Genomic DNA, 53,561 nt, shown 5'->3' on the forward strand with positions numbered 1-53,561 from the left:
GCAGCTGCGGCGGCCGGTGCTGCGGCAGGCGCCGGGGCAGCGGCTGCAGGCGCGGCGGCCGGCGCGCCGCCGGTCGCTTCGACCAGCAGCACCAGCGAACCCTTGGCGACCTTGTCGCCCACCTTGACCTTCAGTTCCTTGACGGTGCCGGCGTGGCTGGACGGGATCTCCATGCTCGCCTTGTCCGATTCGACCGTGATCAGGGACTGGTCGACCTTGATCTGGTCGCCCGGCTTGACCATCAGTTCGATGACTTCGACTTCCTTGAAGTCGCCGATGTCCGGCACGGTGACTTCGACGATACCGCCCGCCGCGGCCGGGGCAGCGGGTGCAGGGGCGGCTTCGGCCGCAGGTGCAGCGGCGGCAGGCGCCGGGGCGGCAGCTTCAGCTGCGGGCGCGGCGGCCGCGCCGCCGGCTTCTTCCAGCAGCAGCACCAGCGAACCTTCGGCGACCTTGTCGCCGACTTTTACCTTGATTTCCTTCACGACGCCGGCGTGGCTGGACGGGATCTCCATGCTCGCCTTGTCGGACTCGACGGTGACCAGCGACTGGTCGACCTTGATCGTGTCGCCCGGCTTGACCATCAATTCGATGACTTCGACTTCCTTGAAGTCGCCGATATCGGGGACTTTGACTTCCACAATGCTCATAGTGTTAGCTCCAAATTTTTATTCGAGTTAGCTTCACCGTCACCCCCGCGAAGGCGGGGGCCCAAGCGTGCGTGCTCAGTACGCAACGTAAATTGGGCTCCCGCCTGCGCGGGAGCGACGGGCGAGCATTACTGGGTCACCGGATTCGGCTTGTTCTGGTCGATGCCGTACTTCTGGATCGCCTGGCCCACGACGGCGCGGTCGATCTTGCCTTCGTCGGCCAGTGCGCGCAGCGACGCCACGGTGATGTAGTAACGGTTCACCTCGAAGAACTCGCGCAGCTTGACGCGCGAATCCGAGCGGCCGAAACCGTCGGTGCCCAGCACCTTGTAGGTACGGTCCTTCGGCATGAAGCCGCGGATCTGCTCGGCGAACAGGCGCATGTAGTCGGTGGTCGCGACGATCGGGCCGGCGGTGTTCTGCAGCAGCGAGGTCACGTAGGGCACGCGCTGCTCGGCGTCCGGGTTGACCATGTTCCAGCGCTCGCAATCCTGGCCATCTCTAGCCAGCAGCGTCAGCGACGGGGCCGACCAGACGTCCGCATCGACGCCCCAGTCGTTCTTCAGCAGCTCGCTTGCTGCGATCGACTCGCGCAGGATGGTGCCGCAACCGATCAGCTGGACGCGCGGCGCTTCCGACGCCGCAGCGCCTTCCTGCAGCAGGTACATGCCCTTCAGGATGCCCTCCTCCTGGCCTGGTTTCAGGCCCGGGTGGGCATAGTTCTCGTTCATGATGGTGATGTAGTAGAACACATCTTCCTGCTCCTGCACCATGCGGCGCAGGCCGTCCTGGATGATCACCGCCACTTCATGGCCGAAGGTCGGGTCGTAAGGGATGCAGTTCGGGACCGTGGCCGCGATGATGTGGCTGTGGCCGTCCTCGTGCTGCAGGCCTTCGCCGTTGAGCGTGGTGCGGCCGGCGGTGCCGCCCATCAGGAAGCCGCGCGCACGGATGTCGCCAGCCAGCCAGACCAGGTCGCCCACGCGCTGCATGCCGAACATCGAGTAGAAGGTGTAGAACGGGATCATGGTGCGGTTGTTCGACGAGTACGAGGTCGCCGCGGCGATCCACGAGCTCATGCCGCCCGCTTCGTTGATACCTTCCTGCAGGATCTGGCCGGCCTTGTCTTCACGGTAGTACATCACCTGGTCGCGGTCGACCGGCTCGTAGAGCTGGCCCTGCTGGTTGAAGATGCCGATCTGGCGGAACAGGCCTTCCATGCCGAAGGTACGCGATTCGTCGACCAGGATCGGCACGATGCGCTGGCCGATGCTCGGGTCCTTCAGCAGGCTGGTGATCACGCGCACGTAGGACTGGGTGGTCGAGATCTCGCGGCCTTCCGCGGTCGGCTCGAGCACGGACTTGAACGATTCCAGCGGCGGCACGACCAGTTGTTCGTCGGCCTTGGCGCGGCGCTGCGGCAGGTAGCCGCCCAGGGCCTTGCGGCGCTCGTGCAGGTATTGCATCTCCGGCGCGTCGTCGGCCGGCTTGAAGAACGGGATCTCGGCCAGCTTGTCGTCCGGGATCGGGATGGCGAAGCGGTCGCGCATCTCGCGGATGGCGGCGTCGTCCAGCTTCTTGGTCTGGTGCGCGGTGTTGCGCGCCTCGCCCGACTTGCCCATGCCGAAGCCCTTGACGGTCTTCACCAGCAGCACGGTCGGCGAACCCTTGTTCTCCTGCGCGTTCTTGAACGCGGCGTAGATCTTGTGCGGGTCGTGGCCGCCGCGGGTCAGGCGCCAGATGTCGTCGTCGCTCATGTTGGCGACCATCTTCAGCAGCTCGGGGTGCTTGCCGAAGAAGTGCTTGCGCACGTAGGCGCCATCCTTGGCCTTGTAGTTCTGGTATTCGCCGTCGACGGTTTCCATCATCACGCGCTGCAGGATGCCGTCCTTGTCTTTGGAGAGGAGCGCATCCCACTGCGAGCCCCAGATGACCTTGACCACGTTCCAGCCGGCGCCGCGGAAGTCGGCTTCGAGTTCCTGGATGATCTTGCCGTTGCCGCGCACCGGACCGTCCAGGCGCTGCAGGTTGCAGTTGACGACCATGACCAGGTTGTCGAGGCGCTCGCGCGCGGCCATGCCGATCGCGCCCATCGATTCCGGCTCGTCCATCTCGCCGTCGCCGCAGAAGACCCAGACCTTGCGGTTCTCCGTATTGGCGATGCCGCGTGCGTGCAGGTACTTCAGGAAGCGCGCCTGGTAGATCGCCATCAAGGGGCCCAGGCCCATCGACACGGTCGGGAACTGCCAGAAGTCCGGCATCAGTTTCGGGTGCGGGTAGGACGACAGGCCCTTGCCGTCGACTTCGCGGCGGAAGTTCAGCAGCTGCTCTTCGGTGATGCGGCCTTCCAGGAAGGCGCGCGCGTAGATGCCCGGCGAGGAGTGGCCCTGGATGTACAGCAGGTCGCCGCCGTGCTCTTCGGTCGGGGCGTGCCAGAAGTGGTTGAAGCCGATGCCCAGCATGTTGGCCAGCGAGGCGAAGGAGGAGATGTGGCCGCCCAGGTCGCCGTCGGCGCGGTTGGCCTTGACCACCATCGCCATCGCGTTCCAGCGCATCCACGAGCGCAGGCGCTCTTCGTATTCCAGGTTGCCCGGGCAGTTCACGTTCAGGTGGGCCGGGATGGTGTTGACGTAGGCGGTGTTGCTGGAGAACGGGATGTGGGCGCCGCGGCGGCGCGCCAGGTCCACCATGCGCTCCATCAGGTAGTGGGCGCGCTCGGTGCCTTCATGTTCGATCACCGCCTCCAGCGCGTCGAGCCATTCCTGGGTTTCGAGGGTGTCGGGGTCGTTGGCAGCTTGTGCCGTCAACTGGTCGAGTTGAGCTGACATTAATGCGTCTCCTAAGTGTGGCGCCCCGACCGATCCTGTAAATGGCTGGTGGCGTTTGGTGAAATTTCAAATATCTGAAAATAAACTCTTCGATTCTACCAGTGGCCTTAGGCTTTTTCAAACTATGATATGTCGTTTCATAATACGAAATTTCATGCTGCAGCTGCACATTTTTGTAGGGTTGACGGCTTTGCCGTCCGCGCGTCCAAATACACGTTGAACATACACGCCACCTTCTCTTCATGGACGGTTTGAACGCGCGCACGGCAAAGCCGTGCACCCTACTCGGCACAGCAGCGGACAAATATGACAATGCTTTTGGCGACGCGGCGCGCGATATGGGGTGTCGGCCTTATAATTTCATTTTTGCCTAGCCGTGAGCCTACCCATGCCTGCCCAGAACATCGACGGAGTCCTCCTTTCCCAACAATTGCGTGGCGAAATCGCCCAGCGCGCCGCCAAGCTGACAGCAAGCGGCCGCCAGCCCGGCCTGGCCGTGATCCTGGTGGGCGAGGACCCGGCGAGCCACGTCTACGTGCGCAACAAGGTCAAGGCCTGCGGCGACGTGGGCTTCCACTCGGTGCTGGAGAAGTACGACGCCGACCTCACTGAGCAGGCCCTGCTCGAGCGCATCGCCGCCCTCAACGCCGACCCGAGCATCCACGGCATCCTGGTGCAGATGCCGCTGCCCAAGCACATCGACCCGAGCAAGGTGATCGAAGCGATCGCCACAAGCAAGGATGTGGACGGCTACTCGGTGCTGTCGGCCGGCGAGCTGGTCGCCAACCTGCCGGGCTTCCGCCCCTGCACCCCGTACGGCTGCATGAAGCTGATCGAGACCACCGGCATCGACCTGCGCGGCAAGCACGCCGTCGTGATCGGCCGCTCCAACACGGTCGGCAAACCGATGGCCCTGCTGCTCTTGCAAGCCAACGCCACCGTCACCATCTGCCATAGCGCGACGCCGGACCTGGGCTACCACACCCGCCAGGCCGACGTGGTGGTCGCCGCCGTCGGACGCCGCAATACCTTGACCGCCGACATGGTCAAGCCGGGCGCGGTCGTGATCGACGTCGGCATGAACCGCGACGACGCCGGCAAGCTGTGCGGCGACGTGGACTATGCCGGCGTGCGTGAAGTCGCTTCGCACATCACCCCGGTGCCGGGCGGCGTCGGTCCGATGACGATTACCATGCTGTTGATGAACACCGTGGAGTCCGCAGAACGTGTGCACTCCAGTAGCCAACACTGCCCCAGCCAGGCGACGGGAATGGAACCGAAGCCCGGCGTGGCCTGAACCCTTATAAAAGGAACCCCATGACCATCGATACCAGCAATCCCCTCCTCGATTTCTCGGGCCTGACCCGGTTCGACCTGGTCAAGCCGGAGCACGTGACGCCGGCCATCGAGCAACTCATCAAGGATGCCGCCGAGGTCGTGGCCAAGCTGGAAGCGCCCGGCGACAGCGTCAGCTGGGACAGCTTCGTGGTGCCGCTCGAGGAAGCCACCGAGCGCCTGGGCCGCGCCTGGGGCGTGGTCAACCACCTGAACCACGTGGCCGACACGCCCGAGCTGCGCGCCACCTACAACGAGAACCAGCCGAAGGTCATCGAGTTCTGGACCTCGATCGGCCAGAACGAGGCGCTGTTCGCCAAGTACAAGATGCTGCGCGCCAGCGCCGAGTACGACAGCCTGAGCCCGGCGCGCAAGCGCATCGTCGAGAACGCGCTGCGCGACTTCCGCCTGGGCGGCGCCGAACTGCCGGACGACAAGAAGCAGCGCTTCGCCGAGATCCAGGAACAGCAGTCCGCAACAAGCACCCGCTTCTCGCAGAACGTGCTGGACGCCACCAACGACTACAAGCTGCTGGTCGAGAACGAAGCCGAACTGTCGGGCATCCCGGACGACGTCAAGGCTGCCGCGCGCGCGTCCGCCGAAAAGGACGGCAAGGCCGGCTGGCAGTTCAGCCTGCACTTCCCGTCCTACTACCCGGTGCTGCAGTTCTGCGACAACCGCTCCTTGCGCGAAACCATCTACCGCGCGAGCAGCACCAAAGCCTCGGACGCCGGCACCATGTTCAGCAAGGCCGCCGAGTGGGACAACACCGCCAACATCGTCAAGCTCCTGCAGCTGCGTCATGAAGAAGCCCAGCTGCTGGAGTACGCCAACTTCGCCGAAGTCTCGCTGGTGCCGAAGATGGCCGAAAGCCCGCAGCACGTGGTCGAGTTCCTCGAAGACCTGGCGCGCCGCGCGCGCCCCTTCGCCGAGAAGGACCTGGAAGAGCTGCGCGCCTTCGCTAGAACCGAGCTGGGCATCATTGACCTGCAGTCCTGGGACGTGGCCTACGCCTCCGAAAAGCTGCGCGAGCAGCGCTATGCCTTCTCCGAGAAGGAAGTGAAGGAATACTTCCCGGAGCCGAAGGTCGTACAAGGCCTGTTCTCGGTCATCCAGGACCTGTTCGGCGTCCAGATCAAGGCGGACGAGGCGCCGGTGTGGCATCCGGACGTGCGTTTCTTCCGCATCGAGCGCGACGGGCAACTGGTCGGCCAGTTCTACCTCGACCTGTATGCGCGCGAAGGCAAGAACCAGGGCGCCTGGATGGACGACGCGCGCGGCCGCCGCGTGACGATCGGCGGCATCGTGCAGACCCCGATCGCCTACCTCACCTGCAACTTCACCCCGCCGGCGGTCGTGGACGGCAAGCAGCAGCCATCGCTGTTCACGCACGACGAAGTCATCACCCTGTTCCACGAGTTCGGCCACGGCCTGCACCACATGCTGACCGAAGTCGAGGAGCTGTCGGTGTCGGGCATCTCGGGCGTGGAATGGGATGCGGTGGAACTGCCTTCCCAGTTCATGGAGAACTTCTGCTGGGAGTGGGACAAGCTGCAGCAGATGACCGCGCACGTGAAGACGGGCGAGCCGCTGCCGCGTCAGCTGTACGACAAGATGATCGCGGCGAAGAACTTCCAGTCCGGGATGATGACGCTGCGCCAGGTCGAGTTCTCGCTGATCGACATGCACCTGCACTACGACTTCGATCCGCAAGCCGAGCGCAGCGTGCAGGGGCTGATCGACGACATCCGCCAGCAGTTCGCGGTGATGATCCCGCCGTCCTTCAACCGCTTCCAGCACTCCTTCGGCCACATCTTCTCGGGCGGCTATGCGGCCGGCTACTACAGCTACAAGTGGGCCGAGGTGCTGTCCGCCGACGCCTATGCGGCTTTCGAGGAGGCGCTGGATTCCGGCCAGCTGCAGGAAACCGGCAAGCGCTTCCAGCAGGAGATCCTGGCGGTGGGCGGTTCGCGCCCGGCGCTGGAATCGTTCCGCGCCTTCCGCGGCCGCGAGCCCTCGATCGACGCGCTGCTGCGCCATAGCGGCATGATCCAGGCCGGCACCGCGCAGGGCGGCGCGAGCGCCTGATGTTCCAAGGGGCGGCTGTGCCGCCCCATTTCTTTTACCAGCCCCATGACGCGTATCGACTTCCACACCAACATCCCCGACAAGCTGGCGTACGCCTGCCGCCTCGCCCGCAAAGCCTATGCCGCCAAGGCCAAAGTGGTGCTGCTGGCCGAGGACGCCGCCCAGGCCGAGGCCCTGAACGCGGCGCTGTGGACGGTGTCGAGCACCGACTTCATCCCGCACGTGCCGGCCGGCGACCCGCTGGCGGACCAGACGCCGGTCATCGTCACCTTCGATGAGAGCGTGGCATTGCCGCATCATGAGATGCTGGTCAACCTCACCCGCCGCACTCCTGCGCTACTATCGCAATTCGCGCGCGTGTTCGAGATCATCTCGGTCGACGAGGACGACGCCGCGGCCGGGCGCAAGCGCTATGTCGCCTACAAGAAGCAGAACTATTCCCTGACCCACTTCGTCGCAGGACAGTCATGAACCAGAACGCCGCGTTCGACCCCAGCATCCCGGTACTGACCGAAGTCGTCGCCGCGCCGGTGGCGCCCACGCCGGCGCCAGCCCTCGCTAGCGAGCCGGACTCCGAACAGCTGGAGCGCCGCGCCAGCGAGCGCTGGACCGGCGAGGAATGGAGCGTGCTGGAGCGCCGCGTCACCGAGCGCGTGCTGCAGCAGTTGCAGGGCCGGGTCGACTTCGTGCTCGAGCAGCGCGTGCGCGACGCCATGGCCGACGCCATGCAGCGCACGCTGGAGAGCTTCACGGCAGATTTGCGCGCAGGGCTGCATGAAGCGCTGGGCGAGATCGTCAGCCAGGCCGTCACCAAAGAGCTTGAATACCTAAAATCGTAGGGTGGGCGGGTCCCCCGCCCACGCGTTCAACGCCCGCTTGATCTGACGCACGACCCGCTTTTTGCATGCTAATATCATGCGCCGACGCCTCACTACCGCCGTGCCTTGACAGGTACCTCCTACTTCTTCACCGTTGTTACACATCGCCGCCGTCCGATCCTGTGCGACGATCCCATTCGCCTCGCGCTTCGGCTTGCGATCGAACAGGTGCGCAGTCGTCGTCCGTTCACGACCAATGCGATGGTCTTGATGCCGGATCACCTCCACTGCATCTGGACACTACCAGACGGTGACAATGACTTCTCATCGCGCTGGTCTCAGATCAAACACCACGTCTCCTATTCGTGTAGCCAGCAATACTCGGCGACGCTGTCAAAGTCCAGGCAACGGCAGCGGATGGCCGCAATTTGGCAACGCCGCTTCTGGGAGCACCAGATTCGAGACGATCTCGACATGGAACGGCACGTCGACTACATCCACTTTAATCCGGTAAAGCACGGGCTCGTCGCGGCCGCGTCCGAATGGCCATATTCCACGTTCAAACGTTTCGTGCGCGATGGAATATACGCAGCGGATTGAGGTGGGAACCCAGCATGTGACGCGATGGAATTTGAATAGGCATCGCGACTATTCATCCGCTGCTTGAACGCGTGGGCGGGAAACCCGCCCACCCTACGTGCAACATGTCTCACAGGTATCCGTTAAGATTGCAGCCTCTGCAATTCACCATCCGGCCCTCGTGAACCGTAAGATCTTGATCGCCGCGCTTGCGGGCGCGGGCGTCGCCATTGCCGGCGCCGTCCTCTACTTCACCGACAGCATCAAGCGCCAGCCGGGCGCGCTGGCCGTCTTGACGCCCAAGGCGGCGAAGACCGTGCCCTTCTGGCCGGCGCGCGTCACGACCCTGGCCGGCGAGGGCATTCCCGGCGCGGTCGACGGCCCGGCCGCGACCAGCCGCTTCGACGACCCGTTCGGCGTCGCCCTCGACCGCCAGGGCAAGGTCTACATCGCCGATGCCGGCGACAGCAACCGCATCCGCACGATCGCGCCCGACGGCACCGTCGCCACCTTCGCCGGCGACAAGGAAGGCTTCGTCGACGGCAAAGGGACGGCGGCCGCCTTCCACACCCCCTCCGCACTGGCCTTTGACCACGAGGGCAACCTCTACGTGGCCGACACCGGCAACCACGCCATCCGCAAAATCGCGAAAGACGGCACGGTGACGACGCTGGCCGGCAACGGCACCCCGGGCGCGCTGGACGGCATCGGCCGCGCGGCGCAGTTCCACGGCCCGGTCGGCCTGGCGGTGGACGACGCCGGCATCGTCTATGTGGCCGACACCTACAACGACCGCATCCGCCGCATCGGCCGCGACGGCGCAGTCACCACCATTGCCGGCAGCGGCAAGCCCGGCAACGCGGACGGCATCGGAGCAAGCGCAAGCTTCGACACCCCGAGCGCCCTCGCGGTGACGACCAACGGCACGCTCTACGTGGCCGACACCGGCAACAACGCGATCCGCCGCATCGGCCTCGATGGCGCGGTGACGACCATCGCCGTGCCAGGCGAGGACGAGCGCCGTCCCGCCCTGCGCCGCCCGGTCGGGCTGGCCCTGACGCGCGATGGCTACCTGTACATCGCCGCCAGTTCGGGCGGGCGCATCCTCCAGCTCACGCCGGAAGGGGAATTGCGTCCGCTGCCGGACGCCGACGTCCCGCCCTCGAGCGACGGCTTCGGCCCCGACGGCACGGTGCAGCTCTACGGCCCGCGCGGCATCGCGGTCGAGCGCGACGGCAGCCTGGTGGTGGCCGACGCCCAGGCCCATCGCCTGCACCGCCTTGCCCGCCCGCGCCCCGACGAAGCCGCGCCCGTGCGCCCGCAGCCGGTGGCGGTCGTCCGCAAGGAAGCGATGCCCTGGCCGGTCGGCCCGCAGGACAGCGTGCACGAGGTGGTCGGCGTCATGGGCGAGGTGCGCGGCAGCTACAACGGCGACAGCCGCCACCACTTCCACGCCGGCCTCGACGTGCGCGCCGACGTCGGCGCGAAAGTGCTGGCGGTGCTCCCGTCGAAGGTGTCCGACCCGTACCCCAACTGGGGCTTCGATACGCTCAGCGAGGGCATCAGCGTTGGCCCCCTGTCCTACATCCACATGCGGGTCGGGCGCGACAGCCGCGGCCGGCCGCTCGATCCGCGCTTCCAGCTCCTGCTGGGCGAGCGCGGCAAGGCCGAGCGCGTGCGCGTGCCGCGCGGCACCCGCTTCGCCGTGGGCGATCCGCTCGGCACCATCAATGCGATGGCCCACGTGCACCTCGACTACTACCAGGGCGGCGCGGTGGTCAATCCGCTCAGCCTTCCTTTCGTCGGCTTCACCGACACCGTGGCGCCGCGCATCAATAGCATCGCCCTGTTCGACAGCACCGGCAAGCGCCTGCGCCCCCCGACCGGAACCCGCAAGAAGCCGGTAGCGGACAAGCGCCTGCGCGTGCCGCGCTCGCTGGGCGAGGTGAACATCGTCGTCGACGCCTACGACCAGGTGGACGGCAACCTGGCGCGGCGCCGCCTGGGCCTGTACCAGCTCGGCTACCAGTTGCTGCGCGCCGACGGCACGCCGGTGGCCGGTTACGAGCGCCCCCTGATCACGCAGGTGTACGACCGCCTGCCGCGCAACCCGGACGCGGTCAAGGCCGTCTATGCACCCGAGAGCGGCATCACGGTCTATGGCAGCAAGGCCACCCGGTTCGCCTATGCGCTGCACAGCCGCCTGCGCGATGGCGAAGTCGAGACCGGCAGCTGGCAGCTGGCCGGGATCGCGCCGGGCGAGTACATCCTGCGCATCCACGCGGCGGACCATGCGGGCCAGGTGGCGCTGGAAGGACGGGATCTGCCGCTGGTGATCGAATAAGAGGTAGTAGAGCCGCGCGGTTGGCCTTCGCGCATCTGCTATAGTCGTCGCACCCCGACAGTCACGCAGGAGCAAGGCATGGACGCTTTGATGTTGCTGATGGTCTTTTCCGGCGCCTTCGTCGGATCGCATTTCCTCCTGTCGCATCCCTTGCGGCGCCCCCTGGTCGGGCTGATCGGCGAAAAAGGATTCCTGGCCCTGTATTCCCTCGTCGCCTTCGCCACCCTGGGCGGCATGGCCTGGGCCTACCCCAGGACCCCGGTCGGCACGCCGCTCTGGAATGTCGGCGACGCGCTGTGGGCGCTGGCCACGATCCTGATGCTGGGCGCTTGCGTCCTGCTGCTCGGATCGCTGGTGGGCAACCCGGCCATGCCCGGCGCCGGCAATGCGGCCAGCGCGCAGGCACGCGGCGTGTACGCCATCACCCGCCATCCGATGCTGTGGGCATTCGCCATCTGGGGCGTGGTGCACATCCTGGTGTATCCGGTGACGAGGAATATCGTCGTCGCGCTCGCCATCATCCTGTTGTCCCTGTTTGGTGCGGCGCTGCAGGACCGCAAGAAGGCTGCGCTCGATCCGCAGGGCTGGCCTGCCTGGCAGCAGCGCACCAGCTACTGGCCTTTCGCGGCCATCGTCCAGGGCCGGGCGCGCACGGGCGGCTTCTCCGGCTTCGGCGCCCACGCGCTCGGCGGCGGCCTGCTGGTGTGGCTGCTGGCGACCTGGGCGCACCTGCCGCTGGCCGGGCGGGCGGCGGGCATCTGGCGCTGGCTGCCGTAGCTCCCCGGCGCGGAACATTTTGGCCATGGCGGCATCTGTGCAAGGGTAAGGCGCGAGATTCGCCTTGCTACAGGAGCTCATCATGGACCGATATGACGTACTCATCGCCGGCGCAGGGCCCACCGGCATGGTGCTGGCGCTGGCGCTGGCCAAACAGGGCGCCCGGGTCTGCATCGTCGACCAGGCCGACGGCCCCGGCACGACCTCGCGTGCGATGGCGGTGCAGGCGCGCACGCTGGAGCTGTACCGGCCGCTCGGGCTGGCCGACGAGGTGGCGGCCAGCGGCCGCCCGAATCCCTGCATCAACCTGTGGGTGCGCGGCAAGCGCCGCGCTCGGCTATCGCTGCGCGACGCCGGTTCGCGCCTGACGCCCTACCCCTACGTGCTGATCTACCCGCAGGACGCCCACGAGCAGCTGCTCGTGCGCCACCTCGAGGCCGCCGGGATCAAGGTCTGGCGCCGCACCGAGCTGGCCGCGTTCGAAGAAAAGGAAGACCACGTCCTTGCCAGCCTGCGCCAGGCCGGCGGCCCGGACCTGCAGGTCGAGGCGCGCTACCTGGCCGGCTGCGACGGCGCGCGCTCCTTCGTGCGGCGCCAGCTCGGCACCGGCTTCGGCGGCGGCACCTACGACCACATCTTCTACGTGGCCGACGTGCAGTCGCGCGGCCAGGCCGCCAACGGCGAGATCCACCTGTCGCTCGAGACCTCGGACTTCGTCATCTTCCTGGGCTACGACGACCAGGGCCGCGGACGCCTGGTGGGCACGATCCGCAACGAGAAGGGTGATGTGACCGATGCGGCCGCCACCCTGGGCTTCCAGGACGTCAGCCGCCGCGCCATGGCCAGCCTGGGGCTGGAGGTCGAGCAGGTGCACTGGTTCTCGACCTACCGCGTGCACCACCGGGTGAGCGATCACTACCGCAAAGGACGCGCCTTCCTGCTCGGCGACGCGGCGCACGTGCACAGCCCGGCCGGCGGCCAGGGCATGAACACCGGGATCGGCGACGCCGTCAACCTGGCCTGGAAGCTGGCCGCGGTCGTGCGCGGCGACGCGCCCGACAGCCTGCTCGACACCTACGAAAAGGAGCGCATCGCCTTTGCCCGCAAGCTGGTCGACACCACCGACCGGTTGTTCAGCTTCGTGACGGCGGAGAGCGGCTTCGCCGACTTCGTGCGCACGCGCATCGCGCCGACCTTCGCCAGCGCCGCCTACGGCATCGGGCCGGTGCGCGAAATGATCTTCCGGATCCTGTCGCAGACCACGATCAGCTACCACGACAGCCCGCTGTCCAGCGGCGTGGCCGGCCGCGTGCATGGCGGCGACCGCCTGCCCTGGGTGCTGCGCGGGGAGGTCGACAATTACGCGCCGCCGGCCCGGGTCGACTGGCAGGTGCACGTCTACGGCCAAGCCTACCCCGACCTGCGCGCCTGGTGCGACCGCCACGGCATGATCCTGCGCGAGTTCGAATGGGGCCCCGAGCACGAGCAGGCCGGCTTCGCGCGCCATGCCGGCTACCTGCTGCGGCCGGACGGCTACGTGGCGCTGTGCGACCCGGGCGCGTCGGCGCAGGCCCTGGAGGATTATTTCTGCGATCTCGACTACCGGCGCTTCCGCGTGTGCATGCCTAGACCGGCCGTTCTATGAACCAGACATAAGAGAGCAGGTTCGAAGCAAAATCTGTAGACAGACATGTCTAGTTAAACTATTGTCGAGGCATTCTCATCGATCACGGAGTGCCTCGCATGCTGAAACGATTCGCCGCCGCCCTGCTGCTTGCCGCCACCGCCCTGCCCGGCATGGCGGCGGACCTGCCCAATCATCCTTTCATCCACGTCAGCGCCACCGCCGACCAGTACATCATGCCCGACGTCGGCGAAATCGATATCGACATCGTCTCTCTCGAGCCCGATGCCGACGCCGCCTGGAAGCTCGTCAACGAGCGGCTCGAGGCCAGCCGCGCCCTGTTCGCCGGGAACGGCGTCGCCCCGGAGGACGTGCTGGTGCAGGATATCGCGCGCCGCCCGCGCAAGGTCGAGGTCCTGGAGGAAGGCCAGCCGCTGCCGATGGAGACCCGGGTCTCCCTGCACGTCACGGTGCGCAACCTGGAACAGTGGACGCCCATCATGCGCGCCCTGCTCGTCATGAAGGACATCGAATCGCTGTCGGTGTCCTTCAACCGCAGCGACCGCGAGAAGGTGGAATCGGACCTGCTGCAGCAGGCGATCGGTACGGCCAGGCTCAAGGCGAGGGACATCGCGCGCGGCATCGGCGCCAGGCTGGGCGCGGCGACCGGCGTATCGATCGGGCCGCTGAAGAACCTGTCGAACGCGATGGGCCTGTCGAGCGATTCGAACGCACGCGGCGGCGGCGGCGGACGGCGCGGCGCGCGTACCGAAATGGCGCTGGTGCAGGCGATGCGGCTGGCGCAATCGGTCGACGTGATCTACCGGATCGGCGGCAAATAGGCATCGCCCTGAAAACAAAAAGCGCGCCATGTTCGCACAGGCGCGCATTCTCCGGTCCACTGGACCAGATCACTTCATGTCGGGACCGGCTTACTTGGTCGCCATGATCCATTTCACCAGGCTGCGCGCTTCGGCCTCGCTCACCTGCGGGTTGGCCGGCATCGGCACCGGACCCCAGACGCCCGCGCCGCCCTTCATCACCTTCTGCACCAGCTTGTCCTCGGCGCCCTTCTGGCCCTCGTACTTGGCGGCGACGTCCTTGTAGGAAGGACCGACCAGCTTGTTGGCTGCCGCGTGGCAAGCCATGCAATTCTTGGCCTTCGCCAGGTCGGCTTGTGCGAACGCGCCGCTGGACGCGAAGGCCGACATCACCACACACAACAACAACGAGCGTTTCATTTGTTTCTCCTGGTTTATAACGACTGCATTCTACCGTGGATTTACGCAAGCTTCATGGGTCGATACACTCTGTAACGCCGGTAACACCGTTGTTGATGAATTCCGACAGCGAGAAGAGTTTTTCCACACGGAAATAATTTTTCTTTGTAATATGCATGGTGAAGGAGTCACCCATGCCGCTCATCCTCTTGATCGCCGCCCTCTGCGCATTGCGCTTTTTCGAAGTCTGGCGCTTCGCCGACCTGCCGTGGTGGAGCATCGTCGCCCTGATGGTGTTTGCCTTCGTCTGGTTCGAATTCATCGAGAAGGCGCTCGGCCTCGACAAGAAAAAAGAACACAACGTCCTGCACCACCACCGCCAAACCCGGGTAAAACAGGCTTTCGCCAAGCGCCGGAAAACCTGAGGCAAGCAAGGTGCGCGCTGGATAGTGTGATATGTTTTGCATATCACCGAGCCCAATCCATACACTGCGCGTATCAATGAACCTGGAACTCCGCCAGCTCCGCCATTTCGTCACCGTCGCCGAGGAACTGCACTTCGGCCGCGCCGCCGAGCGCCTGCACATGACGCAGCCGCCACTCTCGCAAAGCATCGCCGGGCTGGAAGAGCTGCTCGGCGCGCCGCTGTTCCTGCGCAACCGCCGCCAGGTCGCGCTCACCGCCGCCGGCAGCGCCCTGTTGCCCGAAGCGCGCCGCCTGCTCGGCGACGCCGGCGCCCTGCCCGACCTGGTGCGCCGGGTCGCCGAAGGCAGGGCCGGCCGCCTGACCCTGGCCTTCGTCTCGACCGCCGACTACAGCGTGCTGCCCGCCATCCTGCAGCGCTACCGCGCCGCCTTCCCGGAAGTGCAGCTGGTGCTGCGCGAAGCGACCACCGACGTGCAGGCCGAGGAATTACTGGACGGCCGCACCGACGCCGGCTTCGTGATCCCGCCCCTGCCGGGACAGGCGGGTACGACGCTCGCCTACATGAAGGTGCTGGAAGAGCCGCTGATCCTGTGCGCGCCCGCCGGCCTGGACGCCTTGCGCGGCGACGGACCGGTACGCCTGCGCGAGCTGCCGCCGCTGCCGCTGGTGATCTTTCCGCGCGCCGCGGCGCCGGCCCTGCACGATGCCATCCTGTCGTGCTTCCGCGCGGCCGGCATCACCCCCGTCATCGGGCAGGAAGCGCTGCAGATGCAGACCATCGTCAGCCTGGTTTCCGGCGGCATGGGATTGGCACTTGTGCCACAATCCGTGTCGAACCTGATGCGCGCGGGCGTAGAATACCGTGCCCTCGTCGACCCCACGCCGCTGACCGAGCTCGGGGTGGCCTGGCGCCGCGACAGCGATTCGCCCGTGCTCAGGGGCTTCCTGGATTTAATCGAGAAAGAGTAAAACGATGCTAGTACACCCGCAGCCGGATCCCATCGCCTTCGCCATCGGACCGGTGCAGATCCATTGGTATGGCCTGATGTACGTGGTGGCCTTCGCCCTGTTCCTGATCCTGGGCCGCGTACGCATCCGCCAGCCGCACGTCGCCGCGCAGGGCTGGAAGGCCGAGGACCTGGACGACATGCTGTTCTACGGCATGCTCGGCGTGGTGCTGGGCGGGCGCCTGGGCGAGGTGCTGTTCTACCAGCCGCTCTACTTCCTCGAGCATCCGCTCGAGATCTTCATGGTCTGGCGCGGCGGCATGTCCTTCCACGGCGGCTTCCTGGGCGTCCTGATCGCGATGGCGCTGTGGGCGCGCAAGTCCAAGCGCAACCTGCTCGACGTGTACGATTTCATCGCGCCGATGGTGCCGCTCGGCTATGCCGCGGGCCGCCTGGGCAACTTCATCAACGCCGAGCTGCCGGGCCGCCTGGCCGACCCGAGCCTGCCCTGGGCCATGCTGTGGCCCGGCGTCGAAGGCCCGCGCCATCCGTCGCCGCTGTACCAGATGCTGCTCGACGGGATCGTCGTGTTCCTGATCCTGTGGCCGTATGCGCGCAAGCAGCGCCCGCGCCTGGCGGTGGGCGCCATGTTCACCCTGCTGTATGGCTGCGCGCGCTTCACCACCGAATACTTCCGCGTGCCGGACTGGGAAACCACCGTGCTGGGCATGCCGATCACCTCGGGCCAGGTGCTGTCGCTGCCGATGATCGTCGGCGCATTGATCATGCTGGCCTGGGCTTACCGCCAGCCGAACGGGCGCGCTGCTCACGCCTGAGGCGCCTGGTCTCCTACTGCAGCGCGCGCGGCCTCCATCTTGGGCGAATGGGCCATGGCCGTGAGGACCGCGACGGCGCCATCGAATTCGGCGTCGGCGGCGCTCGACAGTGCGCGTGCTACTCGAAGTCTTCGGCCAGGTTCTTCCAGCCGCGGCTCTTGGCGAAGGCCGTGAATTCCTCGGGCGCCTCGAGCACGATCAGGCGGCTCTCCTGCAGGCCGGGATCGCTGTGGCCGAAGTCCGGCCCTTGATAGCCGAGCGCGCGCAGGCGATCGACGAGCTGGCGCACCAGCACCGTGTCCTTGTAGGCGCCGGGCTCCAGCCTGGCCTTGAAGTCGACGTACACGTCGATGATCCCGTAGCCCTCGTCGAAGATGCGGATCGCCTTGACCTCGAGGGTACGGCCGTTGCCGTCCTTGGCCTGGAAGGGGCCGGACAGCGCGATGTCGGAATCAGTAGTCATGGCCCCAGCATACCACCGCCCTGCCCTCCAGGCGCGTGCGTGTCGGCTTTTCGGTCATAATGCCGACGAGTTCACGAGGGAGAACGGGCGGGACATGGAACGGCCGGGACGCGCGCGTCGCAATCGATGGTGGCTGGCGCTGGCTGGACTGGCGCTGCTGGCGCTCGCCGCCTTCTTCTTCATGTGGCGCCCGGCCCTGCCCGTGCAGGCGGCGCCGGCCCGCTTCGACGGCGCGCTGGTGGCGCGCGGGGCCAACTTGTCGAAGCTCGGCATGTGCGCGGCCTGCCACACGGCCGACCCAGGCAGGCCCTTCGCCGGCGGCCTGGCCCTGGACACGCCCTTCGGCGCCGTCTACAGCACCAACATCACGCCGCACGCGGCCACCGGCATCGGCGCATGGAGTTTCGACGCCTTCGAGCGTGCCATGCGCCAGGGCGTCGCGCGCGACGGCCGCCTGCTCTACCCGGCCTTCCCCTACAACCACTACACCAGGCTGGCGCCCGAGGACATGCGCGCCCTGTACGCCTATTTCATGACGCGCCCGGCCCTGGCCGCGCCGGCGCGCGAGAACCGGATGCACTTCCCCTTCGGCTGGCGTCCATTGCTGGCCTTCTGGAACCTGCTGTACCTGGACGAATCGCCACGGCAGATCGATGCGCGCCAGCCGGCCGAATGGCAGCGCGGCGCCTACCTGGTGGACGTGCTGGCCCACTGCAGCGCATGCCACACGCCGCGCACCCTGCTCGGCGGGCCGGACCTGCGGCGCCGCTTCGACGGCGGCGAGGCCGGCGGCTGGTACGCCCCCGCGCTGAACGCCAAGTCGCCCTCGCCGCTGCCCTGGACCCGGGACCACCTGCTCGACTACCTGCGCACCGGCATCGCGCCCGGGCACGCCGTGGCCGCGGGACCGATGCAGGACGTGGCCGTCCAGCTCGGCCAGGCCGATCCCGCGGACGTCGCCGCCATCGCCACCTACATCCATGGCTACCTGAAGCAGGCGCCGGTGCGCGCGACGCCGGCGCAGCGAGACGGCCCGCTGCCGCCGCCCTCGGACGGGGATCCCGACCTGGCACGAATGCAGCTCGGCTACGAGACCTATGCGATGGCCTGTGCCAGCTGCCACGACGCCGGACGCGGCCCCGGTTCCGGCACGGCGCTGCAGCTGCAGAAGGCGGTGGCCCTGTACGACCCGGACCCGCGCAGCCTGATCCGCATCGTGCGCGAAGGGATCGCGCCGCCAGATGGCGAGCCGGGGCGCTGGATGCCCGGCTTCGCCACCCTGCTGGGCGACGCGCAGGTGACGGCGCTGGCGGCCTACCTGCGCCGCTATGGCGCGCAGGCCGAACCGTGGCCGGATCTGGACGAGACCGTGAAGAAGACGAGGTAAGGATGAGCAAGTTCACGCTGCAGGTCAACGGCAAGCCGCACGAGGTCGAGGTCGACGCCGACACGCCGCTGCTCTACGTGCTGCGCAACGACCTGAAACTCAACGGCGCCAAGTTCGGCTGCGGCCTGGGCCAGTGCGGCTCCTGCACCGTGATGCTGGACAAGGAGCCGGTGATGTCTTGCCTGCTGCCGGTGGCCATGGTGGGCAAGCGCGCCGTGCGCACGGTGGAATCGGGCGGCACGCGCTGGGTGCCGAGCGTGGTGCTGCAGCAGGCCTTCATCGAGGAGCAGGCGGCGCAATGCGGCTACTGCATCGCCGGCATGATCATGCGCGCCACCGCCCTGTTCGAGCAGGTGGCCTCGCCCACCGACGCCCAGATCAAGGCCTGGATGCAGCCGAACCTGTGCCGCTGCGGCACCCACCTGCGCATCCTGCGCGCGGTGCGGCGCGCCGCCGACGTGCTCAAGGCCCAGCCGATCCGGAACTACTGATGACGGCGCGCCACTCTTCCACACGACGCCGCTTCCTCGCGAGTAGCGGCGCCCTGACGCTCTCCTTCGCGCTGCCGCTGCGCGCGGCCACCGCTGCGCTGCCCGGCAGCCTGGACAAGGAACCCTGGCTCGACGCCTGGATCCGCGTGGGCGGCGACAACCGCGTTTCCATCTTCACCGGCAAGGTGGAGCTGGGCCAGGGCATCAAGACCGCCCTGCTGCAGGTGGCCGCGCACGAACTGCAGATCGATCCCGGCCGCCTGGTGCTGGAAACCGTCGACACCGAGCGCTCGCCCGACGAAGGCTATACCGCCGGCAGCCACTCGATGCAGGACAGCGCCACCGCGATCCGTCACGCCGCGGCCCAGGTGCGCGCGCTGCTGCGGGAGCGCGCGGCCGCGCATCTCAAAGTGCCGGCGAGCGCGCTGGCGCAGGACAACAGCGTGTTCCGCGCGCCCGACGGGCGGCGCGTGAGCTTCAGCACGCTGGTGGCGGGCAGCGAGCAGCACGTGCGCGCGACGAACGCGCTACCCGCCCGCGCCCCCGATGCGCGCCGCCTGATCGGCGTGACGCTGCCGCGGGTCGACATCCCCGGCAAGCTGAAAGGCCATGTGGCCTACGTGCAGGACCTGCGCCTGCCCGCCATGATGCACGGGCGCGTGGTGCGCCCGCCCTCGCCGAACGCGCGCCTGCTCTCGGTGGACAAGGCGGCGGTGGCGCAGCTGGCGGGTGTGCTGGAAATCGTGCAGGACGGGCGCTTCCTGGCCGTGATCGCCGACGAGGAATACCGCGCGGTGAAGGCGGCCAAGGCGCTGGCGCGCGCCGCCCGCTGGGAGCTGCCCGCCATTCTTCCGGCGGGCCGCGATGTGGCCGCGCTGGTGCGCAGCCTGCCGTCGACGGCGCAGCAAGTGTTTGCCCAGGGCCAGCCCGGCGCGCCCGGCAAGCTTCTCCGCGCCAGCTACACCCGCCCCTTCCAGCTGCATGCCTCGCTCGGTCCCTCGTGCGCGATCGCGCTGCTGGACGAGGGCCGCTATACGGTGTGGACGCATTCCCAGGGCGTGTACCCATTGCGCCGCGCGCTGGCCGAGCTGCTGGGCGCGCCCGAGGAAGCGGTGCACTGCATCCACGCCGAAGGCTCGGGCTGCTACGGCCACAACGGCGCCGACGACGTCGCCGCCGACGCGGTGCTGATGGCGCGCGCCTTCCCCGGCGCACCGGTGCGGGTGCAGTGGATGCGCGAGGACGAACACGCCTGGGAACCCTTCGGCCCGGCGATGGTGGCGGACGTGGCGGCCACGCTCGATGCGGGCGGCAGGATCGTCGACTGGCAGTACGAGGTCTGGAGCCAGCCGCACAACACCCGTCCCGGCAGGGCCGGCAACCTGCTGGCGGCCACCCTGCTGTCCAAGCCCTTCGCGCCGCCCGTGCCGAAAGCCATCCCGCAGCCCCAGGGCAGCGGCGACCGCAATGCCATCCCCTATTACGCGCTGCCGAACGCGCGCGTGACCCACCGCTTCCAGCCGGCCGGTCCTTTCCGCACCTCGGCGCTGCGCTCGCTGGGAGCCTACTGCAACGTGTTCGCGATCGAAAGCTTCATGGACGAACTGGCGCGCGCGGCCGGCGTCGATCCGGTGGCCTTCCGCCTGCGCCACCTGGCGGACCCGCGCGCGAGCGAGGTGGTGAAGCTGGCGGCGGCGAAGTTCGGCTGGGACGGCTACAAGAGAACGGCAAGGCGCGGGCGCGGCTTCGCCTTTGCGCGCTACAAGAACCTGGCGGCCTACTGCGCGGTCGCACTGGAAGTCGAGGTGGCGCTGGACACCGGCTTCGTGCGCATCGTGCGCGCGGACGCCGCCGTCGACTGCGGCGAAGTGGTGAGCCCGGACGGCGTGCGCAACCAGATCGAGGGCGGCATCATCCAATCAAGCAGCTGGACCCTGCTGGAGCAGGTGCGCTTCGACACCAAGCGGGTGCTGAGCCAGGACTGGGGCGGCTATCCGATCCTGCGCTTCAACGGGGTGCCGGACAAGGTGAACGTGCACCTGCTGGATCGTCCGGGCCAGCCCTTCCTGGGCACCGGCGAGGCGGCCCAGGGGCCGGCCGCGGCGGCGCTGGCCAATGCGGTGGCCGATGCCTGCGGCAGGCGCGTGCGCGATCTTCCGCTCGATCGCGAACGGATGCGGGCGTTGGCCGTACCGTAGGGTGGGCGGCTCTGCCGCCCACGCGGTCAACCAGCTACGAGATCATCGCGTACGGCTTTTCATCCGCTAACTATCACCGCGTGGGCGGGGAACCCGCCCACCCTACGGGTTGACGGCCTTCCAGAACATGTAGGCCGCAAGCAGATACAGGATCACCGCGAACACCTTCTGCAGCCGCCGCACCGGCATCTTGTGCGCGGTACGCGCACCGACCGGCGCCATCGTCACGCTGGCCAGCACGATGATGGCCAGCGCCGGCAGGTAGATGAAGCCGAGCGAATAGTCCGGCAGCCCCGCCTCGCCCCAGCCGAACCAGATGTTCGACAGCGTGCCGGAGAGCGCGATCGGAAAGCCCAGCGCCGCGCTGGTGGCCACCGCATTGTGGATGCGCACGCCGCACCAGGTCATGAAGGGCACCGACACGAAGCCGCCGCCGGCGCCGACGATGCCCGACAGGGTGCCGATCAGGCCACCGGCCGCGAACATGCCCGGCGCGCCCGGAAGCTCGCGCGCAGCGGCGGGCTTTTTACCGATCAGCATCTGGGTGGCCGAGAAGGCCACGAACACGCCGAAGAAGGCGGCCAGCACGGTGGCGTCCATCTGCTTGCCGATCCAGGGGCCGATCCAGGAGCCGAGCAGGATGCCCGGCGCCAGCAGCTTCACCACCGGCCACAGCACCGCGCCGTGCTGGTGGTGGGCGCGCACCGAGGACAGCGAGGTAAACAGGATGGTGGCGAGCGAGGTGGCGATCGCCATGTGGATGGTCAGCTCGGGATCGATGCCGCGCGCGGTGAAGATCATCGTGATGAAAGGCACCAGCACCATGCCGCCGCCGATGCCGAGCAGCCCGGCCGCGAAGCCGCCGAAGGTGCCCATCGCCAGCAGCGCCAGGATCAGGGTGAGGTCCATCAGCGCTTCCCTTCACGCACCAGCTTCACGATGGTGTTCCACTGCGCCGCCGTCACCGGCGACACCGACAGCCGGCTGCCCTTCTGCAGCAGCACCATGTCTTCCAACGCCGGGATGGTGCGCAGCTCGCTCAAGGAAAGGTAGCGCCCCGATTCCACCGCGCGCACGTCGACCGAGATCCAGCGCGGATTTTCCTGGGTGGCCTTGGGGTCGTGGTAGGGAGAGGATGCATCGAATTGCGAGGCATCCGGATACGGACCGCTCGCCACCTCGGCGATGCCGGCCACGCCGGGCACCGCGCAGCTGGAGTGGTAGAACAGGACGCCGTCGCCGGCCGACATGGCGTCGCGCATGAAGTTGCGCGCCTGGTAGTTGCGCACGCCGTACCACGACACGGTGTGCTCCGGCGCGGCCAGCACGTCGTCGAAACTGACTTCGTCCGGCTCAGATTTCATCAACCAATAGCGCATCGCATTCCCTTCAAAACCGCAAAAAAAAGCGGCTGCGTACCGAAGTGCGCAACCGCTCGTGTGTGTAGCCCCGCCTGTGTCGTTATTGCCGGCATCCCGAACCAAAAGGCTCAAGGTGGTCGCAGTCAGCTCAATTTCGGGTTCGTCAGACTAGTGACGCTCGCGCCCACCAAGCATGTCCCACAACCTATGCGAAAGAATGGTTCAAGGAATATATGACAAATCTCGAACACCGCAGGGTAGAGCGCAGTTTACTCCGTTGGCCGAGCATGTCAACCGAATCCGGATTCAATCCCGCATTCAGGACAGATTTTCCTGCGCCGACAGGGCCTGGTCGAGGACGCTGTGCATCGCCTCGAGCTTTTGCTTGACTTCCAGGATCGACATGTCGGACAGCGGGCCCTGGGGCGATTTGACCGACAGGAATTCGGCCGCCACGCTCAGCGCCGCCATCACGGCGATGCGGTCGGTGCCCCTGACCTTGCCCGAGTCGCGCAGCGCGCACATCTTGCCGTCCAGGTAGCTGACCGCTTCGCGCAGGGTGCGCTCTTCGCCTTCGCGGCAAGCCAGGCGGTAGGACTGGCCCATGATGGTGCAATCGAGATGGATCATTGGCTTGCCTCGTTCGGCTGGCCGGCGTCAGGGCCGGCATCGGATGCATCGTCCGCATCGCCTTCCGGCGCGGGCAACCGCGCAAGCAGCGCCTCGACGCGGCCTTGCGCCTCGATCAGCCGCTCCTTGAACGCGAGGTTCTCGGCGCTCAGCAGGTGGTTGGCCTGGCGCAGCAGGTAGTTCTCGGCACGCAGCGACTGGGTCAGCTGGGCGAGCCGGTCGATCTTGTCGGAGAGGTCTTGAAATTCGGAAATCATTCGACACTATAGGACTGAGATGGTTTTTCCGTCAACCGAATCGCGTCCCCCATCGAAGAGGGGAACGGGTCGGGCCGTGGCATGCAGCATCCGTGCGGCGTCCGGGCGCTATCCGGTGTACCCTGCCCGGCCATTGCTTCGGATGCCACCGCCGACAGTGTACAACCCATCTATTGGATTGTGTTTTCGCAAAAAAGTCGGTTCGGTCCCACACATTCCCGCTTGAAATGGGGTGTTATCGTCCCTATAATCACATGGTGTTAGCACTCGTCGGTCTAGAGTGCTAACAAACGGAAGCACCCATTTTCCCAGCCGCCGCCACCGTACGGCGGCTTTGAACAGCTAGTCAAACCACTGAAAAATAAGGAGTTTTGCATGAACCTTCGTCCTCTGCACGATCGCGTAATCGTGAAGCGTCTCGACCAGGAGACCAAGACTGCATCCGGCCTGATCATCCCCGATGCGGCCGCCGAGAAGCCGGACCAGGGCGAGATCCTGGCTGTCGGCAACGGCAAGGTGCAGGAGAATGGCCAGGTTCGTCCGCTGGAAGTGAAGGTCGGTGACCGCGTCCTGTTCGGCAAGTACTCGGGCCAGGCCGTCAAGGTCGATGGCCAGGAACTGCTGGTCATGCGCGAAGAAGACATCATGGCCGTCGTGGCCCTGTAATTCCGCATTCCTCCTGTAATACACATTCACGAATTCATTCGGAGAACAAGAAATGGCAGCTAAAGAAGTAATTTTCGGCGACGCAGCGCGCGCCAAGATGGTTGAAGGCGTCAACATCCTCGCCAACGCAGTCAAGGTCACCCTGGGCCCGAAAGGCCGCAACGTGGTGCTGGAGCGCTCGTTCGGCGCCCCGACCGTCACCAAGGACGGCGTCTCGGTCGCGAAAGAGATCGAACTGAAGGACAAGCTGCAGAACATGGGCGCGCAGATGGTCAAGGAAGTCGCGTCGAAGACCAGCGACAACGCCGGTGACGGCACCACCACCGCGACCGTGCTGGCGCAAGCCATCGTCCGCGAAGGCATGAAGTTCGTTGCCGCCGGCATGAACCCGATGGACCTGAAGCGCGGCATCGACAAGGCCGTCGCCGCCACCGTCGAAGAACTGAAGAAGATCGCCAAGCCGACCACCACCTCGAAAGAGATCGCACAAGTCGGCGCCATCTCGGCCAACTCGGAAACCTCGATCGGCGAGCGCATTGCCGAGGCAATGGAAAAAGTCGGCAAGGAAGGCGTCATCACCGTCGAAGACGGCAAGTCGCTGAACGACGAGCTGGACATCGTGGAAGGCATGCAGTTCGACCGCGGCTACCTGTCGCCGTACTTCATCAACAACCCGGACAAGCAGGTTGCCGTTCACGAGAACCCGTTCATCCTGCTGTGCGACAAGAAGATCTCGAACATCCGTGACCTGCTGCCGGTGCTGGAGCAAGTTGCGAAAGCCGGCCGTCCGCTGGTGATCGTCGCCGAAGACATCGAAGGCGAAGCGCTGGCGACCCTGGTGGTCAACAACATCCGTGGCATCCTGAAGACCGTCGCCGTCAAGGCGCCTGGCTTCGGCGACCGCCGCAAGGCCATGCTGGAAGACATCGCCATCCTGACCGGCGGCCAGGTGATCGCCGAAGAAGTCGGCCTGACCCTGGAAAAGGTCACCCTGCAGGAACTGGGCCAGGCCAAGCGCGTCGAAGTGGGCAAGGAAAACACCATCATCATCGACGGCGCCGGCGCCGCCGAAGCGATCGAAGCGCGCGTCAAGATGGTCCGCGTCCAGATCGAAGAAGCGACCTCGGACTACGACCGCGAAAAGCTGCAGGAGCGCGTGGCCAAGCTGGCCGGCGGCGTTGCCGTGATCCGCGTCGGTGCAGCCACCGAAGTCGAGATGAAAGAGAAGAAGGCACGCGTGGAAGACGCGCTGCACGCTACCCGCGCTGCCGTGGAAGAAGGCATCGTCCCGGGCGGCGGCGTGGCCCTGCTGCGCGCACGTTCGAACATCGACATCAAGGGCGACAACCCTGACCAGGACGCAGGCATCAAGATCGTCCTGCGCGCCATGGAAGAGCCGCTGCGCATGATCGTCCAGAACGCCGGCGACGAGCCGTCGGTCGTGGTCGCCGCAGTCATCGCCGGCACCGGCAACTACGGCTACAACGCCGCCAACGGCACCTACGGCGACATGGTCGAAATGGGCGTGCTGGATCCGGCCAAGGTCACCCGCTCGGCACTGCAGAACGCAGCGTCGATCGCCGGCCTGATGCTGACCACCGACTGCATGGTCTCGGAAGTCGTCGAAGACAAGCCGGCCGGCGGCATGGGCGGCATGGGCGGCATGGGTGGCATGGGCGGCATGGACGGCATGATGTAATCATCCGGCCCACCAGCCAGAAAGCCTGCAGGGTTCGCGCCTTGCAGGCTTTTTTACTTTGGCGGGGTCAGGTCTGACATTCGGACACGAGCTCTGCTGTTATCTTTTTTATCGGAGACAGGTATGGCGACCGTGGACGCTTTTGATCTCGAAAACGCGATGATCCTGGCGGACGATCCGGGCAGCGAGGCATGGGTGAGCCTGGAAACGGGTCAGGTCCATATTCGCTCGGACCTGGTCGGCGAGCTGGAGCCGCTTCCCGAAGATATCGGTGAAGAAGGCCATTACATCCCGGTGCCGGGCCAGCGCACGCTGGAGCTGGGCCGGACCCTGGTCATCGATTTTGTCCAGCGCCACATGCCCTCGGACGAAGACGAGGTCCGGCAACTATTCAGGCGCACGGGCGCCTATGGGCGCTTTTCCGCATTGGTGGACAAGCGCGGCCTGCGCGACCGGTGGCATGCATTCCGCGAGCAGCGCACGCTGGACGCGATGCGCGCATGGTGCGAGGACAATGGCTTGACCCTCGCCCCCTGAGCACATCGCTTAGCGCGCCGCGGCCGCCCGCGCTCTTGCCGGCGCCACCACGTCCGGGGCGGGACGGTGCAGGAAGAATGCGGCCAGCGCGAGCGCGCATTCAAGCAGCACGGCTGGCCAGCCCAAGGGCACCGGCATGCCTTGCGCGACCAGATCCGCAGCAAAGGCGGGCACGCCGAGCGCGGCCGCGGTCAGCATGGCGAGCGTGAGCGCGAGCGCACCGATCGACAGGCGCAGCAGCAGGACGAGTGAGCGGAGAGTGTGGTCCATGATGGCTTCCTTGCGAAGTGGGTTGAGGAGCTTCCACTGTATCGCTGCAAGAATGCCTATAAAATAGGCGCTCATGAAACCATCGTATGCAAAATTGCAATCGAAGCTCGGCCTTCAGGACCTGGAAACCATCCTGGCCCTGCACCGCGGCCGCACCCTGGCCGGCGCCGCCGAGCGGCTGAAGGTCGATGCGTCCACCGTGTTCCGCGCCATCAAGCGCATCGAGGCGGATGTCGGCGAGCTGCTGTTCGACCGCGGCCGGCAAGGCTATACGGCGACGGAACTCGGGCGCGTGCTGGCAAGCCATGCGGAGCGGATCGAGACCCAGCTCGAGGAGGCGCGTGAAGCGGCCTTCCACCAGGCCACGGCGCCCTCCGGCGTGCTGCGCATCACCCTGACCGACACGCTCCTGCATACCGTGCTGCTGCCGGTGCTGGCGCGCTTTGCCGAGCGCTACCCGGACATCCGGCTCGAACTGGCCAGCACCAACGTGCTCGTCAACCTGAGCCAGCGTGAGGCCGACATCGCCATCCGCGCCACCAATGCGCCGCCCGAGCACCTGGTCGGCATCCGGCTGGGCACGCTGCGGTCGGCCGTGTATGGCGGCGCCGGCTACCTCGCGGGGCAGCCGCAAGGCAGGCACTACAGCGAGATGGACTGGATCGCGCTGGACGACAGCCTGCCCGACCATCCGTCCCAGCACTGGCGCCGCGCGCGCCATCCCCAGGCCCTGCCGCGCCACAAGGTCGGCAACCTGCTGGCGGTTGCCGGCGCCGTCGTCAACGGCTTGGGCGTCGGCGTCGTTCCGCTGGCGGTGATGCGCGATCATCCGCAGGTCACCATGCTGGACGGGCCGCTGCCGGAGCTGGATATCGGCCTGTGGCTGCTGGCCCATCCCGACACCCGCTACCTGGCACGGATGAAGGCCATGTTCGATTTCCTGCGCACGGCCATCGCCTTGCCTGCATCCTGAAGCGGGCACGCGCAGCGACTTCCCGTCGGCGCGGCCGACGCTTCCTTATCGCAGGATGTCGGTTGCCAGATGCCGCTCCGGCAATCCGTCGACCAGGAACACGACGCTCGCCGCGTTCCTCGTACGCAGCGGCAGGATCTCCTGGTAGGCAGGCGAGCCATACCATCGGCGGGCATGTTCGATATCGGGAAACTCGATCACCACCACGTCCACAGGCAGGCTGCCTTCCAGGACCTCGGGCCCTTGGCCATGCAGCAGGAAGCGGCCGCGATACGGCTTCATCGTGGCGTCGATCCGTTCGAGGTAAGCGACGATATCCGGTCCAAACACCACGTCCTTCAGCAGACCGACGGCATATGCACTCATGTTCTTCTCCTGTAAGGGTTGGGTGGATTGCACTATCCGCCCCGCCGTGGCGCCTGGCGATTACCTGCGAGGTAATACGCTCCGCAGTTCCTGTGATTCTTCCTTGTTGCCCTGTGCCCTTGGACCGTTGCTGCTGGAACATGCGGGGTGTAGACTTGCCGTTCACACTACGAGGCACCCCATGTCGATCCGCACCGCATTCCGTCCTTCCCTGCCCCTGCTGGCCGCCGCCCTCGCCCTTGCGCTGGCCGGCGCCGGCTGCAAGCGTGCCGAGCGCGAGGAGCCCAAGCCCGCGCCGGCGGCTGCCGTCAAGGAAGCGCCGGCGCGCACCCGGGAACAGGCCATGGAAGCCCTGCTCGCCGTGCCGGAACTGAAGACCTGGTCCGTGCAGATCGAAAAGCGTTCGAAGGGCAAGGCGCACGGGGCGGTGATCGAGGACGACCCGGCCCCGCGCGAGATCAACGGCAAGAAGTACTACCAGCTCAGCTTCGTGGAGAACCGCGCGAACGACGTGCGCCGCCGCGAGAGCTTCCTGGTGTCCCAGCAGGGCGACGAGATCCTGGTGGAGGATCCCGAGACCGATAGCGTCCTGAGCCTGCAGGAATGGCGCCGCAACATCGAGCGCGTCCAGCTCAAGAGCGCGGACTGATCGCCCGCGCCGGCAGGCGCCAGACGCTCGAGCAGCGCATCGAAGCGCGCCGCGCGGGCCGGACCGGGACGGGCGACCAGGGCCAGGCCATGGCGCGCGTCCACATGGCGTCGTAGTAGGCTTGCAAATCCGCCGAACGGGTATCGTTTTGCATTCACGTATTCTCGCTCAAACACGGGAAGCTGGCCGGATCAGCTGTCCAGGTGCGAGATCAGGAGCCTGCGTGCCTCGCCGTCCTGGGCTTCGCCATGCTGGCCATCCACCGAAATGCCGACCGCGAGGATGTCGATCAGCAGCAGCTGCAGGATGCGCGAGATCATCGACAGGAAGCTGGTGCTGTCCTCGGCATGGTCCACCGCCAGGCACACGCTCGCCTTGCGCGCCAGCGGCGACTGGCTGTTGCTGATGGCGATCACGTCGGCGCCGGCGGCGCGGGCGGTGTCCACCGCCGCCAGCAGCTCGGCGATGCTGCCCGAATTCGACACGGCGATGACGACGTCGCCCGGCTGCAGCAGCTCGGCCGCCAGGCGGAACAGGTGCGAATCGCCGTACAGCGAGGTCGGAATGCGGAAGCGGAAGAACTTGTGCTGGCCGTCCAGCGCCACCGCGCGCGAATTGCCCATCGCGAAGAACTCGACGCGGCGCGCACGGCTCACCAGTTCGATGGCGCGGTCGAGCGCGCGCACGTCCAGCTGGTCGCGAAAACGCAGGATCGCCGACACCGTGTTGTCGATCACCTTGGCCGACAGGTCGTGGGTGCTGTCGCTGATGCGCACCTGGCTGTGGCGCACGGGAATGGCGCCGGTCAGGCTGCTGGCGAACTTGAGCTTGAAGTCGGCCAGGCCCTGAAAGCCCAGCGAGCGGCAAAAGCGGATCACGGTCGGCTGGCTCACGTCGGCCAGGCGCGCGATCTCGGCGATCGGCTCGTTCAGCACCAGGCGCGGCTGCTCCAGCACCAGGCTGGCGACGCGCTGCTCGGCCGGGCTCAGCTTGTGGCGCAAGCCCTGGACGCGCTCCATCAGGGTGTTGGCGCCGCTGCGCCCACGCAGGTGCTCGGCCAGGATGGACGCCACGCCGCGCAAGGCCGGATGGGGCGTGGTGATGACGTAGGTCGGGATCTCGGCCAGGTAGGTCGAGAAGCGCCCCTTGGCTTCGAAGCGCGCCCGGAACGGGGAGCCGGCGAACCATTCGCCCATGCGCGGCACGATGCCGCCGCCGATGAAGATGCCGCCAAAGGCGCCCAGCGTCACCGCCAGGTTGGCCGCGGCCGCGCCCAGCATGCCGCAGAAGCACTCCAGCACCTCCAGGCACAGCGGGTCCTGTTCGTCCAGCGCGCAGGCAATGATCTCGGCCGCCCTGCGCGCCGGGGCCGCGACGCCCTTGCGCGCGGCCAGCGCGCGGTGGATGATTTCCATGCCCGGTCCGGAGATCAGGCGCTCGTTCGAGACGTGCTGCCACTCCTTCCAGGCGGTCTGCAGGATGGCGAACTCGCGCTCGTCGCCCGGGGCGAAGTTGACGTGGCCGCCCTCGCTGCCGAGGGTGACGAAGCCGTCGGCGGTCGGGATCACACCCGACACGCCCAGGCCGGTGCCCGGCCCCAGCACGCCGATCACGGCATTCGGCGCCGGCGCGCCCTGCCCCACCTGCATCAGGTCGCCGTGGGCCAGGCCGGGAATGGCCATCGCCAGCGCGGTGAAGTCGTTCACGATCAGGAGCGTCGTCAAGCCCAGCTCCCGCCGCACCGCGTCGGTCGAGAACTCCCAGTCGCGGTTGGTCATGCGGACGAAATCGCCGCTGATCGGGTTGGCCACGGCGAGGGCCGCATGATGCAAACGCAGGTCGGCCTGGTCCTTCAGGTAGAAGCGCAGCAGCGGGACGATGCCGTCGAAGTCCTCGCACAGCAGCACCCGCACGGCGGAGAACACGCCGGGCGCGGTCTGCAGCGCGAAGCGCGCGTGGGTCGCGCCGATGTCGGCCAGGAGGCGCGGCCCATCGGCGAAGGCCGTCGGAGCCGGCTTTTCAGAGAAGCTCGCCGCTTCCTGCCGGCCGCCCATTATTTGCCCGCGCTTGCTGCGATGCTGCCGAACCAGGCGCCGTAAGGCGGCAGCGTCACCACGCCATCGGCGGCCTGGCCGGGCAAGCCGTGCGCGTCGAGCTTCGCAGCGCCTGCAGTGGCCGGCCAGTCGAAGCGCACTTCGCGGTTCGACAGGTTGAAGGCGGCCAGCACGCTGTCCATGCCTTCCCCATCATCCACCCAGCGGCGCAGGGCCAGCACCGGCTCCGGCGCATCGAAGAAGGCGATCTCGCCGCGGGTCAGCTGCGGCATCGTCTTGCGCCAGGCGATGAAGCGGCGCTGGAAATTCAGCATCGAGTCGGGGTCCTTGTCCTGCTGCTCGACGCTGGCGGCCAGGTGCGGCTCGGCCACCGGCAGCCAGGGCTTGCCGGCGGTGAAGCCGGCGTTCGGCGCCTCGGCCGTCCAGGGCATCGGCGTGCGGCAGCCGTCGCGGCCCTTGAATTCGGGCCAGAAGGTGATGCCGTACGGGTCCTGCAGCAGTTCGAAGGGCACGTCCGCTTCAGGCAGGGCCAGTTCGTCGCCCTGGTACAGGCAGGGCGTGCCCTTGAGCGAGAGCTGCATCGCCAGCACCAGCTTGGCCAGCGCAGGACCTGCGCTCTGGCCCGGCGCACCGCCCCAGCGGGTGACGACGCGGATGGCGTCGTGGTTGCCGACCGACCAGGAAGCCCAGCCGTCCTTGACGCGCTCCTTGAAGTCCTCGACCTGCTTGCGGACGTGGGCAGCCGTGAATTCCGGCGTGAGCAGGTTGAAGCTGTAGGCCATGTGCAGCTTGTCGCCGCCCTCGGTGTACTCGGCCATCTGGGCCAGCGCGTCGTCCGAGCTGACTTCGCCGATCGAGACCGCGCCGAACTCGTTCAGCTGGGCGCGCACGCGCTGCAGGAAGGCGATGTTCTCCGGCTGGGTCTTGTCGTAGATGTGGGCCTGCATGCCGTAGGGGTTCACGTCGGTGACGGTCGAGGTGTCGCGCACCAGGGCCGGCGGGTTGCTGCGCAGCTGGCGGTCGTGGAAGTGGAACACGCAGGCGTCCATGCGCACGCCGTCCACGCCGCGTTCCAGCCAGAAGCGCTGCGCATCCAGGTGGGCCTGCTGCACGGCCGGGTTGTGGAAGTTCAGCTGCGGCTGGCTGACCAGGAAGTTGTGCATGTAGTACTGCTTGCGGCGGGTATCCCACTGCCAGGCCGAGCCGCCGAACACCGACAGCCAGTTGTTCGGCGGGCAGCCGTCCGGGAGCGGGTCGGCCCACACGTACCAGTCCGACTTCGGGTTGTCGCGGCTCTGGCGGCTCTCGACGAACCAGGGGTGGGTGTCGGCGGTGTGCGACATCACCTGGTCGATCATGATCTTCAGGCCCAGGCTGTGTGCCTTGGCGATCAGCTTGTCGAAGTCGGCCAGGGTGCCGAACATCGGGTCGACGTCGCAGTAGTCCGCGATGTCGTAGCCGAAGTCCTTCATCGGCGAGGTGAAGAAGGGCGACAGCCAGACGATGTCCACGCCCAGGCTCGCGATGTAGTCGAGCTTGTCGGTAATGCCGGCCAGGTCGCCGATGCCGTCGCCGTTGGTGTCGAGGTAGCTGCGCGGATAGACCTGGTAGATGATGGCTTCTTTCCACCAGTTCGGGTTGGCGTTGGTCGAGATCTGGGTCATGGCTGGCTCGTCAGGAGTGATCGGGATTCTAGGCAATATACAGGATGAGCTGGAACTTTACAATTGGCCAACAGAGCCCCGAAAAGGAGCATATTCCTTTCAATTCAATTACTTAACAAAAATCCTCATTTCAATGAGGCGGCAACGAAGTAGCTAAACTACGCGTCATTTGTATCAGTTATGTTTCACATTCACATTTTTATTGCAAAGTAACTCAGCCTCGGCATAGGATCGCGTCTGTTTCGATTTTTCGAGGACGCCATGAGTGAAGTAAAGAGCAGCGGACGCATGCCGCGGCAGATCCCCTACATCATCGCCAACGAAGGCTGCGAGCGCTTCAGCTTCTACGGGATGCGCAACATCCTGACGCCCTTCCTGATTTCGACGCTGCTGCTGTTCGTCGCCGAAGAACATCGGACCAGCGAAGCCAAGCACGTATTCCACACCTTCATGATGGGCGTGTACTTCTTCCCGCTGCTGGGCGGCTGGCTGGCCGACCGCTTCTACGGCAAGTACAACACCATCTTCTGGTTCAGCCTGATCTACTGCGCCGGCCACGCCTGCCTGGCCATTTTTGAAAACAGCGTCAACGGCTTCTACTTCGGCCTGTTCCTGATCGCCTTCGGTTCGGGCGGCATCAAGCCGCTGGTCGCGTCCTTCGTGGGCGACCAGTTCGACAAGACCAACAAGGACAAGGCGAAGGTGGTGTTCGACGCCTTCTACTGGATCATCAACTTCGGCTCCTTCTTCGCCTCGCTCCTGATGCCGATCCTGCTGAAGGATTACGGTCCGTCGATCGCCTTCGGCGTGCCGGGCATCCTGATGTTCATCGCCACCATGATCCTGTGGAGCGGCAAGAAGAAGTACGTGCACGTGCCGCCGACCCCGAGCGACCCGCACTCCTTCCTGCGCGTGGTGCGCACCGCCGTGCTGGCAACGACACCCGGCGCCGGCCGTCCCGGCCTGTTCGTGGCCGCCGCAGGCGTGCTGGGCGCGCTGGCGTCGCTGGCGATGATCCCGAGCTGGGGCTTCGTCATCGCGGCCTGTACCGCCCTGGTGCTGCTGCTGGCCTGCGTCGGCATCGGCGCCTCGATGCAGCTGGAACGCGCGCGCGGCATCCACCCCGACGAGGCCGTGGACGGCGTGCGCGCCGTGCTGCGCATCCTGATCGTGTTCGGCCTGGTGACGCCGTTCTGGTCGCTGTTCGACCAGAAGGCCTCGACCTGGATCGTGCAGGCCAATGCCATGTCCACCGAAGTGAGCCTGCTGGGCTGGACCTTCAACGTGATCCCGGCCCAGATGCAGGCCTTGAATCCGCTGTTGGTGATGCTGCTCATCCCCTTCAACAACCTGGTGCTGTTCCCGCTGCTGAGCAAGATGGGCCTGCTGCCGACCGCGCTGCGCCGCATGACCGCCGGCATCGTCTTCTCGGCGCTGGCCTGGATCGTGGTCGGCAACCTGCAGGTGCAGCTCGATGCGGGCGACGCGGTGTCGATCGCATGGCAGATCCTGCCCTATGCGCTCCTGACCCTGGGCGAGGTGCTGGTCTCGGCGACCGGCCTCGAATTCGCCTATAGCCAGGCGCCGATATCGATGAAGGGCGTGATCATGGCCCTGTGGTACCTGGCTGTCACCGTCGGCAACCTGTGGGTCCTGATCGTGAACGCCGGCGTGAAGAACGACGCCGTGATCGCGTACATCGAAAACTCCGGGGTCGGCGTGATCGCCTTCCAGATGTACTTCTTCGCCGGCTTCGCGCTGCTGGCGGCGCTGGCCTTCGGCCTGTACGCCAAGCGCTACAAGATGGTCGACCACTATCGCGCCTGACGCGATGCCCGCGGGCGGGCGCGGTTTCCCCGCGTCCGCCCCTGTTCCACCTTACTCCTCGCCACGATGACACGACTTCATTACGCCGCATTCGCCGCGGCCGCCCTCGCCTCGTCCGCGCACGCCGCGGTTCCCCTCGCCACCTGCGACGATCCAGGCTTCCAGCAGGTGCTGCACGCTTCCAGCGCCAGTGTTGACGCCAGTGCCGTCTGGCTCGACCGCCGCCTGTTGAGCTGGCCCGGCGCCGAGGCCGGCGCCAGCTTCCGCCTCTACCATTCAAACAAGGCCGCGATCGTCGCCAAGCCCGGCGCCAGGGTCGAGGGCGCCGACGGCGCGCTGGCGCTCGATGCCTCCACTGCCAAGCTGCCGGAGCGCTTCAAGTGGGTCGGCGCCGGCCCGGTGCTGTCGGTGCGCGCGCAAGACCTGGCGCGCCTGAAGGACCTGCACCGCGGCCAACTGGTGCTGGTGCAGGAAGCCGCGGACGGCAAGGTGGTCGCGGCAACCCGCATCCAGGTCGCCGGCGCGCTGGACGACCTGTATGCGCCCGCGGGCGAGCTGGCCGACCTGGGCGCCACGCCGAAGAAGGGGCGCACGGCGTTCCGCCTGTGGGCGCCGACCGCAAGCAAGGTTGCCGTCTGCACCTACGACAGCGCCAGCGGCAAGGCCAGCAGCGTGCACGAGATGGCCTTCGACGCGAAGACCGGGGCCTGGAATTTCCAGGTGCCGCGCGACCTGTCCGGCCACTATTACCGCTACGCGGTGGACGTGGCGGTCGACGGCATGGGCCTGGTGCGCAACCTGGTCACCGACCCCTATTCCGTCAGCCTGAATACCGACTCGAAGCGCAGCTACGTCGCCGACCTGGGCGCCGCGAACCTCAAGCCGAAAGGCTGGGACGCCACCCGCGCGCCGAACACGGTCAAGGCCCAGACCGACATGGTCATCTACGAACTGCACGTGCGCGACTTCTCGATCAACGACCCGAGCGTGCCGGCGGACAAGCGCGGCAAGTACACCGCTTTCGGCGAAGCGAACTCGAACGGCATGCGCCACCTGAAGGCGCTCGCGAAGGCCGGCCTGACCGACATCCACCTGCTGCCGGTCTATGACCTGGGCACCGTGCCGGAGAAGGACTGCGCCGTGCCGCAGCCGAGCGGCGCACCGGACGGCGAGAGCCAGCAGGCCCTGATCCGCAAGACCGCCGACACCGACTGCTTCAACTGGGGCTACGACCCCTATCACTACAATGCGCTGGAAGGCAGCTATTCCAGCGACCCGTCGGACGGCGCGCGCCGCATCCTCGAGTTCCGCCAAATGGTGATGGACCTGCATAAGGCCGGCCTGCGCGTCGGCCTTGACGTGGTCTACAACCACACCTTCATCGCCGGACAGAACGAGAAGTCGGTGCTGGACCGCGTGGTGCCCGGCTACTACCACCGCCTGAACGCGAAGGGCGCCATCGAACGTTCCACCTGCTGCGACAACACGGCCACCGAAAACATGATGATGGCCAAGCTGATGATCGACTCCAGCGAGCTGTGGGCCCGCCACTACAAGATCGATTCCTTCCGCTTCGACCTGATGGGCCACCAGCCGCGCGCGGCGATGGAACGCCTGCAGCAGCGCGTGAACAAGGCCGCCGGCCGCCACGTCCAGCTGATCGGCGAAGGCTGGAACTTCGGCGAGGTGGCGGACGGCGCCCGCTTCGTGCAGGCTTCGCAGCTGTCGCTGAACGGCTCGGGCATCGGCACCTTCAGCGACCGCGCGCGCGACGCCGTGCGCGGCGGCTCGGCCGGCGACTCGGGCGAGGCGATGGTCCGGCGCCAGGGCTATATCAACGGCCTGGCGTATGACGCCAATGCGCTGGGTGGCGAGCACAAACAGGTCGACCTGCTGCGCGCGGCCGACATGATCCGTGTCGGCCTGGCCGGCTCGGTGCGCCCGTTTGCCTTCCAGACCTTCGACGGCCAGCTGCGCAAGCTGGAAGACATCGCCTACGGCAACCAGCCGGCCGGCTACGCCAGCCAGCCGGCTGAAGTGGTGAACTACGTCGAGAACCACGACAACCAGACGCTGTTCGACATCAACGTGCTCAAGCTGCCGGTGGACACCCCGGCCGCCGAACGCGCCCGGGTGCAGGTGCTGGGCATGGCGATCAACGCCTTCAGCCAGGGCGTGGCCTACTACCACGCCGGCATCGACACCCTGCGCTCGAAGTCGCTCGACAAGAACAGCTTCAATTCGGGCGACTGGTTCAACCGCATCGACTGGACTTACCAGGACAACTACTTCGGCACCGGCCTGCCGCAAAGCGACGACAACGGCAAGGATTGGCCGCTGCTCAAGCCATTCCTGGCCAAGGCCGCCGCGATCAAGCCGGCTCCCGCCGACATCGCCTTTGCCCGCGACGCCTTCCGCGACCTGCTGGCGATCCGCGCCAGCTCGACCCTGTTCCGGATGCGCACGACCGCCGACATCGAGCAGCGCCTGCGCTTCTTCAACACCGGGCCGCAGCAACAGGCGACCGTGCTGGCGGCCTGGATCGACGGCAAGGGCTATCCGGGCGCGAAGTTCGCGGGCCTGAGCTACCTGGTGAACGTGGACAAGGTGGCGCACACGGTCAGCGACGAGGCCCTGCGCGGCAAGCGCCTGCAGCTGCATCCGGTGCACACCGCGGCGGACGCCGCCGATGAGCGCGCCGCACAGGCGCGCTTCGACAGCGCGAGCGGCAGCTTCACGGTGCCGCCACGCACGGCGGTGGTGTTCGTCGCCCCGTAAATCGGTGGCTAGACGGCGAGACGGGCGATCTCCACCGAGCCCTTCTCGTCGAAGATCGGGCATTCCTCGGCCAGCCGGACCGCTTCGTTGAAGTCGGCCGCGGCGATGACCGAATAGCCCGACAGGGAGGCGCTGTTGAGTTTCGGGCCGCGCAGGCGGCTCGGCACCTCCACGCTGCTGTGCGACAGCCCGCCGCGCTCCACCAGCGCGGCGCCGAGCGAGTCGAACCAGGCGGCCCAGCGCTGCGGGTCGTGCTGCGGGCCTTCCGCTTCGTCGACGGTCGATCCGCGGTAAACGATCAGGTATCGTTCCATGCCGGCTCCTCTACGTTGATGGTCGGTCAAACATAGCAGAAGCATGCGGTGGGCGACGCACATCTCGGCGGTAGCGGAAAGTTTTGGTGACTTTCCCTCGGGCCAGCTTCGCTATACTGCCCAGCCATGAGCAGCTTCCCGCTTTCCCCCCGCTTCCCGGCCGCGACCGATCGCCGCCTGGCCGGCATCCTGGCCACCGTGCTGGTCCACGCGGCCCTGGTTCTTGGCTGGCAGCTTGCGCGCACCTTGCCGCCGGCGCAGGAGGAAACGGAAAGCCCGACGATGCAATGGGTCGAGTTGCCGCTCCCGGTGGCGCAGCCGAAACCGGCTCCGCCGCCGCCCGCGGCATCCCGTCCGCCAGGCCCGGCGGACGCCCGCCCCGGCCGCCCCGCCCGTTCCGCGCCTGGCGCGGCGGCGCCGTCCGCACGGGGTGAGACGGCAACGCCCGTGCCCGAGGAAACCGGAGCGCCTCCCGCGCCTGCCGCCGACCAGCCCGCCAGGCCGAACGCCGCCAGCATCCTGGAAGAGGCGCGGCGCAGCGTCGGCGGCATCGACCGCGCGCTGCGCAAGGAAAACAAGCCGCTCATCGTCGCGCCGCCGGACAGCCCGGAGCTGCGCATGCGCCGGGGCATGGAACAGGCCCGGGCGCTGGCGCCGCCGCGCCTGTGGGAAGCGCCGAAGGTGGAGGAACTGGTGAACAACACCGGCGACGGCGCGCGCCGCACCCGCGTGATCACCGGCCGCCGCACCTATTGCGTCACCGAGCGCTCGCCGGCGACCAACGTCGAGATGATCGAGATGCACGGCAAGATCAGGCTGACCAACTGCCCGACGCCCGAAGAACCCGCCAAGCGGCAGGAATGGCGCACGGCGCGCGACTGAGGCGCTCGCGCATGTAGCGGAACTGCTGACCGGCAGGGCTGTCATATCACTCATCGCGCTGCGCGCTGCCCCGATTGCAGAGCCATGAAGAACAAGCCTGCCGTGACGATCGCGGAAGAAGCCGGCCTGCACCGACCGTTTTCCCTGGTCCGTGCGGGCGTCTATTTCGTGGCGATCCTGCTGTTCTGCCTGAACCACTGGATCAACCGCGACTTCGGCAGGCCCGATATCGACCAGATCGCCTACCACCTGCAGTTCGGTGCGCAAGGACTGGAAGCGTCCGACCCGGCCATCGCCGTCCGTTTCCTGCGCTGGTGCGTGCTGATGCCGCTGCTCCTGCTCGCGGCGGTGCTGCTGACCGAACGCTGGGCCATCGTCGCCTGCCGCTACCGCCGCGTCCTGCGCGCCTGCCCGGTGCTCCCGAAACTCGCGCTGCTGTCGGTCGTGCTGCTCTGGCTGGTCCAGCTGTCCGTGGTCGACTACCTCGCCTCGCGCATGGGCCCGGACTACTTCTCCAGGCATTACGTCCCGCCCGCCACGGTCGCCGTGCACGGCGGCAGGCCGAAGAACCTGGTCCTGATCTACGTCGAGAGCCTGGAAGCGGCCTACGCCGACCGGCGGCTCTTCGGCAGCAACCTGATCGCGCCCCTGACCGATCTCGAGGCGGACGGCTTCCCCTCCTTCGTGCAGGCGCCCGGCACCGGCTGGACCATCGCGGCCATGGTGGCCACCCAGTGCGGCGTGCCGCTCAAGCGGGTCACCATCTTCGACGAGAACACGCAAGGGGAACAGGTCCGCTCCTTCCTGCCGAACGCCACCTGCCTCGGCGACATCCTGGCCCGGCATGGCTACCGTAACGTGTTCATGGGCGGGGCCTCGCCCAGCTTTGCCGGCAAGGGGCGCTTCCTGCGTGTCCACAGCTACCACGAGGTCCTGGGCAAGGAAGACTGGCAAGCCGAGGGGGTGCCGCAAGAGCTGATGAACGGATGGGGCCTGTTCGACCACGCCCTGTTCAGCCGCGCACGTGCCAAGCTCGACCAGCTGCATGCATCCGGCCAGCGCTTCAACCTGACACTGCTGACGGTGGATACCCATGAGCCGGCCGGCCACCTGTCGCGCCACTGCGCGCGCCGCGGCCATGCCGGTTTCGAGGGCGTGATCCGCTGCAGCGCCGCCGAGCTGGCCGATTTCGTGCGCTACGTGCGCGAGCGCGGCTACCTTGCCGATACCAACATCGTCATCCTGGGAGACCATACGGCGCGGCGCAATCCCCTGTCCGAGGCGCTCGAACGCTTGCCGGAACGCGCGCTGTACAACGCCTTCATCGGCGCGGCCGTGCCCGCCCGGAACCGGGAGCATCTGCTGCATTTCGACCTGCTGCCGACGATCCTCGAGTTCAGCGGCTTCACGGTGAGCGGCGGCAGGCTCGGCCTCGGCTACAGCGGCTTCAACAGCCACGACGCGCGGCCGCATCCGCGGCGGCTGGCGGACATGCGCGCCTCGCTCCTCAACCGTTCCGAGGCTTACCTCGCGCTATGGCGCGACACCACGGCGCCGCCCCGGCGCGCGCGGTGAGGCCGCAAGCGCCCAGCCTGCTACAGGCCGAGCTGCGCCAGGATCGCGTCCTTGACCTCTTGTAGCGCGGGCTGCGACACCTTGCGCGGATGCGCCTGCGCGATCGGGAATACCGACTGGATCGTGGCCGGACGCGGCGACAGCACCACCACGCGGTCGGCCAGGTAGATCGCCTCTTCCACGTCGTGCGTGATCAGGATGACCGTGTGGTTCTCCTCGCGCAGCACGCGCAGCAGTTCGTTGCGCATCTTCAGGGCGGTGAGCGCGTCGAGCGCCGAGAAGGGCTCGTCCATCAGCAGGATGTCGGGCTTCACCGCCAGCGCGCGCGCGATCTCGACGCGCTTCAACATGCCGCCCGAGAGCTCGTGCGGAAAGGATTTCTCGAAGCCCTTCAGGCCCACCATCTCGGCGTAGTGGTCGGCCGTCGCGACCTTGGCGGCATCGTCCCGGCCGGACAGGCCGAACATCAGGTTCTCGCGCACCGTCAGCCAGGGAAAGACCGAACCGTGCTGCGAGATGACGATCGCGTTCGGTGACGGCCTGCTCACCGGCACGCCGTCGATCGCGACCGCCCCGCCGTCGGGACGTTCGAAGCCGGACAGCAGCTTCATGAGGGTCGACTTGCCGCAGCCCGAGGGACCGACGATGGCGATGAACTCGCCCGCTGCGACGTCGAGGTCGATGCCGCCCACCACCCGCAGCGCCTTGAAGTCCTTGCGCAGGGAGCGGATCGCGATCTTCGCGTCGGCCCTGGCTGCCACCTTAGCGTGCATAGCGCCACCTTACCTGTTTCAGGCCTTCCAGGCGGCGCATCATGGCGTCCAGGCCCAGGCCGATGAGACCGATGATGATCATGGCGGCCACCACCAGGTCGTAGCGGTTGCCGGCATTGCGCGCGTCCATGATCAGGAAACCCAGGCCCGAGCTGCGCACGATCATCTCGGCGGCCACCACCACCAGCCAGGCCACGCCGAGGGCGATGCGCATGCCGGTCAGGACCTCGGGCAGCACGGCCGGCACGATCACCTGGCGGAACAGCTTGGCGCGCGGGACGCCGAAATTCTCGGCCGCGCGCAGGTAGCGGGCGTCGATGGCATGCACGCCCGCCGAGGTCTGCACGATCAGCGGGAACACCGCGGCCAGGAAGATCAGGAAGACCGGCGCGACGTCGCCCACGCCGAACCACAGGATGGCGATCGGAATCCAGGCGATCGGCGAGATCGGGCGCATGATCTGGAAGATCGGGTTGAGGGTGCGGTAGGCGCCGTCCACGCGCCCCATCCACAGGCCGAGCGGCAGCGCCACCACCAGCGCCAGCAGGAAGCCGGTGGCTACCCGCAGCAGCGAAGCGGCGATGTGCTGCCACAGCGTGCCGTCCCGGGCCAGCTCGAGCGCGCCGGCGGCCACCTGCTGCGGCGAGGGGAAGATCAGGCTGCCGCTGTACGCGATCGCGGCCCACCAGAGCAGCACGATGGCGGCAAGCACCAGCAGCGGGGGCCAAATCCTGTTCAGTCTATCCATGCTTCATGTCCTGCTGTCGATGAGGGAATGCAGGCGCCATGTCAGGCGCGCGATGCCCGCCGGCGGCATCTCTTCCACCGCCACCGTCATGGTGCCGCTGGCATGGGCGGTGCAGTCGAAAGGGTGCTCGCCGGCCTGGCCGAAGGGAAGCCGGAAATCCTGCCCCGGCATGATCAGGACCGGCCCGAAGATCTGCGGCACCGTGTCGCTGTTGCGCAGCAGGAGCACGTCGCGCACGCCCAGGGTCAGGGTGATTCGCTCCGGCAGGATGCTGGTCTTGTCGCCCTTCATGCGGCGCTCCCAGGTGCCCTTCGGGATCTCGAACAACTGCTCGCGCGAGGACGCCTGCAGGGGCGCGAACGCGGCCCAGGCAATCGACGCCGCCAGCAGCGCCGCGGCCAGGACGATACCGATGCGCCGCTTCATCTACTCGGCCGCCAGCACGTTCACGTCGTGCACCACGTCGTCGGCCGGGCGGCCGAAGGGCATCATCGCGCGCAGCATGCCCTTCTTGTCGACGAAATACAGGTAGGACGAGTGTCCCATCTGGTAGCCGGACTGGCCGGCCGGCTCTGGGAAGCGGGTGGCGCTGATCCCGTAGTCCTTGCGGATCGCCGCCATCTGTTCGGGCGTGCCGGTCAGGCCGATGAAACTCTTGTCGAACTGCGCCAGGTAATGTTTGAGGCGCGCCGGCGTGTCGCGTTCCGGGTCGACCGACACGAACACCACCTGCAGCCGGTCGGCCTTGGCGCCGAGCTTCTGGCGCGCCTGCGCCAGCATGGCCAGCGAGGCCGGGCACACGGCCGGGCAATGGGTGAAGCCGAACTCCAGCACCACCACCTTGCCGCGCAAGGACGACATGCGGAAGTCCTTGCCGTCGGCGGCCTGTTGCGCGATCTCGGGCGCCGGGCGCGCCGGCGAGAAGCTGCCGGATTTCAGCGCCGGCGCCGCCTGCGCGGCGGCGCTTGCGAACAGCAGCGCTGCCAGGACGCGGCGCATCACAGCGCCACCTTCACGGGGCGGATGTTCTTCACGAAGCTTTCGTCCACATATTGTTCGTAGCGTACCGGGCGCTTGAGGGTGCCGGCCTGCACCGACAGTTGCATCAGCTCGTCGAATTCGGCGCGCAGCATGCGCAGGTCGCCATAGGTCACGCGGTCGGAGGGATTGTTCATGACGAAGCGGATGATGTTCGGGTCCTGGTTGAAGAACTTGCGGTTCGCCGCGATCACGGCCGCCTTGTCGCGGTTGCCGGGGCCGGCGTCGAGCCAGTTGCCGGCCGCCTGCACGTAGTTGACCAGGTCCTGCACCAGCGGCCGGTTGCTGTCGATGAGTTCCTGGCGCACGGTCAGCACGCAGCAGATGTAGTTGCGCCACTCGTCGCGCGTCATCGAGAGCGGGCGCGCATAGCCGGCGCGCTGGGCCGCGGCGCCGAAGGGCTCGCCGGTGCAATAGCCGTCCACGGCCCTGGCATAGAGCGCGGCCGGCATGTCCGGCGGCGCCATTTCGATGATCTCGATGTCCCTGGGCGACATGCCTTCGCGCGCCAGCATCTTGCGCAGGAACAGGTAGTCCACCGCGAAGCGGCTCGGGATGGCGATGCTCCTGCCGCGCAGGTCGGAAAACCTGCGGAAGGGCGAATCGGTGCGCACCATGATGACCGCGCCCGAGCGGTGCCCGAGCGAGACGACCTTCAGCGGGATGCGCCAGTCGGTCAGGTCCATCACCAGCGGCGCCAGCATGTAGGCGGCCTGGATGCGGCCGGTCATCAGGGATTCCTTGATCTCCGGCCAGCCCGAGAACTTGTTGTACTCGAAGGCGGTGAAGGGCGCATCCGGCTTGCCGTCGTTGACGGCGCGCGCCTTGCAGGCGATCGGCAGCGTCAGGTTGCAGGTGACGGGCAAGCCGCCCACGCGCAGCGGCGCGGCCGCCGCGTGTGCGCTCGTACCCATGCCGGCCAGCGGCAGGGCCAATGCGCCGCCGAGCAGCTGGCGCCGGCGCGGGGAATGCTCGTACATGGAAACGCTTCCAGAATCAAGGGGTCTGCCAGATTCTAGCACCGTATTGACTGCAGTCAATCCGTGATGCCCTTATATGTCCAGGTGCGAGATCAGCGCCGTACGCTGCGCGTCGCCCTCTCCCGTGTCGCCATGGCCGTTCTGCGCGCCGAGCGAAATCCCGACCGACATGATGTCGATGAGGAGCAGTTGCAGGATGCGCGAGATCATCGACAGGAAGGTGGTGCTGTCCTCGCTGTGGTCGACCGCCAGGCAGACCGTGGATTTCTTCGCCAGCTGCGACTTGCTGCTGGTGATGGCGATGACGTCGGCCCCGGCGGCGCGCGCGATGTCGACCGCTTCGATCAGCTCGGGCAGCTGCCCGCCGGTGGAGATCGCGATCACCACGTCGCCCGGTCCCAGCAGGCCGGCGGCCAGCGTGAACAGGTGCGAGTCGCCGTACAGCGCGGCCGGGATGCGGAAGCGGAAGAACTTGTGCTGGCCGTCCAGCGCCACCGCGCGCGCATTGCCCATCGCGTAGAACTCGACGCGGCGCGCGCGCCTCAAGAGCTCGATGGCGCGGTCGATCGCGTGCACGTCGAGCTGGTCGCGGAACTTGAGGATCGCCGACACCGTGTTGTCGATGACTTTCGCCGACAGGTCGTGGGTGCTGTCGCTCATGCGCACCTGGCTGTGGCGCACCGGGATGGTGCCGGTCAGGCTGCCCGCGAACTTGAGCTTGAATTCGGCCAGGCCCTGGAAGCCGAGCGAACGGCAGAAGCGGATCACGGTCGGCTGGCTCACGTCGGCCAGGCGCGCGATCTCGGCGATCGGCTCGGACAGCACCTTGCGCGGATGCTCCAGCACCAGGGCGGCGACGCGCTGCTCGGCGGGCGAGAGCTCGTGGCGCAGCTGCTGCACCCGGTCCATCAGGGTGTTGGCGCCGCTGCGCCCGCGCAGGTGCTCGGAGAGGATCGCCGAGACCCCGTGCAGGGCCGGGTTCGGCGTCATGATCACGTAGGTGGGAATCTGGGCGATGTAGTCGGTGAAGCGGCCCTTGGCCTCGAAGCGGGCGCGGAACGGCGATTGTGCGAACCACTCGGCGATGCGCGGCACGATGCCGCCGCCGATGAAGATGCCCCCGAAAGCCCCCAGCGTCACCGCCAGGTTGGCGGCGGCCGTGCCCAGCATGCCGGCGAAGGTTTCCAGCACTTCCAGGCACAAGGCGTCTTTCCCGTCCAGCGCGCCGCTGACGATGTCGGCGGTGCTGCGCTCCGGCGCCTGGATGCCGTTGCGCTTGGCCAGCGCGCGGTACATCAGCTCGATGCCGGGGCCCGAGATCAGGCGTTCGTTCGAGACGTGCTGCCACTCCTGCCAGGCGTACTGCAGGATGGAAAACTCGCGCTCGTCGCTTGGGGCGAAATTCACGTGGCCGCCCTCGCTGCCCAGGGTGACGAAACCGTCGATGGTCGGGATCACGCCCGACACGCCCAGGCCGGTGCCGGGCCCGAGCACGCCGGACACCGCGTGGCTCTGCGGGGCGCCGCCGCCGACCTGCATCAGGTCCTTCGGCTCGAAGCCCGGCAGCGCCATCGCCAGCGCGGTGAAGTCGTTCACGATCAGGAGCGTCGACAGGCCGAGGGTGCGGCGCACCTCGTCGGTCGAGAATTCCCAGTCGCGGTTGGTCATGCGGATGTAGTCGCCGCTGATCGGGTTGGCCAGGGCAAAGGCGGCGTGGTTGATGCGCACCCCGCCGGTCTGGGCCAGGTAGGCGTGCAGCAGCGGCACGATGCCGCTGTAGTCGTCGCAGTGCAGCACCGACACCTGGCGCAGCACGCCGGGCGCGGTTTCGAGGCCGAAGCGCGCATGGGTGGCGCCGATGTCCGCGAGCAGGCGCGGGCCGTCGGCGAAGGCGGCGCGGGAAGGTTTCAGTTCGGTGTCGGGTTCAACAGTCATCGCGGTCAAGGCTGGGCGGGTCGGTGGTCCCGGATGACGCTAGGATACCATTGAATGAATGACAAAAATACCGCTTGTCGTTCGTAGGGTGGGCGGCTTGTCCGCCCACGCGGTGATCGCCCACGGCTCCGCTTTCGCGCCGGATGATCTCGCTGCAAACGATCGCCGCGTGGGCGGGAGACCCGCCCACCCTACGGTAAACCACGCCGGCTTTAGCGCATCAGGCCTTTCAGCAGCTCGCGGTGGAAGCGCGCCGGATCCTGCATCTGCGGCGCGTGCCCCATGTCCGGAAAACTCACCAGGGTCGCCTTGGGGATGCTCTTTGCCGTCCGCTTCGCCAGCTCCGGGTAATTGCCGAGCTTCGGGCGGATGTCCGCAGGCGCGGCATCCTTGCCGATCGCGGTCGTGTCCTTCAGCCCGATCAGCAGCAGCACCGGCATCGTCAATTGCGGGAATTCATACACCACCGGCTGCGTGTAGATCATGTCGTACAGCAGCGCCGAGTTCCAGGCGACGATCTGCTTGCCCGGCCCGCGGTACATCCCGGCCAGCATCTGCACCCAGGGCTCGTATTCCGGCTTCCAGGTGTTCACGTAATAGGTCGACTTCTCGTAGTTGCGGATGCGCTCGGCCGTGGTCTGCAGCTCGCGCTCGTACCACTTGTCCACGCCCAGCGAAGGCACGCCCACGGCTTTCCAGTCTTCCAGGCCGATCGGGTTGACCAGCACCAGTTGCTCGGCCTGCTGGGAATACATCAGGCCGTAGCGCACCGCCAGCATGCCGCCGGTCGAGTGGCCCATGACGATGGCGTTCTTCACGCCGAGCGACTCCAGCAGCGCGCGCGTGTTCTGGGCCAGCTGCTGGAAGCTGTACTGGTATTGGGCCGGCTTGGTGGACTTGCAGAAGCCCACCTGGTCGGGCGCCACCACGCGGTAGCCGGCCGCGCTCAGTTCCCGGATCGTGCCCTCCCAGGTCGCGCCGCAGAAGTTCTTGCCGTGCATGAGCACCACCGTGCGGCCGTTCGGCTTGGCCGGCTTGACGTCCATGTAGGCCATCTGCAGCTTCACGCCCTGCGAAGTGAATTGGTAACGCTGGACCGGATAGGGATAGTCGAATCCCTCCAGTTCGGGACCATACGCGGGCTCGGCAGCCGGCTGGGCAGCAAGGGCGGGAGCAAGGGTGAAGGCGGCGCACAGCAGCGCGCCGGACAAGCGTGTCAGTACAGGCATGGCGGAAAAAAGCTCGTTGACGGACTGGCCAGTCTAGCGCAGATGCATGACACGCAGCTGACGCCAGGCCTCAAGGACTGCCGGGCTGCTCGCGCTGTCCCGCGTCCGGCCGGCGCAGGGGAATGCGGACCGTGAATTCGCTGCCCTTGCCCTCCCCTTCGCTGCGCACCTCGACCGTCCCCTGGTGCAGCGAGACGATTTCCTTCACCAGGGCCAGGCCGATGCCCAGCCCGGCGCCGCGGTCGGCGCGCCCGCTCTCGGCCTGGGTGAACACGTCGAAGATCCTGGGCAGCATCTCCGGCTCGATGCCCTTGCCGCTGTCCTTCAGGTAGCAGATGAAGTGGGTCTGGTCGACAGTGGCCGTCAGCCAGACGTCGCCGCCCTGCGGGGTGAACTTGACCGCGTTGTTGAGCAGGTTGACGAACACCTGCTGGATCCGGCGCGCGTCCACCTCGATCTGGATCGCCACGGACGGAAAGCTGCGATGGATGGCGATGCCCTTGAACTGCGCCGCGGTCATGCAGCTGTCCACCGCCTCGTGCAAGAGCGCCTGGTATTCCACCTGTTCGTAGGCGATGCTCATCTTGCCCGAACTGACCCGGGCGACGTCGACCAGGTCCTCGACCAGGCGTTCCAGCAAACCGAGCTGGCGTTCCATCACCTGCAGCGGCCGGTCCAGGGCGGCGGCGTCGACCGCCTGCATGCGCATCAGCTGGACCGCGGTCTTGAGCGGCGAGAGCGGATTGCGCATCTCGTGCGCGATGGTGCCCAGGAAGACGTCGCGCCTGGATTCGCGTTCGCTGGAGGCTTTCAGCTCGTTCTCGAGATAGCGCGTGCGCACGCGCAAATGGGTGGCGTCGCGGAAGATCTTGACGAAACCCGTCACCCGTCCGCCCGCGCGGTGCAAGGGCAGGCTGACGCCGCTCGACCAGAACCAGGAACCGTCGCGCCGCATGTGCCAGCGCTCGTCTTCGCCGACCCCGACCAGCGCGGCCGTATTGGCCTCGTGCTCGTCGAGCCTGCGCGCGCGGTCTTCGGGAACGAACAACATGGCGGTGGACTGGCCCAGCACTTCGGGCGCCGTCCAGCCGGCGATGAACTCGGCGCCGGAGTTCCAGCCCGTGATGCGCCGCTCGGCATCGTAGAACATGATGCCGTACTGGCGTGTCTTTTCCAGCAGCAGGGCCTGCAGGCCCTCGGCGTCTTCGCGCTTCCAATACAGGTGTCCGGTGTCGGTCATGTCGACAGTCAAGGTTCCGTGGTCTCGGACACCATTGTATCGGGAGGCAAGCCGCGCACGGCAGGCCGCGGCGGCTACCGGGATAGCTTCCTAGTCCTGCGCGATCAGGGCGACCGGCGCCGGCGCCGGGAACTGCACCTTGCCGTCCTTGACGACCGCGGTCTTGCCCGAATACCAGTCGCGCACCGTCTGGCCATCGTTGAACACGCCGGACACCGAAATCGGCACCGCCTTGTCCTTCGGCAGGTCGAGCGCGACCACGACGCGGTCCGATACGCCATCTTTCTGCCAGGTACGCTTGAAGGTGTAGGGGCTGGAAGCCAGCATCTGGTGCACGCCGGCGCCGACGGCCGGATGGGCGGCGCGGAAGCGCCCCAGCTTGGCCCAGTGCTCGCGCACTTCGCCCACGCGGTGCATGCCGCGCTGCGCATTCGATTCCAGCTCGTCCCAGTTCATGAAGGAACGCAGCTTGGCGTCGCCTTCCGCGCCTTCGATATTGAGCAGGCGCGCGCTCTCGTCGCCGTAGTAGATCTGGGCGGCGCCGGGCGCCAGCAGCAGCTTGTTGGCCGACTCGATCGGGCGCTGGCGCGCCGGGTCGAAGGGGCTGCCGTCGTCGTGCGAGCTGACGTAGTTCAGCACCCCGTAGCCCTTCATCGGGCCATGCAGCGCCTTCGAATAATCCGAGAACAGCTCTTCGTAGCCCTTGGCCGCGTCGGACTTCATGCTGAAGTTGATCATGTTGTCGAAGCCGTTGGCGAGCCAGTCGACCTTGACGCCGCCGCCCATGTCGAAGCTGCGGCCGTGGTGGATCGAATAGTTGTAGACCTCCGAGGTCATGAAGAACGGCAGCTTGCCGGGGCCCTTGCCCGGGTTGGCGCGCTTCCACTCTTCGAATGCCAGGCTGGCTTCCTGCTTGAGTTCCTTCCACACGTCCGGTTCGGTGTGCTTGACGGTGTCGGCGCGGAAGCCGTCCACGCCGTACTTGCGCACCCAGTCGGCGTGCCACTTGATCAGGTAGTAGCGCGGCGCGCGCGGGTAGCCGGTGCGCTTGAAGAAGTCGTCCAGCTCCTTCACCTCGCGCTCGTAGCGCCCTTCCTTCTTCCACTTCGCCACCAGGTGCGGCGGGAGCGCCACATTGGCGCGGCTAGCGGTAAGGAAGTCCGGCAGGTTGTCCACCAGCGTGCAGTCGACCGTGGTGGGCGCGTCCTTGTAGGTGCACTTCGGTCCGGTGCGCACCCAGTCCTTGGGCCAGACCGGATCCCGCGGGGTGACCGGGCCGGTATGGTTCATCACCACGTCGAGGATCACGCGAATGCCGTTGGCGTGCGCGGTGTCGACGAAGGTGCGGAAATCCTTCTCGGTGCCCAGGTTGGCATCGACGGCGGTGAAATCCTTGGCCCAGTAGCCGTGGAAGCCGTAGGACTTGCCTGTGCCCTCGTCGGTCGACCCGTGGATCTGCTCGACCGGCGGCGTGAGCCAGATGGCGTTCACGCCGAGTTCCTTGAAATAGCCGTCCTTGATCTTGGCCGTGATGCCGGCCAGGTCGCCGCCCATGAAACCGCGCAGCTTGGCGGCGTCCGCCTTGCGGCCGTAGGCCAGGTCGTTCGTCTTGTCGCCGTTGTTGAAGCGGTCCGTCAACAGGAAGTAGACGGTGGCGTTGTCCCAGACGAAAGGCTTGGTGGCCTGGGCGGCTGCATTGGCGTTGACGCTGGTAGCGGCGCCAAAGGCGAGCAACATGGAGGCGGCAAGGACGGGAAGTTTCATGCGGGTTCCTGTGTGGTTGGGTGGGTCTAGGTGATCACGCTCGGATGCGCGCGGCCGGTGCGCTGGCGCAGTTGCGCCACGCTGTCGGCGATGGCGATCAGTTCTGAGAGCGCCTGCTGGGTGTCGAGCGCGTGGCGTGCGGGGTCGGCCTCGTAGCGTTCGAGGTAGAGGCGGATGGTCGCGCCTTCGGTGCCGGTGCCGGACAGGCGGAACACGATGCGCGAGCCGTCCGCCATGATGATGCGGATGCCCTGGCGCGTCGCCACCGAGCCGTCGACCGGATCGTTGTAGACGAAATCGTCGGCCTCGGCCACGCGAAAGCTGCCCAGCGTCCGGCCGGCCAGGTCGGGCAGTTTCTCGCGCAGCGCCGCCATCAGGGCGTCGGCGCTAGCGGCGTCGACCGCCTCGTAGTCGTGGCGCGAATAATAGTTGCGGCCGAAGCGGGCCCAGTGCTCGCGCACGATCTCGTTCACGGACTTGCCGCGAACGGCCAGCAAATTCAGCCAGAACAGCACGGCCCACAGGCCGTCCTTCTCGCGGATGTGGTGCGAGCCGGTGCCGTAGCTCTCCTCGCCGCACAGCGTCACCAGGTTGGCATCCATCAGGTTGCCGAAGTACTTCCAGCCGGTCGGCGTCTCGAAGCAGGAAATACCCATGCTTTCCGCCACGCGGTCGGCCGCCTGCGAGGTGGGCATCGAGCGCGCGATGCCGCTGATGCCCTTGGCGTAGCCCGGCGCCACGGTGGCGTTGGCGGCGATGATGGCCAGGCTGTCCGACGGCGTCACCGCCAGGCCGCGGCCGACGATCATGTTGCGGTCGCCGTCGCCGTCCGAGGCCGCGCCGAAATCCGGCGCGTCAGGGCCGTTCATGTGGGTGATCAGGTCGGCGGCGTTGACCGGGTTCGGATCCGGGTGCCCGCCGCCGAAGTCTTCCAGCGGGTCGCAGTTGACCACCGTGCCGCTCGGTGCGCCCAGCTTGCCTTCGATGATGGCTTTCGCATAGGGGCCGGAGACCGCGTGCATGGCGTCGAAGCGCATGCGAAAGCCCCGTGCGAACAGCGCGCGGATCGCCTCGAAGTCGAACAGGCGCGCCATCAGCTCGCTGTAGTCGGCCACCGGGTCGATGACCTCGACCACCATGTTCTCCAGATGGGTGCGCCCCAGTCGGTCGAGGTCGACCGGGCCGGCGTCGCTGATGCGGTAGGTCGTCACTGCCTGGGTGTTGGCGAAGATCGCCTCGGTGATCTTCTCGGGCGCCGGGCCGCCGTTCTCGATGTTGTACTTGATGCCGAAGTCGCCATCCGGACCGCCCGGATTGTGGCTGGCCGAGAGCACGATGCCCCCGAAGGCCGCATGCTTGCGGATCACGCAGCTCACCGCCGGCGTGGACAGGATGCCGCCGCGCCCCACCAGGCAGCGGGCGATGCCGTGGGCGGCCGCCATGCGCAGGATGATCTGGATCGCTTCGCGGTTGAAATAGCGGCCGTCGCCGCCGACGACCAGGGTGCGCCCCGGACCCTCGCCCAGGGTCAGGAAGATCGCTTCGACAAAATTCTCGAGGTAGCCGGGCTGTTGAAACTCGGTCACCTTCTTGCGCAGGCCCGAGGTGCCCGGCCGCTGTCCGGCGAAGGGCGTGGTCGGATTGGCGTGGATGCTCATGCTTCGCTCCTGTCGTAATAACGAATTGCAACATCACCATTGGCCGGCAATGTTGATAAAACGTTACGATACGACAGGCGCGGAATCACTGGCGCAAGCCTCGTGGGACTCAGATCGCAGCCTTGACCGGCGCCGCCCGGTCGGTCACGAACAGGGTCAGCACGGCCGCGAGCAGCATGCTGGCGCCGCCCAGCGCCACCGTCATCGCAGTATGGCCGTCGAAGAAGTGCCTGGTCACGCCGCCCAGCAGCAGGCCGCTGACGATCTGCGGGATCACGACGAAGAAGTTGAACAGGCCCATGAAGTAACCCATGCGCTTGGCCGGCAGCGAGCCCGCCAGGATCGCATAGGGCATGGTCAGGATCGAGGCCCAGGCCAGGCCGACGCCGATCATCGGCAGCATCAGCATGTTCTTGTCGGTGATCAGGACCAGGCTGGCCAGGCTCAGGCCGCCGATCGCCAGGCAGGTGGCGTGCACGGTCTTGCGGGAGGTGGCGCGCGCGAACACCGGCAGCAGGAAGGCGGCCAGCGCCGACACGCCGCTATACACCGCGAACATCACGCCGACGAAACTGCCGGCGGCCTGGAAGCTCGAGGATTGGGCGTCGGTGGTGCCCCAGACGTTGTCGGCGATCGCCGAACCGGTGTAGATCCACATCGCGAACAGCGCGATCCAGGTGAAGAACTGCACGAAGGCCAGTTGCACCATGGTCTTGGGCATCTTGGCGAAGCCGCCCAGGATTTCCTTGATGGCCACGCCAAAGCTGCGCGAGTGCTTGCGCTCGGCGTTGAAGGCGTCCATGTCGGGCGGCGGCAGTTCGTCGGCGCTCACCACGGTCCACAGCACGGCCAGGAAGAAGATGGCGCCGCCGGCATAGAAGGAATAGCGCACGGTTTCCGGGATCATGCCGCCCACCGCTTCGTTGGACACGCCCATCGATTCGAAGAACACCGGCAGCAGGGACGCGATCACCGCGCCGCAGCCGATGAAGAAGGTCTGCATCGCATAGCCCGCGGTCTGCTGCGAGGCGTCCAGCTTGTCGCCCACGAAGGCGCGGAACGGCTCCATCGAGACGTTGATGGCGGCATCCATCATCCACAGCACGGCCACGGCCATCCACAGCGCGGACGAGTTCGGCATCAGGAACAGCGCGATGGCGGCCAGCACGGCGCCGATGAAGAAGAAGGGACGGCGGCGCCCCCATTTCGGGTGCCAGGTGTTGTCGCTCAGGTAGCCGATGATCGGCTGCACCAGCAGGCCGGTGACCGGCGCCGCCAGCCAGTACAGGGCCAGGTTGTCGGGGTCGGCGCCCAGCGTCGAAAAGATGCGGCTGGTGTTGGCGTTCTGCAGTGCGAAGCCGAACTGGATGCCGAAGAAGCCGAAGCTCATGTTCCAGAGCTGCCAGAACGACAGGCGCGGCTTGATGGCCGCGGTTTGCATGTCCATGTGTGTCCCCAATGACGGCCCGGACCGAAGCGGGCTCTCGTGTGATGCAGGCGGCCCGGATCAGGCCGGCCTACAGGTAGCTGTAGCAAAATAACATGGCGATTTCTGAGTGTCAATCGAAGAGCTGTCATAGTAGAATCGGCACAACAGGGGTGGCTGGATCGTGCACCTCTGTAGTCAAACAACAAAATATTCGACCGAGGAGACACTTCTATGTCCTTGTTTCGCCCACCTGTCGTTTCCCTCCTGCTGGCCCTTGCGCTCGGCGCCCCGGCCCACGCCGCCGACCGCCCTGCCGGCAGCGCCAAGGCCTCGACCGCTTCTCCCGGCGTGAGCCTGCTGGGCGAGCCGCTCGCGATGCCGGGGCTGGAGCGCAAGCGCCAGCTGCGCATCTACCTGCCGCCTGGCTATGCCACTTCAAGCAAGCGCTATCCGGTGCTGTACATGCACGACGGGCAGAACCTGTTCGACAATGCCACCGCCTACGCCGGCGAGTGGAAGGTGGACGAGACCCTGGACGCGCTGGCCCGGGAAGGCAAGCTGGAAATGATCGTGGTCGGCATCGACAACGGCGAGGACAAGCGCATGACGGAGCTGAACGCCTGGGACAGCGAGCAGTTCGGCAAGGGCGAAGGCCGCGCCTACACCGACTTCATCGTCAAGACCGTCAAGCCGATGATCGACAAGCAGTACCGTACCCTGGCCGGACGCGAGCACACCGCCATCATGGGCAGCTCGATGGGCGGCCTGGCCTCGCACTACGCGCTGGTGCAGTATCCGCAGGTGTTCAGCAAGGCGGGCGTGTTCTCGCCGGCCTACTGGACGGCGCAGCCCTCCTTCGATTTCGTGGCCGCCACACCGGTGCCGAAGGACGCGCGCGTGTTCCTGCTGATGGGCGAAAAGGAAGGGCCGCAAATGAATGCGGACGTCAAGCGGATGGCGGAGGTGGTCAGGAAGACCGGGCATCCGGCGGCCAACACGGTGCTCAAGCTGGTGCCGGGAGCGCAGCACAACGAGGCCTTCTGGGCGGGGGAGTTGCGCGAGGCGCTGTTGTGGATGTTCGCGCCAGATAAGTCGTGATATGTAGGGTGGGCAGGTTTCCCTGCCCACGCGGTAATCGTTTGTGGCTCCGCTGTCGTGCCGGATGATTTTGCTGCCAACTACCACCGCGTGGGGGGGGGGGGGGAGGGCGCAGCCGCCGCAATACAACCCCCCCACCCCCACAAAAAAAAAACA

At 66.9% G+C, this 53,561-nt stretch carries 51 protein-coding genes and 1 other RNA gene; 25 read left to right on the forward strand and 27 right to left on the reverse strand.

Going from position 1 to position 53,561, the window contains the following annotated elements:
* Together ACK4S9_RS14525 and aceE are read right to left on the reverse strand one after the other, a co-directional pair.
* Positions 1–650 (reverse strand): biotin/lipoyl-containing protein (locus ACK4S9_RS14525; RefSeq protein ID WP_409726744.1); only part of this gene is annotated, 650 nt, incomplete at its 3' end.
* Positions 651–778: 128 nt separating this feature from the next.
* Complete coding sequence (aceE, locus tag ACK4S9_RS14530; RefSeq protein ID WP_409726746.1) at positions 779–3,478, reverse strand: pyruvate dehydrogenase (acetyl-transferring), homodimeric type; 2,700 nt, start codon at positions 3,476–3,478, stop codon at positions 779–781.
* A 388-nt stretch (positions 3,479–3,866) separates the two neighbouring features.
* Here aceE and folD point away from each other — a divergent pair, with 388 nt between their 5' ends.
* The 9 genes from folD to ACK4S9_RS14575 all read left to right on the forward strand — a co-directional run bounded on the left by folD (position 3,867) and on the right by ACK4S9_RS14575 (position 13,885).
* Positions 3,867–4,775, forward strand: coding sequence for a bifunctional methylenetetrahydrofolate dehydrogenase/methenyltetrahydrofolate cyclohydrolase FolD (gene folD / locus ACK4S9_RS14535; protein ID WP_409726748.1), 909 nt, complete (start codon positions 3,867–3,869; stop codon positions 4,773–4,775).
* Between the two features lie 20 nt (positions 4,776–4,795).
* Positions 4,796–6,901, forward strand: a complete 2,106-nt coding sequence (locus tag ACK4S9_RS14540; protein WP_409726750.1) for a M3 family metallopeptidase — start codon at positions 4,796–4,798, stop codon at positions 6,899–6,901.
* Positions 6,902–6,946: 45 nt separating this feature from the next.
* Positions 6,947–7,372, forward strand: a complete 426-nt coding sequence (locus tag ACK4S9_RS14545; protein WP_409726752.1) for a DNA polymerase III subunit chi — start codon at positions 6,947–6,949, stop codon at positions 7,370–7,372.
* Entirely contained in the window at positions 7,369–7,740 is a 372-nt protein-coding gene (locus tag ACK4S9_RS14550) for a hypothetical protein (protein ID WP_409726754.1), read from the forward strand. Before ACK4S9_RS14545 ends, ACK4S9_RS14550 begins: the two co-directional genes overlap by 4 nt.
* A gap of 105 nt (positions 7,741–7,845) precedes the next feature.
* The gene (locus ACK4S9_RS14555; protein ID WP_409726756.1) at positions 7,846–8,319 is read left to right on the forward strand and encodes an REP-associated tyrosine transposase; all 474 of its coding nucleotides are present in this window, start codon (positions 7,846–7,848) and stop codon (positions 8,317–8,319) included.
* Between the two features lie 160 nt (positions 8,320–8,479).
* Positions 8,480–10,642 (forward strand): NHL repeat-containing protein, encoded by a 2,163-nt coding sequence (locus ACK4S9_RS14560; RefSeq protein ID WP_409726758.1) that lies wholly within the window; start codon positions 8,480–8,482, stop codon positions 10,640–10,642.
* Positions 10,643–10,720: 78 nt separating this feature from the next.
* Positions 10,721–11,419 (forward strand): NnrU family protein, encoded by a 699-nt coding sequence (locus ACK4S9_RS14565; protein WP_409726760.1) that lies wholly within the window; start codon positions 10,721–10,723, stop codon positions 11,417–11,419.
* An 82-nt stretch (positions 11,420–11,501) separates the two neighbouring features.
* On the forward strand, positions 11,502–13,064 hold the full coding sequence (locus ACK4S9_RS14570) for an FAD-dependent oxidoreductase (protein ID WP_409726762.1): 1,563 nt from the start codon (positions 11,502–11,504) through the stop codon (positions 13,062–13,064).
* Positions 13,065–13,162: 98 nt separating this feature from the next.
* A complete protein-coding gene (locus tag ACK4S9_RS14575) occupies positions 13,163–13,885 on the forward strand; it encodes an SIMPL domain-containing protein (RefSeq protein ID WP_409726764.1) in 723 nt (240 codons plus the stop codon).
* A 90-nt stretch (positions 13,886–13,975) separates the two neighbouring features.
* Here the strand turns inward: ACK4S9_RS14575 and ACK4S9_RS14580 are convergent, their stop codons facing one another.
* Together ACK4S9_RS14580 and ACK4S9_RS14585 are read right to left on the reverse strand one after the other, a co-directional pair.
* Complete coding sequence (locus tag ACK4S9_RS14580) at positions 13,976–14,284, reverse strand: c-type cytochrome (protein ID WP_409726766.1); 309 nt, start codon at positions 14,282–14,284, stop codon at positions 13,976–13,978.
* Between the two features lie 52 nt (positions 14,285–14,336).
* On the reverse strand, positions 14,337–14,459 hold the full coding sequence (locus tag ACK4S9_RS14585) for a hypothetical protein (protein ID WP_409726768.1): 123 nt from the start codon (positions 14,457–14,459) through the stop codon (positions 14,337–14,339).
* Here ACK4S9_RS14585 and ACK4S9_RS14590 point away from each other — a divergent pair.
* The 3 genes from ACK4S9_RS14590 to lgt all read left to right on the forward strand — a co-directional run bounded on the left by ACK4S9_RS14590 (position 14,458) and on the right by lgt (position 16,472).
* Complete coding sequence (locus ACK4S9_RS14590; protein WP_409726770.1) at positions 14,458–14,688, forward strand: TIGR04438 family Trp-rich protein; 231 nt, start codon at positions 14,458–14,460, stop codon at positions 14,686–14,688. The genes ACK4S9_RS14585 and ACK4S9_RS14590 overlap by 2 nt on opposite strands.
* A 76-nt stretch (positions 14,689–14,764) precedes the next feature.
* On the forward strand, positions 14,765–15,658 hold the full coding sequence (locus ACK4S9_RS14595; protein ID WP_409726772.1) for a LysR family transcriptional regulator: 894 nt from the start codon (positions 14,765–14,767) through the stop codon (positions 15,656–15,658).
* 4 nt (positions 15,659–15,662) lie between these two features.
* Positions 15,663–16,472 (forward strand): prolipoprotein diacylglyceryl transferase, encoded by an 810-nt coding sequence (gene lgt, locus ACK4S9_RS14600; protein WP_409726774.1) that lies wholly within the window; start codon positions 15,663–15,665, stop codon positions 16,470–16,472.
* Positions 16,473–16,590: 118 nt separating this feature from the next.
* On the opposite strand, the gene ACK4S9_RS14605 is transcribed toward lgt, so the two are convergent.
* On the reverse strand, positions 16,591–16,935 hold the full coding sequence (locus ACK4S9_RS14605) for a hypothetical protein (RefSeq protein ID WP_409726776.1): 345 nt from the start codon (positions 16,933–16,935) through the stop codon (positions 16,591–16,593).
* 94 nt (positions 16,936–17,029) lie between these two features.
* Here ACK4S9_RS14605 and ACK4S9_RS14610 point away from each other — a divergent pair, with 94 nt between their 5' ends.
* The 3 genes from ACK4S9_RS14610 to ACK4S9_RS14620 are packed head-to-tail and all read left to right on the forward strand — an operon-like array spanning position 17,030 to position 21,011.
* Positions 17,030–18,322 carry a c-type cytochrome gene (locus ACK4S9_RS14610; protein ID WP_409726778.1) on the forward strand — a complete coding sequence of 431 codons (1,293 nt, stop codon included), beginning with the start codon at positions 17,030–17,032 and terminating at the stop codon, positions 18,320–18,322.
* A gap of 2 nt (positions 18,323–18,324) precedes the next feature.
* Positions 18,325–18,813 (forward strand): (2Fe-2S)-binding protein, encoded by a 489-nt coding sequence (locus ACK4S9_RS14615; RefSeq protein WP_409726780.1) that lies wholly within the window; start codon positions 18,325–18,327, stop codon positions 18,811–18,813.
* Positions 18,813–21,011, forward strand: coding sequence for a molybdopterin cofactor-binding domain-containing protein (locus ACK4S9_RS14620; RefSeq protein ID WP_409726782.1), 2,199 nt, complete (start codon positions 18,813–18,815; stop codon positions 21,009–21,011). Before ACK4S9_RS14615 ends, ACK4S9_RS14620 begins: the two co-directional genes overlap by 1 nt.
* Positions 21,012–21,113: 102 nt before the next feature.
* On the opposite strand, the gene ACK4S9_RS14625 is transcribed toward ACK4S9_RS14620, so the two are convergent.
* The 5 genes from ACK4S9_RS14625 to ACK4S9_RS14645 form a co-directional block, all read right to left on the reverse strand.
* The gene (locus ACK4S9_RS14625; RefSeq protein WP_409726784.1) at positions 21,114–21,920 is read right to left on the reverse strand and encodes a sulfite exporter TauE/SafE family protein; all 807 of its coding nucleotides are present in this window, start codon (positions 21,918–21,920) and stop codon (positions 21,114–21,116) included.
* Positions 21,920–22,390: an EVE domain-containing protein gene (locus ACK4S9_RS14630; protein WP_409726786.1), complete on the reverse strand. Its 471-nt coding sequence runs from the start codon at positions 22,388–22,390 to the stop codon at positions 21,920–21,922. The genes ACK4S9_RS14625 and ACK4S9_RS14630 overlap by 1 nt, the downstream gene beginning before the upstream one ends.
* A gap of 63 nt (positions 22,391–22,453) precedes the next feature.
* A non-coding RNA gene (gene ssrS / locus ACK4S9_RS14635) (6S RNA) lies at positions 22,454–22,634 on the reverse strand.
* A gap of 56 nt (positions 22,635–22,690) precedes the next feature.
* Complete coding sequence (locus ACK4S9_RS14640; RefSeq protein ID WP_409726788.1) at positions 22,691–23,002, reverse strand: cell division protein ZapA; 312 nt, start codon at positions 23,000–23,002, stop codon at positions 22,691–22,693.
* Positions 22,999–23,259: a hypothetical protein gene (locus ACK4S9_RS14645; RefSeq protein WP_409726790.1), complete on the reverse strand. Its 261-nt coding sequence runs from the start codon at positions 23,257–23,259 to the stop codon at positions 22,999–23,001. The genes ACK4S9_RS14640 and ACK4S9_RS14645 overlap by 4 nt, the downstream gene beginning before the upstream one ends.
* Positions 23,260–23,634: 375 nt before the next feature.
* Here ACK4S9_RS14645 and groES point away from each other — a divergent pair, with 375 nt between their 5' ends.
* The 3 genes from groES to ACK4S9_RS14660 all read left to right on the forward strand — a co-directional run bounded on the left by groES (position 23,635) and on the right by ACK4S9_RS14660 (position 26,161).
* The gene (gene groES / locus ACK4S9_RS14650; protein WP_281910124.1) at positions 23,635–23,925 is read left to right on the forward strand and encodes a co-chaperone GroES; all 291 of its coding nucleotides are present in this window, start codon (positions 23,635–23,637) and stop codon (positions 23,923–23,925) included.
* A 52-nt stretch (positions 23,926–23,977) separates the two neighbouring features.
* On the forward strand, positions 23,978–25,624 hold the full coding sequence (gene groL, locus ACK4S9_RS14655) for a chaperonin GroEL (RefSeq protein ID WP_036214506.1): 1,647 nt from the start codon (positions 23,978–23,980) through the stop codon (positions 25,622–25,624).
* Between the two features lie 123 nt (positions 25,625–25,747).
* The gene (locus ACK4S9_RS14660; RefSeq protein ID WP_409726792.1) at positions 25,748–26,161 is read left to right on the forward strand and encodes a hypothetical protein; all 414 of its coding nucleotides are present in this window, start codon (positions 25,748–25,750) and stop codon (positions 26,159–26,161) included.
* Between the two features lie 9 nt (positions 26,162–26,170).
* On the opposite strand, the gene ACK4S9_RS14665 is transcribed toward ACK4S9_RS14660, so the two are convergent.
* Positions 26,171–26,431 carry a hypothetical protein gene (locus ACK4S9_RS14665; protein ID WP_409726794.1) on the reverse strand — a complete coding sequence of 87 codons (261 nt, stop codon included), beginning with the start codon at positions 26,429–26,431 and terminating at the stop codon, positions 26,171–26,173.
* 73 nt (positions 26,432–26,504) lie between these two features.
* On the opposite strand from ACK4S9_RS14665, the gene ACK4S9_RS14670 reads away from it, so the two are divergent.
* A complete protein-coding gene (locus ACK4S9_RS14670; RefSeq protein ID WP_409726796.1) occupies positions 26,505–27,404 on the forward strand; it encodes a LysR family transcriptional regulator in 900 nt (299 codons plus the stop codon).
* Positions 27,405–27,449: 45 nt separating this feature from the next.
* Here ACK4S9_RS14670 and ACK4S9_RS14675 read toward each other — a convergent pair whose 3' ends face one another.
* The gene (locus ACK4S9_RS14675) at positions 27,450–27,770 is read right to left on the reverse strand and encodes a DUF1330 domain-containing protein (protein WP_409726798.1); all 321 of its coding nucleotides are present in this window, start codon (positions 27,768–27,770) and stop codon (positions 27,450–27,452) included.
* Positions 27,771–27,951: 181 nt separating this feature from the next.
* On the opposite strand from ACK4S9_RS14675, the gene ACK4S9_RS14680 reads away from it, so the two are divergent.
* Complete coding sequence (locus ACK4S9_RS14680) at positions 27,952–28,419, forward strand: hypothetical protein (RefSeq protein ID WP_409726800.1); 468 nt, start codon at positions 27,952–27,954, stop codon at positions 28,417–28,419.
* Here ACK4S9_RS14680 and ACK4S9_RS14685 read toward each other — a convergent pair.
* The 3 genes from ACK4S9_RS14685 to ACK4S9_RS14695 are packed head-to-tail and all read right to left on the reverse strand — an operon-like array spanning position 28,403 to position 32,137.
* Positions 28,403–28,573 carry a hypothetical protein gene (locus ACK4S9_RS14685; RefSeq protein WP_409726802.1) on the reverse strand — a complete coding sequence of 57 codons (171 nt, stop codon included), beginning with the start codon at positions 28,571–28,573 and terminating at the stop codon, positions 28,403–28,405. The two genes, ACK4S9_RS14680 and ACK4S9_RS14685, sit on opposite strands and share 17 nt — an antisense overlap.
* Positions 28,574–28,610: 37 nt before the next feature.
* Positions 28,611–30,473 (reverse strand): glucokinase, encoded by a 1,863-nt coding sequence (locus ACK4S9_RS14690; RefSeq protein WP_409726804.1) that lies wholly within the window; start codon positions 30,471–30,473, stop codon positions 28,611–28,613.
* Positions 30,473–32,137, reverse strand: a complete 1,665-nt coding sequence (locus ACK4S9_RS14695) for an alpha-amylase family glycosyl hydrolase (protein WP_409726806.1) — start codon at positions 32,135–32,137, stop codon at positions 30,473–30,475. Before ACK4S9_RS14695 ends, ACK4S9_RS14690 begins: the two co-directional genes overlap by 1 nt.
* Before the next feature lie 261 nt (positions 32,138–32,398).
* Here ACK4S9_RS14695 and ACK4S9_RS14700 point away from each other — a divergent pair, with 261 nt between their 5' ends.
* Positions 32,399–33,964 (forward strand): oligopeptide:H+ symporter, encoded by a 1,566-nt coding sequence (locus ACK4S9_RS14700; protein ID WP_409726808.1) that lies wholly within the window; start codon positions 32,399–32,401, stop codon positions 33,962–33,964.
* Positions 33,965–34,030: 66 nt separating this feature from the next.
* Positions 34,031–36,742, forward strand: a complete 2,712-nt coding sequence (locus ACK4S9_RS14705) for an alpha-1,6-glucosidase domain-containing protein (protein ID WP_409726810.1) — start codon at positions 34,031–34,033, stop codon at positions 36,740–36,742.
* A gap of 8 nt (positions 36,743–36,750) precedes the next feature.
* On the opposite strand, the gene ACK4S9_RS14710 is transcribed toward ACK4S9_RS14705, so the two are convergent.
* A complete protein-coding gene (locus tag ACK4S9_RS14710; RefSeq protein WP_409726812.1) occupies positions 36,751–37,056 on the reverse strand; it encodes a hypothetical protein in 306 nt (101 codons plus the stop codon).
* A gap of 126 nt (positions 37,057–37,182) precedes the next feature.
* Here ACK4S9_RS14710 and ACK4S9_RS14715 point away from each other — a divergent pair, with 126 nt between their 5' ends.
* The gene (locus tag ACK4S9_RS14715; RefSeq protein ID WP_409726814.1) at positions 37,183–37,938 is read left to right on the forward strand and encodes a hypothetical protein; all 756 of its coding nucleotides are present in this window, start codon (positions 37,183–37,185) and stop codon (positions 37,936–37,938) included.
* Positions 37,939–38,022: 84 nt separating this feature from the next.
* Complete coding sequence (locus ACK4S9_RS14720) at positions 38,023–39,513, forward strand: sulfatase-like hydrolase/transferase (RefSeq protein WP_409726816.1); 1,491 nt, start codon at positions 38,023–38,025, stop codon at positions 39,511–39,513.
* Positions 39,514–39,533: 20 nt separating this feature from the next.
* Here ACK4S9_RS14720 and ACK4S9_RS14725 read toward each other — a convergent pair whose 3' ends face one another.
* From ACK4S9_RS14725 to ACK4S9_RS14775, 11 genes are all read right to left on the reverse strand, one after another.
* Positions 39,534–40,286 (reverse strand): ABC transporter ATP-binding protein, encoded by a 753-nt coding sequence (locus tag ACK4S9_RS14725; RefSeq protein WP_409726818.1) that lies wholly within the window; start codon positions 40,284–40,286, stop codon positions 39,534–39,536.
* On the reverse strand, positions 40,276–41,034 hold the full coding sequence (locus ACK4S9_RS14730) for an ABC transporter permease (protein WP_409726820.1): 759 nt from the start codon (positions 41,032–41,034) through the stop codon (positions 40,276–40,278). The genes ACK4S9_RS14725 and ACK4S9_RS14730 overlap by 11 nt, the downstream gene beginning before the upstream one ends.
* Before the next feature lie 3 nt (positions 41,035–41,037).
* A complete protein-coding gene (locus ACK4S9_RS14735) occupies positions 41,038–41,460 on the reverse strand; it encodes a hypothetical protein (RefSeq protein ID WP_409726822.1) in 423 nt (140 codons plus the stop codon).
* Positions 41,461–42,033, reverse strand: coding sequence for an SCO family protein (locus ACK4S9_RS14740; protein WP_409726823.1), 573 nt, complete (start codon positions 42,031–42,033; stop codon positions 41,461–41,463). It abuts the gene before it with no gap.
* Complete coding sequence (locus ACK4S9_RS14745; protein ID WP_409726825.1) at positions 42,033–43,052, reverse strand: ABC transporter substrate-binding protein; 1,020 nt, start codon at positions 43,050–43,052, stop codon at positions 42,033–42,035. Before ACK4S9_RS14745 ends, ACK4S9_RS14740 begins: the two co-directional genes overlap by 1 nt.
* Positions 43,053–43,124: 72 nt before the next feature.
* Entirely contained in the window at positions 43,125–44,987 is a 1,863-nt protein-coding gene (locus ACK4S9_RS14750) for a glucokinase (RefSeq protein WP_409726827.1), read from the reverse strand.
* Between the two features lie 212 nt (positions 44,988–45,199).
* The gene (locus tag ACK4S9_RS14755; RefSeq protein ID WP_409726829.1) at positions 45,200–46,216 is read right to left on the reverse strand and encodes an alpha/beta fold hydrolase; all 1,017 of its coding nucleotides are present in this window, start codon (positions 46,214–46,216) and stop codon (positions 45,200–45,202) included.
* A 70-nt stretch (positions 46,217–46,286) separates the two neighbouring features.
* Positions 46,287–47,456, reverse strand: coding sequence for an ATP-binding protein (locus ACK4S9_RS14760; RefSeq protein WP_409726831.1), 1,170 nt, complete (start codon positions 47,454–47,456; stop codon positions 46,287–46,289).
* Positions 47,457–47,546: 90 nt separating this feature from the next.
* Positions 47,547–49,220, reverse strand: a complete 1,674-nt coding sequence (locus ACK4S9_RS14765; protein WP_409726833.1) for an alpha-amylase family glycosyl hydrolase — start codon at positions 49,218–49,220, stop codon at positions 47,547–47,549.
* A gap of 26 nt (positions 49,221–49,246) precedes the next feature.
* Positions 49,247–50,878: an alpha-D-glucose phosphate-specific phosphoglucomutase gene (locus ACK4S9_RS14770; protein WP_409726835.1), complete on the reverse strand. Its 1,632-nt coding sequence runs from the start codon at positions 50,876–50,878 to the stop codon at positions 49,247–49,249.
* A gap of 109 nt (positions 50,879–50,987) precedes the next feature.
* The gene (locus tag ACK4S9_RS14775; protein WP_409726837.1) at positions 50,988–52,325 is read right to left on the reverse strand and encodes an MFS transporter; all 1,338 of its coding nucleotides are present in this window, start codon (positions 52,323–52,325) and stop codon (positions 50,988–50,990) included.
* Between the two features lie 213 nt (positions 52,326–52,538).
* On the opposite strand from ACK4S9_RS14775, the gene ACK4S9_RS14780 reads away from it, so the two are divergent.
* The gene (locus ACK4S9_RS14780; protein WP_409726839.1) at positions 52,539–53,405 is read left to right on the forward strand and encodes an alpha/beta hydrolase; all 867 of its coding nucleotides are present in this window, start codon (positions 52,539–52,541) and stop codon (positions 53,403–53,405) included.
* Positions 53,406–53,561: the final 156 nt, after the last annotated feature.

Origin of the sequence: Massilia sp., from assembly GCF_046293535.1 — a bacterium.
Lineage (GTDB): Bacteria > Pseudomonadota > Gammaproteobacteria > Burkholderiales > Burkholderiaceae_D > Telluria.

Coding starts and splice junctions, on each gene's coding strand:
- aceE (WP_409726746.1), bottom strand. CDS start 3,478: ATGTCAGCTCAACTCGACCAGTTGACGGCACAAGCTGCCAACGACCCC.
- folD (WP_409726748.1), top strand. CDS start 3,867: ATGCCTGCCCAGAACATCGACGGAGTCCTCCTTTCCCAACAATTGCGT.
- ACK4S9_RS14540 (WP_409726750.1), top strand. CDS start 4,796: ATGACCATCGATACCAGCAATCCCCTCCTCGATTTCTCGGGCCTGACC.
- ACK4S9_RS14545 (WP_409726752.1), top strand. CDS start 6,947: ATGACGCGTATCGACTTCCACACCAACATCCCCGACAAGCTGGCGTAC.
- ACK4S9_RS14550 (WP_409726754.1), top strand. CDS start 7,369: ATGAACCAGAACGCCGCGTTCGACCCCAGCATCCCGGTACTGACCGAA.
- ACK4S9_RS14565 (WP_409726760.1), top strand. CDS start 10,721: ATGGACGCTTTGATGTTGCTGATGGTCTTTTCCGGCGCCTTCGTCGGA.
- ACK4S9_RS14570 (WP_409726762.1), top strand. CDS start 11,502: ATGGACCGATATGACGTACTCATCGCCGGCGCAGGGCCCACCGGCATG.
- ACK4S9_RS14575 (WP_409726764.1), top strand. CDS start 13,163: ATGCTGAAACGATTCGCCGCCGCCCTGCTGCTTGCCGCCACCGCCCTG.
- ACK4S9_RS14580 (WP_409726766.1), bottom strand. CDS start 14,284: ATGAAACGCTCGTTGTTGTTGTGTGTGGTGATGTCGGCCTTCGCGTCC.
- ACK4S9_RS14590 (WP_409726770.1), top strand. CDS start 14,458: ATGCCGCTCATCCTCTTGATCGCCGCCCTCTGCGCATTGCGCTTTTTC.
- ACK4S9_RS14585 (WP_409726768.1), bottom strand. CDS start 14,459: ATGGGTGACTCCTTCACCATGCATATTACAAAGAAAAATTATTTCCGT.
- ACK4S9_RS14595 (WP_409726772.1), top strand. CDS start 14,765: ATGAACCTGGAACTCCGCCAGCTCCGCCATTTCGTCACCGTCGCCGAG.
- lgt (WP_409726774.1), top strand. CDS start 15,663: ATGCTAGTACACCCGCAGCCGGATCCCATCGCCTTCGCCATCGGACCG.
- ACK4S9_RS14605 (WP_409726776.1), bottom strand. CDS start 16,935: ATGACTACTGATTCCGACATCGCGCTGTCCGGCCCCTTCCAGGCCAAG.
- ACK4S9_RS14610 (WP_409726778.1), top strand. CDS start 17,030: ATGGAACGGCCGGGACGCGCGCGTCGCAATCGATGGTGGCTGGCGCTG.
- ACK4S9_RS14615 (WP_409726780.1), top strand. CDS start 18,325: ATGAGCAAGTTCACGCTGCAGGTCAACGGCAAGCCGCACGAGGTCGAG.
- ACK4S9_RS14620 (WP_409726782.1), top strand. CDS start 18,813: ATGACGGCGCGCCACTCTTCCACACGACGCCGCTTCCTCGCGAGTAGC.
- ACK4S9_RS14625 (WP_409726784.1), bottom strand. CDS start 21,920: ATGGACCTCACCCTGATCCTGGCGCTGCTGGCGATGGGCACCTTCGGC.
- ACK4S9_RS14630 (WP_409726786.1), bottom strand. CDS start 22,390: ATGCGCTATTGGTTGATGAAATCTGAGCCGGACGAAGTCAGTTTCGAC.
- ACK4S9_RS14640 (WP_409726788.1), bottom strand. CDS start 23,002: ATGATCCATCTCGATTGCACCATCATGGGCCAGTCCTACCGCCTGGCT.
- ACK4S9_RS14645 (WP_409726790.1), bottom strand. CDS start 23,259: ATGATTTCCGAATTTCAAGACCTCTCCGACAAGATCGACCGGCTCGCC.
- groES (WP_281910124.1), top strand. CDS start 23,635: ATGAACCTTCGTCCTCTGCACGATCGCGTAATCGTGAAGCGTCTCGAC.
- groL (WP_036214506.1), top strand. CDS start 23,978: ATGGCAGCTAAAGAAGTAATTTTCGGCGACGCAGCGCGCGCCAAGATG.
- ACK4S9_RS14660 (WP_409726792.1), top strand. CDS start 25,748: ATGGCGACCGTGGACGCTTTTGATCTCGAAAACGCGATGATCCTGGCG.
- ACK4S9_RS14665 (WP_409726794.1), bottom strand. CDS start 26,431: ATGGACCACACTCTCCGCTCACTCGTCCTGCTGCTGCGCCTGTCGATC.
- ACK4S9_RS14670 (WP_409726796.1), top strand. CDS start 26,505: ATGAAACCATCGTATGCAAAATTGCAATCGAAGCTCGGCCTTCAGGAC.
- ACK4S9_RS14675 (WP_409726798.1), bottom strand. CDS start 27,770: ATGAGTGCATATGCCGTCGGTCTGCTGAAGGACGTGGTGTTTGGACCG.
- ACK4S9_RS14680 (WP_409726800.1), top strand. CDS start 27,952: ATGTCGATCCGCACCGCATTCCGTCCTTCCCTGCCCCTGCTGGCCGCC.
- ACK4S9_RS14685 (WP_409726802.1), bottom strand. CDS start 28,573: ATGCAAAACGATACCCGTTCGGCGGATTTGCAAGCCTACTACGACGCC.
- ACK4S9_RS14690 (WP_409726804.1), bottom strand. CDS start 30,473: ATGGGCGGCCGGCAGGAAGCGGCGAGCTTCTCTGAAAAGCCGGCTCCG.
- ACK4S9_RS14695 (WP_409726806.1), bottom strand. CDS start 32,137: ATGACCCAGATCTCGACCAACGCCAACCCGAACTGGTGGAAAGAAGCC.
- ACK4S9_RS14700 (WP_409726808.1), top strand. CDS start 32,399: ATGAGTGAAGTAAAGAGCAGCGGACGCATGCCGCGGCAGATCCCCTAC.
- ACK4S9_RS14705 (WP_409726810.1), top strand. CDS start 34,031: ATGACACGACTTCATTACGCCGCATTCGCCGCGGCCGCCCTCGCCTCG.
- ACK4S9_RS14710 (WP_409726812.1), bottom strand. CDS start 37,056: ATGGAACGATACCTGATCGTTTACCGCGGATCGACCGTCGACGAAGCG.
- ACK4S9_RS14715 (WP_409726814.1), top strand. CDS start 37,183: ATGAGCAGCTTCCCGCTTTCCCCCCGCTTCCCGGCCGCGACCGATCGC.
- ACK4S9_RS14720 (WP_409726816.1), top strand. CDS start 38,023: ATGAAGAACAAGCCTGCCGTGACGATCGCGGAAGAAGCCGGCCTGCAC.
- ACK4S9_RS14725 (WP_409726818.1), bottom strand. CDS start 40,286: ATGCACGCTAAGGTGGCAGCCAGGGCCGACGCGAAGATCGCGATCCGC.
- ACK4S9_RS14730 (WP_409726820.1), bottom strand. CDS start 41,034: ATGGATAGACTGAACAGGATTTGGCCCCCGCTGCTGGTGCTTGCCGCC.
- ACK4S9_RS14735 (WP_409726822.1), bottom strand. CDS start 41,460: ATGAAGCGGCGCATCGGTATCGTCCTGGCCGCGGCGCTGCTGGCGGCG.
- ACK4S9_RS14740 (WP_409726823.1), bottom strand. CDS start 42,033: ATGCGCCGCGTCCTGGCAGCGCTGCTGTTCGCAAGCGCCGCCGCGCAG.
- ACK4S9_RS14745 (WP_409726825.1), bottom strand. CDS start 43,052: ATGTACGAGCATTCCCCGCGCCGGCGCCAGCTGCTCGGCGGCGCATTG.
- ACK4S9_RS14750 (WP_409726827.1), bottom strand. CDS start 44,987: ATGACTGTTGAACCCGACACCGAACTGAAACCTTCCCGCGCCGCCTTC.
- ACK4S9_RS14755 (WP_409726829.1), bottom strand. CDS start 46,216: ATGCCTGTACTGACACGCTTGTCCGGCGCGCTGCTGTGCGCCGCCTTC.
- ACK4S9_RS14760 (WP_409726831.1), bottom strand. CDS start 47,456: ATGACCGACACCGGACACCTGTATTGGAAGCGCGAAGACGCCGAGGGC.
- ACK4S9_RS14765 (WP_409726833.1), bottom strand. CDS start 49,220: ATGAAACTTCCCGTCCTTGCCGCCTCCATGTTGCTCGCCTTTGGCGCC.
- ACK4S9_RS14770 (WP_409726835.1), bottom strand. CDS start 50,878: ATGAGCATCCACGCCAATCCGACCACGCCCTTCGCCGGACAGCGGCCG.
- ACK4S9_RS14775 (WP_409726837.1), bottom strand. CDS start 52,325: ATGGACATGCAAACCGCGGCCATCAAGCCGCGCCTGTCGTTCTGGCAG.
- ACK4S9_RS14780 (WP_409726839.1), top strand. CDS start 52,539: ATGTCCTTGTTTCGCCCACCTGTCGTTTCCCTCCTGCTGGCCCTTGCG.